Source organism: Paraflavitalea speifideaquila, from assembly GCF_032395985.1.
GTDB lineage: Bacteria > Bacteroidota > Bacteroidia > Chitinophagales > Chitinophagaceae > Paraflavitalea > Paraflavitalea speifideaquila.
The window spans coordinates 4,713,581-4,770,321 of sequence record NZ_CP135920.1 but is presented as its reverse complement, the minus strand read 5'-3'; the positions used below and the strand labels follow the sequence as shown (position 1 = coordinate 4,770,321).

General features: G+C 46.2%; 64 protein-coding genes and 13 pseudogenes (1 of these 77 cut by a window edge). 50 read left to right on the top strand and 27 right to left on the bottom strand.

From position 1 onward, the window contains the following. Positions 1-65: 65 nt before the first annotated feature. Positions 66-794, top strand: a complete 729-nt coding sequence (locus RS881_RS32860; RefSeq protein WP_315814615.1) for a copper homeostasis protein CutC — start codon at positions 66-68, stop codon at positions 792-794. A 54-nt stretch (positions 795-848) separates the two neighbouring features. Here the strand turns inward: RS881_RS32860 and RS881_RS32855 are convergent, their stop codons facing one another. From RS881_RS32855 to pfkA, 3 genes and pseudogenes are all read right to left on the bottom strand, one after another. Further along, positions 849-1,487: a DUF6624 domain-containing protein gene (locus RS881_RS32855; RefSeq protein ID WP_315814614.1), complete on the bottom strand. Its 639-nt coding sequence runs from the start codon at positions 1,485-1,487 to the stop codon at positions 849-851. Between the two features lie 270 nt (positions 1,488-1,757). Next, positions 1,758-3,176, bottom strand: coding sequence for a pyruvate kinase (gene pyk / locus RS881_RS32850; RefSeq protein ID WP_315814613.1), 1,419 nt, complete (start codon positions 3,174-3,176; stop codon positions 1,758-1,760). Between the two features lie 142 nt (positions 3,177-3,318). Continuing rightward, positions 3,319-4,244, bottom strand: a pseudogene (gene pfkA / locus RS881_RS32845) (6-phosphofructokinase). A gap of 230 nt (positions 4,245-4,474) precedes the next feature. Here pfkA and RS881_RS60260 point away from each other — a divergent pair. From RS881_RS60260 to RS881_RS32810, 5 genes and pseudogenes are all read left to right on the top strand, one after another. Further along, positions 4,475-5,054, top strand: a pseudogene (locus tag RS881_RS60260) (prolyl oligopeptidase family serine peptidase); the annotation flags it as partial. After that, positions 5,030-6,625, top strand: coding sequence for a prolyl oligopeptidase family serine peptidase (locus tag RS881_RS32825; RefSeq protein ID WP_315814612.1), 1,596 nt, complete (start codon positions 5,030-5,032; stop codon positions 6,623-6,625). The pseudogene RS881_RS60260 and the gene RS881_RS32825, both read left to right, overlap by 25 nt. A 66-nt stretch (positions 6,626-6,691) precedes the next feature. Then, positions 6,692-7,589 (top strand): annotated as a pseudogene (locus tag RS881_RS32820) (SDR family oxidoreductase). Positions 7,590-7,678: 89 nt separating this feature from the next. Next, complete coding sequence (locus RS881_RS32815) at positions 7,679-8,200, top strand: hypothetical protein (RefSeq protein ID WP_315814611.1); 522 nt, start codon at positions 7,679-7,681, stop codon at positions 8,198-8,200. Continuing rightward, a complete protein-coding gene (locus tag RS881_RS32810) occupies positions 8,152-8,448 on the top strand; it encodes a M15 family metallopeptidase (protein WP_315814610.1) in 297 nt (98 codons plus the stop codon). The genes RS881_RS32815 and RS881_RS32810 overlap by 49 nt, the downstream gene beginning before the upstream one ends. Before the next feature lie 10 nt (positions 8,449-8,458). Here the strand turns inward: RS881_RS32810 and RS881_RS32805 are convergent, their stop codons facing one another. The 5 genes and pseudogenes from RS881_RS32805 to RS881_RS32785 form a co-directional block, all read right to left on the bottom strand. Further along, positions 8,459-8,833, bottom strand: a complete 375-nt coding sequence (locus RS881_RS32805; protein ID WP_315814609.1) for a hypothetical protein — start codon at positions 8,831-8,833, stop codon at positions 8,459-8,461. Positions 8,834-8,971: 138 nt separating this feature from the next. After that, positions 8,972-9,868 carry a citrulline utilization hydrolase CtlX gene (gene ctlX, locus RS881_RS32800; protein WP_315814608.1) on the bottom strand — a complete coding sequence of 299 codons (897 nt, stop codon included), beginning with the start codon at positions 9,866-9,868 and terminating at the stop codon, positions 8,972-8,974. A 174-nt stretch (positions 9,869-10,042) separates the two neighbouring features. After that, positions 10,043-11,029 (bottom strand): annotated as a pseudogene (locus RS881_RS32795) (arginine deiminase family protein). Beyond that, positions 10,986-11,450 (bottom strand): amidinotransferase domain-containing protein, encoded by a 465-nt coding sequence (locus tag RS881_RS32790; protein WP_315814607.1) that lies wholly within the window; start codon positions 11,448-11,450, stop codon positions 10,986-10,988. Before RS881_RS32790 ends, RS881_RS32795 begins: the two are co-directional and overlap by 44 nt. Positions 11,451-11,881: 431 nt before the next feature. Next, on the bottom strand, positions 11,882-12,301 hold the full coding sequence (locus RS881_RS32785) for an OsmC family protein (protein WP_315814606.1): 420 nt from the start codon (positions 12,299-12,301) through the stop codon (positions 11,882-11,884). Between the two features lie 352 nt (positions 12,302-12,653). Here RS881_RS32785 and RS881_RS32780 point away from each other — a divergent pair, with 352 nt between their 5' ends. Next, the gene (locus RS881_RS32780; protein ID WP_315814605.1) at positions 12,654-12,803 is read left to right on the top strand and encodes a hypothetical protein; all 150 of its coding nucleotides are present in this window, start codon (positions 12,654-12,656) and stop codon (positions 12,801-12,803) included. 344 nt (positions 12,804-13,147) lie between these two features. Here the strand turns inward: RS881_RS32780 and RS881_RS32775 are convergent, their stop codons facing one another. The 5 genes from RS881_RS32775 to RS881_RS32755 all read right to left on the bottom strand — a co-directional run bounded on the left by RS881_RS32775 (position 13,148) and on the right by RS881_RS32755 (position 15,961). After that, a complete protein-coding gene (locus RS881_RS32775; RefSeq protein ID WP_315814604.1) occupies positions 13,148-13,303 on the bottom strand; it encodes a hypothetical protein in 156 nt (51 codons plus the stop codon). A gap of 28 nt (positions 13,304-13,331) precedes the next feature. Continuing rightward, on the bottom strand, positions 13,332-13,769 hold the full coding sequence (locus tag RS881_RS32770) for a hypothetical protein (RefSeq protein ID WP_315814603.1): 438 nt from the start codon (positions 13,767-13,769) through the stop codon (positions 13,332-13,334). 562 nt (positions 13,770-14,331) lie between these two features. Beyond that, positions 14,332-14,682, bottom strand: coding sequence for an RNA recognition motif domain-containing protein (locus RS881_RS32765; protein WP_315814602.1), 351 nt, complete (start codon positions 14,680-14,682; stop codon positions 14,332-14,334). Positions 14,683-14,821: 139 nt separating this feature from the next. After that, entirely contained in the window at positions 14,822-15,019 is a 198-nt protein-coding gene (locus RS881_RS32760) for a hypothetical protein (RefSeq protein WP_315814601.1), read from the bottom strand. 186 nt (positions 15,020-15,205) lie between these two features. Continuing rightward, complete coding sequence (locus tag RS881_RS32755) at positions 15,206-15,961, bottom strand: hypothetical protein (protein ID WP_315814600.1); 756 nt, start codon at positions 15,959-15,961, stop codon at positions 15,206-15,208. A 264-nt stretch (positions 15,962-16,225) separates the two neighbouring features. Between RS881_RS32755 and RS881_RS32750 the strand changes: the two genes are divergently transcribed. Together RS881_RS32750 and RS881_RS32745 are read left to right on the top strand one after the other, a co-directional pair. Then, entirely contained in the window at positions 16,226-16,474 is a 249-nt protein-coding gene (locus tag RS881_RS32750; protein WP_315814599.1) for a hypothetical protein, read from the top strand. Further along, positions 16,471-17,700, top strand: coding sequence for a hypothetical protein (locus RS881_RS32745; protein ID WP_315814598.1), 1,230 nt, complete (start codon positions 16,471-16,473; stop codon positions 17,698-17,700). Before RS881_RS32750 ends, RS881_RS32745 begins: the two co-directional genes overlap by 4 nt. A gap of 260 nt (positions 17,701-17,960) precedes the next feature. Here RS881_RS32745 and RS881_RS32740 read toward each other — a convergent pair whose 3' ends face one another. Next, positions 17,961-18,131 carry a hypothetical protein gene (locus tag RS881_RS32740; protein WP_315814597.1) on the bottom strand — a complete coding sequence of 57 codons (171 nt, stop codon included), beginning with the start codon at positions 18,129-18,131 and terminating at the stop codon, positions 17,961-17,963. 110 nt (positions 18,132-18,241) lie between these two features. Between RS881_RS32740 and RS881_RS32735 the strand changes: the two genes are divergently transcribed. From RS881_RS32735 to RS881_RS32615, 23 genes and pseudogenes are all read left to right on the top strand, one after another. After that, positions 18,242-18,943, top strand: a complete 702-nt coding sequence (locus RS881_RS32735; protein WP_315814596.1) for a phosphotransferase enzyme family protein — start codon at positions 18,242-18,244, stop codon at positions 18,941-18,943. Between the two features lie 184 nt (positions 18,944-19,127). Then, positions 19,128-19,837, top strand: a pseudogene (locus tag RS881_RS32730) (sugar-binding domain-containing protein); the annotation flags it as partial. A 9-nt stretch (positions 19,838-19,846) separates the two neighbouring features. Beyond that, positions 19,847-20,254, top strand: coding sequence for a hypothetical protein (locus RS881_RS32725; protein ID WP_350340271.1), 408 nt, complete (start codon positions 19,847-19,849; stop codon positions 20,252-20,254). 165 nt (positions 20,255-20,419) lie between these two features. Then, positions 20,420-21,202 (top strand): glycoside hydrolase family 2 TIM barrel-domain containing protein, encoded by a 783-nt coding sequence (locus RS881_RS32720; protein WP_315814593.1) that lies wholly within the window; start codon positions 20,420-20,422, stop codon positions 21,200-21,202. After that, a pseudogene (locus RS881_RS32715) lies at positions 21,154-21,350 on the top strand (beta-galactosidase domain 4-containing protein); the annotation flags it as partial. The gene RS881_RS32720 and the pseudogene RS881_RS32715, both read left to right, overlap by 49 nt. Before the next feature lie 69 nt (positions 21,351-21,419). Beyond that, positions 21,420-22,331 carry a beta-galactosidase small subunit gene (locus tag RS881_RS32705; protein WP_315814591.1) on the top strand — a complete coding sequence of 304 codons (912 nt, stop codon included), beginning with the start codon at positions 21,420-21,422 and terminating at the stop codon, positions 22,329-22,331. Positions 22,332-22,594: 263 nt separating this feature from the next. After that, complete coding sequence (locus RS881_RS32700; RefSeq protein WP_315814590.1) at positions 22,595-23,035, top strand: DUF5077 domain-containing protein; 441 nt, start codon at positions 22,595-22,597, stop codon at positions 23,033-23,035. Further along, positions 22,939-23,796 carry a DUF3472 domain-containing protein gene (locus RS881_RS32695; protein WP_315824680.1) on the top strand — a complete coding sequence of 286 codons (858 nt, stop codon included), beginning with the start codon at positions 22,939-22,941 and terminating at the stop codon, positions 23,794-23,796. Before RS881_RS32700 ends, RS881_RS32695 begins: the two co-directional genes overlap by 97 nt. Before the next feature lie 10 nt (positions 23,797-23,806). Further along, a pseudogene (locus tag RS881_RS60255) lies at positions 23,807-24,441 on the top strand (carbohydrate-binding family 9-like protein). Between the two features lie 26 nt (positions 24,442-24,467). After that, positions 24,468-24,812, top strand: a complete 345-nt coding sequence (locus RS881_RS32685; RefSeq protein ID WP_315814588.1) for a LacI family DNA-binding transcriptional regulator — start codon at positions 24,468-24,470, stop codon at positions 24,810-24,812. Continuing rightward, positions 24,734-25,501: a substrate-binding domain-containing protein gene (locus RS881_RS32680; protein ID WP_315814587.1), complete on the top strand. Its 768-nt coding sequence runs from the start codon at positions 24,734-24,736 to the stop codon at positions 25,499-25,501. Before RS881_RS32685 ends, RS881_RS32680 begins: the two co-directional genes overlap by 79 nt. A gap of 662 nt (positions 25,502-26,163) precedes the next feature. Beyond that, entirely contained in the window at positions 26,164-26,304 is a 141-nt protein-coding gene (locus RS881_RS32675) for a hypothetical protein (protein ID WP_315814586.1), read from the top strand. Next, positions 26,301-26,645 (top strand): hypothetical protein, encoded by a 345-nt coding sequence (locus tag RS881_RS32670; protein ID WP_315814585.1) that lies wholly within the window; start codon positions 26,301-26,303, stop codon positions 26,643-26,645. Before RS881_RS32675 ends, RS881_RS32670 begins: the two co-directional genes overlap by 4 nt. A gap of 44 nt (positions 26,646-26,689) precedes the next feature. Beyond that, a complete protein-coding gene (locus RS881_RS32665; RefSeq protein WP_315814584.1) occupies positions 26,690-27,925 on the top strand; it encodes a SusC/RagA family TonB-linked outer membrane protein in 1,236 nt (411 codons plus the stop codon). A 14-nt stretch (positions 27,926-27,939) separates the two neighbouring features. Continuing rightward, on the top strand, positions 27,940-28,818 hold the full coding sequence (locus RS881_RS32660; protein WP_315814583.1) for a SusC/RagA family TonB-linked outer membrane protein: 879 nt from the start codon (positions 27,940-27,942) through the stop codon (positions 28,816-28,818). 237 nt (positions 28,819-29,055) lie between these two features. Further along, complete coding sequence (locus tag RS881_RS32655; RefSeq protein ID WP_425476298.1) at positions 29,056-30,552, top strand: RagB/SusD family nutrient uptake outer membrane protein; 1,497 nt, start codon at positions 29,056-29,058, stop codon at positions 30,550-30,552. A 75-nt stretch (positions 30,553-30,627) separates the two neighbouring features. After that, complete coding sequence (locus tag RS881_RS32650) at positions 30,628-32,115, top strand: TonB-dependent receptor plug domain-containing protein (RefSeq protein WP_315814581.1); 1,488 nt, start codon at positions 30,628-30,630, stop codon at positions 32,113-32,115. Then, entirely contained in the window at positions 32,075-33,193 is a 1,119-nt protein-coding gene (locus tag RS881_RS32645; protein WP_315814580.1) for a TonB-dependent receptor domain-containing protein, read from the top strand. The genes RS881_RS32650 and RS881_RS32645 overlap by 41 nt, the downstream gene beginning before the upstream one ends. After that, positions 33,096-33,434, top strand: a complete 339-nt coding sequence (locus RS881_RS32640; protein WP_315814579.1) for a hypothetical protein — start codon at positions 33,096-33,098, stop codon at positions 33,432-33,434. The genes RS881_RS32645 and RS881_RS32640 overlap by 98 nt, the downstream gene beginning before the upstream one ends. 96 nt (positions 33,435-33,530) lie before the next feature. After that, entirely contained in the window at positions 33,531-33,836 is a 306-nt protein-coding gene (locus RS881_RS32635) for a hypothetical protein (protein ID WP_315814578.1), read from the top strand. Continuing rightward, positions 33,755-34,399 (top strand): RagB/SusD family nutrient uptake outer membrane protein, encoded by a 645-nt coding sequence (locus RS881_RS32630; protein ID WP_315824679.1) that lies wholly within the window; start codon positions 33,755-33,757, stop codon positions 34,397-34,399. Before RS881_RS32635 ends, RS881_RS32630 begins: the two co-directional genes overlap by 82 nt. Beyond that, positions 34,354-35,129, top strand: a pseudogene (locus tag RS881_RS32620) (RagB/SusD family nutrient uptake outer membrane protein). Before RS881_RS32630 ends, RS881_RS32620 begins: the two are co-directional and overlap by 46 nt. A gap of 16 nt (positions 35,130-35,145) precedes the next feature. Then, a complete protein-coding gene (locus RS881_RS32615; protein WP_315814575.1) occupies positions 35,146-36,492 on the top strand; it encodes a Gfo/Idh/MocA family protein in 1,347 nt (448 codons plus the stop codon). A gap of 98 nt (positions 36,493-36,590) precedes the next feature. Here the strand turns inward: RS881_RS32615 and RS881_RS32610 are convergent, their stop codons facing one another. The 7 genes and pseudogenes from RS881_RS32610 to RS881_RS32580 all read right to left on the bottom strand — a co-directional run bounded on the left by RS881_RS32610 (position 36,591) and on the right by RS881_RS32580 (position 41,505). Then, positions 36,591-36,830 carry a T9SS type A sorting domain-containing protein gene (locus tag RS881_RS32610; protein WP_315824678.1) on the bottom strand — a complete coding sequence of 80 codons (240 nt, stop codon included), beginning with the start codon at positions 36,828-36,830 and terminating at the stop codon, positions 36,591-36,593. Positions 36,831-36,931: 101 nt separating this feature from the next. Then, positions 36,932-37,372, bottom strand: a complete 441-nt coding sequence (locus RS881_RS32605; protein WP_315814574.1) for a hypothetical protein — start codon at positions 37,370-37,372, stop codon at positions 36,932-36,934. Between the two features lie 108 nt (positions 37,373-37,480). Beyond that, a pseudogene (locus RS881_RS60250) lies at positions 37,481-37,600 on the bottom strand (hypothetical protein); the annotation flags it as partial. A 1,298-nt stretch (positions 37,601-38,898) separates the two neighbouring features. Further along, positions 38,899-38,955, bottom strand: a pseudogene (locus RS881_RS60245) (hypothetical protein); the annotation flags it as partial. Between the two features lie 1,128 nt (positions 38,956-40,083). Next, positions 40,084-40,524 (bottom strand): hypothetical protein, encoded by a 441-nt coding sequence (locus RS881_RS32590; protein WP_315814571.1) that lies wholly within the window; start codon positions 40,522-40,524, stop codon positions 40,084-40,086. A gap of 130 nt (positions 40,525-40,654) precedes the next feature. Continuing rightward, entirely contained in the window at positions 40,655-41,062 is a 408-nt protein-coding gene (locus RS881_RS32585) for an imine reductase family protein (protein WP_315814570.1), read from the bottom strand. Continuing rightward, complete coding sequence (locus RS881_RS32580; RefSeq protein ID WP_315814569.1) at positions 41,059-41,505, bottom strand: NAD(P)-binding domain-containing protein; 447 nt, start codon at positions 41,503-41,505, stop codon at positions 41,059-41,061. Before RS881_RS32580 ends, RS881_RS32585 begins: the two co-directional genes overlap by 4 nt. 168 nt (positions 41,506-41,673) lie before the next feature. On the opposite strand from RS881_RS32580, the gene RS881_RS32575 reads away from it, so the two are divergent. The 3 genes from RS881_RS32575 to RS881_RS32565 are packed head-to-tail and all read left to right on the top strand — an operon-like array spanning position 41,674 to position 42,507. Beyond that, entirely contained in the window at positions 41,674-41,949 is a 276-nt protein-coding gene (locus tag RS881_RS32575; RefSeq protein ID WP_315814568.1) for an ArsR/SmtB family transcription factor, read from the top strand. A 49-nt stretch (positions 41,950-41,998) separates the two neighbouring features. Beyond that, positions 41,999-42,223: an SRPBCC domain-containing protein gene (locus tag RS881_RS32570; RefSeq protein WP_315814567.1), complete on the top strand. Its 225-nt coding sequence runs from the start codon at positions 41,999-42,001 to the stop codon at positions 42,221-42,223. Further along, positions 42,208-42,507, top strand: a complete 300-nt coding sequence (locus RS881_RS32565) for an SRPBCC domain-containing protein (RefSeq protein ID WP_315814566.1) — start codon at positions 42,208-42,210, stop codon at positions 42,505-42,507. Before RS881_RS32570 ends, RS881_RS32565 begins: the two co-directional genes overlap by 16 nt. Before the next feature lie 112 nt (positions 42,508-42,619). On the opposite strand, the gene RS881_RS32560 is transcribed toward RS881_RS32565, so the two are convergent. The 4 genes from RS881_RS32560 to RS881_RS32545 all read right to left on the bottom strand — a co-directional run bounded on the left by RS881_RS32560 (position 42,620) and on the right by RS881_RS32545 (position 44,940). Continuing rightward, positions 42,620-42,868 (bottom strand): dihydrofolate reductase family protein, encoded by a 249-nt coding sequence (locus tag RS881_RS32560; RefSeq protein ID WP_315814565.1) that lies wholly within the window; start codon positions 42,866-42,868, stop codon positions 42,620-42,622. Continuing rightward, positions 42,868-43,173, bottom strand: a complete 306-nt coding sequence (locus RS881_RS32555) for a dihydrofolate reductase family protein (protein WP_315814564.1) — start codon at positions 43,171-43,173, stop codon at positions 42,868-42,870. Before RS881_RS32555 ends, RS881_RS32560 begins: the two co-directional genes overlap by 1 nt. A gap of 99 nt (positions 43,174-43,272) precedes the next feature. Then, on the bottom strand, positions 43,273-44,025 hold the full coding sequence (locus RS881_RS32550) for a helix-turn-helix domain-containing protein (protein ID WP_315814563.1): 753 nt from the start codon (positions 44,023-44,025) through the stop codon (positions 43,273-43,275). Between the two features lie 123 nt (positions 44,026-44,148). Continuing rightward, entirely contained in the window at positions 44,149-44,940 is a 792-nt protein-coding gene (locus tag RS881_RS32545; protein WP_315814562.1) for a hypothetical protein, read from the bottom strand. 468 nt (positions 44,941-45,408) lie between these two features. On the opposite strand from RS881_RS32545, the gene RS881_RS32540 reads away from it, so the two are divergent. After that, on the top strand, positions 45,409-46,374 hold the full coding sequence (locus RS881_RS32540) for a cell division protein ZipA C-terminal FtsZ-binding domain-containing protein (RefSeq protein ID WP_315814561.1): 966 nt from the start codon (positions 45,409-45,411) through the stop codon (positions 46,372-46,374). Between the two features lie 125 nt (positions 46,375-46,499). Here the strand turns inward: RS881_RS32540 and RS881_RS32535 are convergent. Both RS881_RS32535 and RS881_RS32530 read right to left on the bottom strand, forming a co-directional pair. Then, positions 46,500-48,001 (bottom strand): annotated as a pseudogene (locus tag RS881_RS32535) (heavy metal translocating P-type ATPase). 28 nt (positions 48,002-48,029) lie between these two features. Then, positions 48,030-48,956, bottom strand: coding sequence for a hypothetical protein (locus RS881_RS32530; RefSeq protein ID WP_315814560.1), 927 nt, complete (start codon positions 48,954-48,956; stop codon positions 48,030-48,032). Positions 48,957-49,173: 217 nt separating this feature from the next. Here RS881_RS32530 and RS881_RS32525 point away from each other — a divergent pair, with 217 nt between their 5' ends. The 14 genes and pseudogenes from RS881_RS32525 to RS881_RS60240 all read left to right on the top strand — a co-directional run. Beyond that, complete coding sequence (locus RS881_RS32525) at positions 49,174-49,788, top strand: DUF3887 domain-containing protein (protein WP_315814559.1); 615 nt, start codon at positions 49,174-49,176, stop codon at positions 49,786-49,788. Beyond that, on the top strand, positions 49,758-49,925 hold the full coding sequence (locus RS881_RS32520; RefSeq protein ID WP_315814558.1) for a hypothetical protein: 168 nt from the start codon (positions 49,758-49,760) through the stop codon (positions 49,923-49,925). The genes RS881_RS32525 and RS881_RS32520 overlap by 31 nt, the downstream gene beginning before the upstream one ends. Before the next feature lie 11 nt (positions 49,926-49,936). Continuing rightward, complete coding sequence (locus RS881_RS32515; protein ID WP_315814557.1) at positions 49,937-50,140, top strand: hypothetical protein; 204 nt, start codon at positions 49,937-49,939, stop codon at positions 50,138-50,140. Positions 50,141-50,335: 195 nt separating this feature from the next. Beyond that, entirely contained in the window at positions 50,336-50,668 is a 333-nt protein-coding gene (locus tag RS881_RS32510) for a YegP family protein (protein WP_315814556.1), read from the top strand. 431 nt (positions 50,669-51,099) lie between these two features. Further along, a complete protein-coding gene (locus RS881_RS32505; RefSeq protein ID WP_315814555.1) occupies positions 51,100-51,267 on the top strand; it encodes a hypothetical protein in 168 nt (55 codons plus the stop codon). A 416-nt stretch (positions 51,268-51,683) separates the two neighbouring features. Beyond that, positions 51,684-52,472, top strand: coding sequence for an aspartate-alanine antiporter-like transporter (locus tag RS881_RS32500; RefSeq protein WP_315814554.1), 789 nt, complete (start codon positions 51,684-51,686; stop codon positions 52,470-52,472). Between the two features lie 68 nt (positions 52,473-52,540). Beyond that, complete coding sequence (locus RS881_RS32495) at positions 52,541-52,843, top strand: hypothetical protein (protein WP_315814553.1); 303 nt, start codon at positions 52,541-52,543, stop codon at positions 52,841-52,843. A gap of 7 nt (positions 52,844-52,850) precedes the next feature. Next, positions 52,851-53,380, top strand: a pseudogene (locus RS881_RS32490) (aspartate-alanine antiporter-like transporter). A 177-nt stretch (positions 53,381-53,557) separates the two neighbouring features. Then, on the top strand, positions 53,558-54,031 hold the full coding sequence (locus RS881_RS32485) for a PLP-dependent aminotransferase family protein (RefSeq protein WP_315814552.1): 474 nt from the start codon (positions 53,558-53,560) through the stop codon (positions 54,029-54,031). After that, positions 54,025-54,723 carry a bifunctional aspartate transaminase/aspartate 4-decarboxylase gene (locus RS881_RS32480; protein ID WP_315814551.1) on the top strand — a complete coding sequence of 233 codons (699 nt, stop codon included), beginning with the start codon at positions 54,025-54,027 and terminating at the stop codon, positions 54,721-54,723. Before RS881_RS32485 ends, RS881_RS32480 begins: the two co-directional genes overlap by 7 nt. Beyond that, entirely contained in the window at positions 54,720-55,073 is a 354-nt protein-coding gene (locus tag RS881_RS32475) for a PLP-dependent aminotransferase family protein (RefSeq protein ID WP_315814550.1), read from the top strand. The genes RS881_RS32480 and RS881_RS32475 overlap by 4 nt, the downstream gene beginning before the upstream one ends. A gap of 37 nt (positions 55,074-55,110) precedes the next feature. Then, positions 55,111-56,004: a type II asparaginase gene (locus RS881_RS32470; protein ID WP_315814549.1), complete on the top strand. Its 894-nt coding sequence runs from the start codon at positions 55,111-55,113 to the stop codon at positions 56,002-56,004. Continuing rightward, positions 55,973-56,161 (top strand): hypothetical protein, encoded by a 189-nt coding sequence (locus RS881_RS32465; RefSeq protein ID WP_315814548.1) that lies wholly within the window; start codon positions 55,973-55,975, stop codon positions 56,159-56,161. Before RS881_RS32470 ends, RS881_RS32465 begins: the two co-directional genes overlap by 32 nt. 17 nt (positions 56,162-56,178) lie before the next feature. Continuing rightward, positions 56,179-56,741 (top strand): annotated as a pseudogene (locus RS881_RS60240) (porin); its annotated part runs 515 nt beyond the window's last position; the annotation flags it as partial.

The window sequence follows — 56,741 nt, the reverse complement described above, 5'->3', positions numbered from 1 at the left end:
CTCATGATCCATGTTCAATGCACAACTTTCAATCCTCAACGATCAATGTCCAATTGAAAATAGCTATGTCAGAAAATATTGTTTTAGAAGTATGTGCTTTCAATATCCAATCCGCCCTTGTTGCACAAAACGTAGGTGCTGCCAGGGTAGAACTTTGTGAGAATCCCGTAGAAGGCGGTACCACCCCTTCCCATGGTACCATACAACGTACACGTGAGCGAATCAATATTGAATTGTATCCCATTATTCGTCCGCGGGCAGGTAACTTCTGGTATGATGAAGAGGAGTGGGCCATCATGAAAAAGGATATCCTGCTTTGCAAAGAACTGGCATGTGAGGGTATTTCTACAGGAGTGCAGTTGCAGAACGGCACCATCGATACAGAACGGTTGAAGCGCATCGTGGAGTGGGCCTATCCTATGGGCGTTACTTGCCACCGGGTATTTGACCGTACACCCGATCTATTCAAAGCATTGGAAGAAGTGATTGAATGCGGCTGTGAAAGAATATTGACCAGTGGGGGTAAAAGTGGAGCTCCTGATGCCACCGGTATCCTGGCTCAACTGGTACAACAAGCCAATGGCCGTATTACCATTATGCCAGGTGCTGGCATCCGGGCGGCCAATATCGAAAAACTCATCCGGGAAACGGGTGCTACCGAATACCATACATCGGCCAGGGTCAATGTTCCCGATGCTGTGACCTATCAAAATCCCGCTATCCTGGATAGCGGCCAGGTGGTCATTGCCAATGAAGAAGAACTGCGGCAACTGTTGGCCAATGCACAAAAATAAAGGCGGCCACTGAATAGGCCGCCTGTTCATACACGGCAGGTGTTGCGACCAGTACTATTGTTTTATGGCGTATAATTTTGCTTTGGTAATACCTCTTTTCTCATAACCGGCCCTGTTCATTTCAAAATGACCTTCACTTACTGCATTCAGGTATTTCTCAATACTTTCCATGCCCATCATTTTTCGGCGTTCATTGAGCTGTAAGCTGTCTTCTGTTGGCCTGGGGTAGGCCTGACAACTGTCTGTATTATAAGTTACCTGCGTGCCATACAATTGTTTCCGTCCCGTATTCATCCGTACCCGATCGGTGAGGTAGGCATAGTTTTGCGGATTGGCATTGCCCTTGTCTACCTGCTTTTTCATACTGGTCAATACCTTGTCCTGGAATGCAGGCCATTTATCACAATGCTGCGCCATCAGCCAAAAGTTAAATGATCCTTCTTTGCCTGCTACATCAAAACCCGGAAATCCATATCGGTTGAACATATTTTCCAGTATACCCTGCCCTTCGGCTATTTCTTCCATGGAATGATGGGCTTCAAAATCCGGGAGCCATTCAATGGCTTGTTGTAGGACGGTTATTTCCGGTACGGGCGAATAAATATGCAATAGGAAACCTTCCAGGATGGCTACCCGCTCCTGGTTATCGGCGGTGGCAAAAACCTTGCTATGTTCATAGTATGCTATACCCAAATGTACAGCAACTAAATGTTAATAAGTTTATGTTGCCTTTTACTGAACCCTGGGCAATTCCCGGCTGCCCTTCCCCAGGGGCAGGGTAGTTGCCTAATATGCGACGATTGGCTTTTTTGCCGATTGCACATAAAAAGGTGTTCGCCCTGGGCGAACACCTCATTCGTATTTTCAATTTCAATAATTCAGTAGCGTATTACTCCACTTTTGTGATCTTCAATACGTTGGTGGGCAGGTGCAGGTGTACAGGAACACTACCGGTATTTACCACTACATTGCCTGGCTTGATGAAGCCACGCTCCTTGAGGATATTGATCTGATCAAAAATGATATCATCCAGGCTTTCCTCTTCATCATAGAAAAAGCACGTACGCCCCAGCTTAAGCTCAACTGATTTACCAGCGTCTTTTCTTTGGTGAAAACGTATAACAATGATTGGGGCCGGTAGCTACTTAACACAAAAGCGGTATAACCACTTTGCGTCATACCTATCAGCGCATCGGCAGTAGTATCATTGGCCAGTTTACAGGCATTGTAACATACCGCATCACTCAGGAAAGAAGGAGAGTGGGGCTGAGGTTTCAGGTCTTCTTCCCGGTTATAACGATATTCTGTTTTTTCTACTTCCAGGATGATCTTACGCATGGTTTCTACTACCAGGGCCGGGTGTTTACCAGTGGCAGTTTCTCCACTCAGCATCACGGCGTCGGCGCCTTCCAGTACCGCATTGGCCACATCGGTGATCTCACTGCGGTTGGGTTTTACACGGTCAATCATACTTTCCATCATCTGCGTGGCTACGATTACCGGCTTAGCGCGGTGAATACATTTGCGGATGATATCACGTTGCGCCATCGGTACTTTTTCTACCGGCAGCTCTACGCCGAGGTCACCACGGGCTACCATCACACCGTCAGACTCTACAACGATATTGCGAAGGTCAACCAGGGCCGATGGCATTTCTATTTTGGCAATAACCTTGCTTTTGCTGTTCCTTTCGGCCAGCCTGCGCTTCAGGTCCACAATGTCTTCTGCTTTGCGTACAAAAGAGAGCGCTACCCATTCTACTTCCTGATCAATGATGAAGTCCAGGTCTGCAATATCTTTCTCTGTCATGGCAGGCAGGGATATATTGGTATCGGGTAGGTTTACCCCTTTCTTTGGCAGCAGGGTGCCGCCATAAGTTACCCGTACTTTCACATCGCCCGACTTGGTGATCTCTGTCACCACTACTTCCAGCTTGCCATCATCGATCAATATTTTATTGCCTACTTCCACATCCTCATGCAGGTTGGGGTAGGATACATAAATCCTTTCTTTATTACCAACTACCTTTTCTTTAGAGGTAAAGGTGAGAATATCGCCTGGTTCAATGGGCAGGGCGCCATTTTCAATTTCTCCTACGCGTAATTTAGGGCCTTGCAGGTCGGCCAGGATGGCAATATTATAAGGCTCTTTGGTATTCATTTCCTTGATATAGGAAATGATCTGTGCCTTGTTTTCATGGGTGCCATGGGAAAAGTTCAAACGGAAAATATTCACCCCCGCTTTCACCAGTTCCAGTAATTTTTCATAGGTATCACAGGCGGGCCCTACAGTAGCTACGATCTTGGTGCGGTGCGTAATATGTTCAATACCCGCTTCCTTATCCATTTCATTATGCAGGTATTTCGAAAGGTCTCTTGCCATGTTTGTTGGGATTACTTGATTTACAAATTCATATTTTCAAAAGCGATGAGCCATAGTATGTAAGCTGCAAGCTGCAGGCAATGACGTCGATCCATTGCCGGTTCACGACTGCCGGTGGCCGATTTGCCGGTACTGTTTCGATTTAGCTAGCCAGGATCTTGACAATCTTCATCCATTCATCACTGATCTTCTGCTTGGATTTAACGGCTTTTTCCAATAAGGTATATTGCATCCGGTTATTCAGTATGCCTACCATTACATTGTGACGGCCTTCGAGCAGGCATTCCACGGCCGAATAACCCATGCGGCTGGCAATCAAACGGTCCAAACAGGTAGGAGAGCCACCTCGTTGGATATGTCCCAGGATACACAGGCGGGTATCAATATTGGGCAGTTTTTCTTTGATCAATGCCGATACCTGCTCACCACCGCCAAATTCATCGCCTTCTGCCACTACCACCATATTAACCAGCTTTTTACGGCGCTCTTTTTCCTGGAGTGAGTGGATCAGCTCCTCCATATCAGTTTTACGCTCGGGAATGAGAATATGTTCGGCTCCTGTGGCTATACCGCTATGGAGGGCAATATAGCCGGCATCGCGTCCCATCACCTCAATAATGAAAAGGCGGTCATGGGCATCGGCCGTATCCCGGATCTTGTCAATGGACTCTACAGCAGTATTTACCGCCGTATCAAAGCCAATGGTGAAATCCGTTCCGGCAATATCTTTATCAATCGTACCGGGAATACCGATACAGGGAATATCAAATTCGCGGCTGAATACATCGGCTCCACGGAAGGAACCATCACCACCAATGATCACCAGGCCGTCAATGCCCAGGTCTTTCAGGTTGTTATAGGCCTTCTGGCGGCCCTCTTTTGGAGAAATTCTTTACAACGGGCAGTTTTCAGGATCGTACCTCCCCGCTGAATAATATTGGCTACACTACGGGAATGCATGGGAATTATGTCATTTTCCACCATACCAGTATAACCACGCATGATGCCGAATACTTCCAGTCCATAATAAATACCCGTTCTTACAACGGCACGAACAGCGGCATTCATCCCTGGCGCATCGCCGCCAGAGGTCAGAACACCGATTTTTGTCACCTTTTTGCCATGAATTGGTTCAGTTAGTTATTTTTTAAGAAAATCTCCAAATTAATGCAAGAAATATTGATAATCAGCCTCTCTTTTTTTAAAATGCGGCCCAAAAATAAGGTTTTAGTTTGATACACGAACGGCAGCCATTGATGTCTGAAAATCAGTAATCTTGTCCTAACAAATCGCCAGGTATGGTTAAAAAATATATTATTTCAGCTATGACTTTTGCAGCGTGTGCTACTACTTTTGGGCAAACTACTTATCCGGCAACTAAAAAAATAGACCATGTAGATGATTACCAGGGAACAAAGGTAGCCGATCCCTACCGCTGGTTGGAAGATGATAACAGTGCGGAAACCAAAAACTGGGTGGAAGCACAGAATAAGGTGACTTTTGATTACCTCAATAAGATACCTTACCGTGGGCAGATGAAAAAGCGGATCGAAGAGGTTATTAATTACCCACGATATTCCTCCCCGACCGCAATGGAGGTTATTTCTACTTCTATAAGAATGATGGCCTGCAAAACCAGGCGGTATTGTATCGCCAGAAGGGCCTGGAGGGTACTCCCGAACTGGTTATGGACCCCAATAAGTTATCAGCAGAAGGCACCACACAGCTAACCAATTTTGACCTGTCGAAAGATGGCAAATATGCCGTATGGGGTATCTCAAAGGAGGCTCCGATTGGCATACCTATTATGTACGCGATATGCTTACGGGCAAAGACCTGGCCGATTCTATTTTGTGGGTAAAGGTATCTGGCGCTTCCTGGCAAGGGAAAGGTTTTTATTACAGCCGTTATCCGGCCCCCGAAAAGGGAAGGAACTCTCGTCCAAAAATGAAAACCACCAGGTTTGGTTCCATACGGCAGGCTCTTCACAGGAGCAGGACGAACTGGTGTATGAGGACAAAGCCAATCCACAGCGTTTTCATGGCGTTTATGTTAGTGAAGACGAACGGTTTGCCTACTTGTACATTAACGACCGGGGTAAAGGTTTGCAGGGGAATGCCTTGTATTACCGGGACAATAAAAGCGGAGATAAGACTTTCAAGCCCATTGTAGCCGATGTGGGCCAATTCCGGTACAGCCCCATTGACAATGAGGGTAATAAAATATTGCTCTTTACCAATGATGGCGCCAAAAATAACCGCATCCTGCTTTTTGATCCGGCCCATCCCGCCCGCGAAAACTGGAAAGAGATTGTAGCAGAAAAACCAGCGCCTTTGCAGAATGCAGGTACCGCAGGTGGCCACCTGTACCTGCGTTACCTGAAAGATGTAACTACCCGCGTATATGAATACGATTATGCCGGCAAACTCCTCAAAGAGATCAAATTGCCCGGCTTAGGCACCGCTGGCGGATTCGGTGGGTATAAGGACGACAAGTTTGTATTCTACACCTTCAACTCATTCACATTTCCACCAACTATCTATAAATATGAAATTGCTACGGGCATTAGTACTGTATTCAGGCAACCAGAGCTTTCCTTCAATCCGAATGATTACGAAACCAAACAGGTATTCTATCCCAGCAAAGACGGTACTAAAATACCCATGTTCATCGTATACCGGAAAGGGCTCAAATTAGATGGCAGCAATCCTACCATGTTGTATGCCTATGGAGGTTTTAATGTCAGCTCCCTGCCCGGGTTTAGCGCTTCCCTGATCCCCTGGCTGGAACAGGGCGGGGTATATGCCCTGGCCAATTTGCGTGGCGGCGCCGAATATGGCGAAGCCTGGCATGAGGCCGGTATGCGCTTCAAAAAGCAGAATGTGTTTGATGACTTCATTGCCGCTGGCGAATACCTCATTCAGCATAAATATACTTCCAACCAACGGCTTGCCATCCGTGGCGGTTCCAATGGAGGGCTATTGGTAGGTGCTGTTATGAATCAACGTCCCGACTTGTTTAAGGTGGCTATTCCGCAGGTTGGTGTAATGGATATGTTGCGCTTTCATAAGTTCACCATTGGCTGGAACTGGATTGCCGAATATGGCAGCAGCGACAGTACAGCCGACTTCAAAAACCTCTACGCATATTCCCCTTTACACAACCTGAAAGCTGGTGTGACCTATCCCGCCACGCTCATTACTACAGCCGATCATGATGACCGGGTAGTGCCTGCCCATTCCTTTAAATATGCGGCCACCTTGCAGGAGCAACACAAAGGTGCCAATCCCGTCATGATCCGTATTGATACCAATTCGGGCCATGGCGCCAGCAATACGGCCAAGAATATTGAAACCATTGCAGATATCTATTGCTTTATATTCACCAATATGGGGTATATGCCAAAGTTTAAGCATGGTAATGGCGGCGAAGGTAAGAAAGGATTCTAATGAATAGCCGGGTAGCGGGTAGTCCCGAAAGTTTTCGGGACCACTCACTTCTTTTATATTTGCTTCATGAAGGTACTCATCACCGGAGCAAATGGTTTATTAGGACAACATTTATGCAGCTTGTTGCTACAAAAGGATATGAGGTTATTGCCACCGGCAAAGGAGATGCCCGCTTGCACCTGGAAGGGTGGGGACAACAGTATGTTTACCATCCCCTGGATATTACAGATGCTATTGATGTACAAACTGTGTTGAGCAGTTTTCAGCCGGATGTGGTGGTACATGCGGCGGCCATTACACAGGTGGATGAATGTGAGTTACATTCCGAAAAATGCGAACGGGTAAATGTTACCGGCACTTCCCAGGTATTGGTGGATGCCGAAATATATTGCAAGCATTTTATCTACATTTCCACAGACTTTGTATTTGATGGTGAGCAGGGCGATTATAAGGAAGAGGATGACCTGAAACCCATCAGCTATTATGGGTTTACCAAAATGCAGGCCGAAGCCATTACAGAAACCAGCACCATTCCCTGGGCCATTGTGCGCACCTGCCTGGTATATGGAAATACTTTACAAGGCACGCGCAGCAACATTATTACCTGGGTAAAAGATAGCCTCGAAGAAGGTAAAACCATTAAAGTAGTGGCCGATCAATGGCGCACGCCTACCTACGTGGAAGACCTGGCCCTGGGCATCCTGCTTATCATTGAGAAAAAGCCACCGGCATTTTTCATATCTCCGGTAAGGACCTGCTTACCCCCTACGATATAGCCCTGCAAACTGCCAATCTGTTCAACCTGGATAAAAGCCGTATTGAAAAAGTAGATGCGTCTACCTTTAAGCAACCTGGCAAGCGGCCACCAAAAACAGGGTTTGCCATCGGGAAGGCGAGGAGAGAGCTGGGTTATGAACCAATGTCTTTTGAGGCAGGGATGAGGAGGATGTTTGGGATCCGCTGAAAGGTTGGAAAATTTACAGGTTAAAAGCTTCACAGGTTGAAAAGTTGATAAGGCCTCATTACCTTGTCAACCAGCCAACACCCGTCAATATGAAGATCTGCTTTTTATACATAGCTTTCCTTATTACAATACCTTCCACTGCTCAGGATAGCCTGGCTACAAAGCGGTATGCCCAACAACTAATAAAAGCCTATCCTGATTGTATTGTCGGAATTCAGAATAACTATGTTGTATTTAAGAATGGCGTGCGCTTATTGTTTGATGATGGGAAATTCAAAACCCTGGCCCAGCAATATGCTGCACCTGATATAGAAGATCAGTTGCGGGCGGTATATATGAAAGGAAAACACCCAGACCGGCTGAGCTGGATGATCCCGGAAGGATCAGGAATGATTCTTTTTAAGGTGATGTATGGCGCTACACCTGCAGCAGTAAAAGAAAACCTTGTTACTATCACCTGGCTTCCTGCATCAGCCAATCAAACCTTGCGGGTATCCCGTATCAATGGGGTAGATAAAAGATGCGGGCCATTTCCGATGAACTGGAAAAGCTGCCCCCGGCCTTGCTGCCCTATGTGCAACAGGTGGCTGGTACTTTTACCTGGAGGGTGATAAAAGGTACCAACCGCTTAAGTACCCATAGCTTTGGAATTACGATCGACATCAATACCAGTTTTTCCAATTACTGGCAGTGGGACAATAAGACTACCGACGAAAGCGTAAAGATCCCCAACTATATCAATAAGATACCCTGGGAAATAGTGGCCATTTTTGAGAAACATGGCTTTATATGGGGAGGCAAATGGTACCATTACGATACCATGCACTTTGAATACCGGCCCGAGTTACTGGTCAATTAACGCCCCCTGCTTACCAGCCTTCCTGAGCATTATTTACTTCAATGATGCGTGGATGATGCGCAATGGCGGGTTCTGATACGATCTTCCAAATAGAGAATTTGAGCTTTGTACCTGGTGTTCTTAAGTTGCCAGGCAAATTGGTAATGATCACACCCGAGCCACAACTGGGATAATAGGAAGATAACATGCCTATTGTAGGAGAGCAAAGAAAATCCGATTTCAGATAATCCGGCTTATTGATCAGGATAGCGGTAGAATCACCACCTTTAAAGAGTACAGTGCCATAAACTGTTTCATGTTCTTTTGTTCCCTGTTCTTTATCCTTTTTACAGGCCAGTAGTACAATCAGGCAGCAGACGATGATCAGGGTAGATATTTTCATCATGTGATTGGGGGTATTTAAGGTGTGACAAGTTGATTTAAGGGATCGTTGCAGGGAATTGTTTGTTTTGAGAAAAATCAATCACTGGTCGTTCCATACCACCATCCTTTGCCGCCTCTATGCCTCATTACCTCCTGGCCGTTACTCCGCTATGCGCCTTTCCAGGAATACTTCCGCTATCATACAACGCGCACTGCCACCGCCATTGGTTTCAATGGTAGAGAGCGGAGCATGAATGATCCGGTTATAACTACGCAGCCTGTTTACCTGCTCCGGGGTCAATGAATGGTAAGCCTGTGAGCTCATCACCAGCAGGGTTTCTCCCTGGATACTGGCTATTTGCAACATATTGCCGGCAAACCGGTTCAACTGTTCCAGGGTGATTTCGATCAGTTCCTTGCCCGATTGGTCGATCGTATTGCGGATCAATTCCCGCTCTGCTGCCTGCGGTAAGGCATCCATACATACCACCACATAACGGTCGGCCACACACATCACTACATTGGTATGGTAAATAGCCTGCCCCTTCCCATCCACTGCATCAAATACCAGGGGTTGATAATCCATGGCCCGGCACCATTCCTCCAGGATACCTTTATCCGTACGGGGGCTTAGGCAGGCATAAGCAATTTTCAAATCCCTGTCCAGCACCATACTACCCGTGCCTTCCAGGAAGCGTTCCTGCTGCTCAAAGTGGGTGAGGTCGTACGTGCGCTCTACAATAAAGCGTTCCTGTAATTTATCTAATACATGCGGTTTGCGTTCCTGCCGGCGATTAACGGCAAACATAGGATAGAGGCATACCGTTCCATCGGTATGAAAAGAGATCCAGTTATTGGGAAAGATGGAATCGGGGGTATGTGGTTGCGGCGTATCCGGTACTACGATCACATCCACACCATTGTTGTGCAGGGTGTGTACAAAACCATCAAACTCTTCCTGCGCTCTTTGTTGCGCTTCAACATCCTGACCCGGTACCTGGAAGGCATTATTAACGGCCGTCTCGGCATTAAAGCCAAAATTGACCGGGCGTATCATGAGTATATAGGGGTTATTGACATATTAGGATTTGTTTAAAAAATAAGAGTGTGAAACAAAGGTCCGGAAGTCCGAGAGTCCGCTAGCCGGAAAGACTCAAAGACTGTTTTACTTTCGGACTTTCCGACTTGCGGACTCTCGGTCTTTCGGACTGTTCTGTATTGCTTTCCTATTTTACTGACTTTCCGACTTCCCAATATCTTCTCTCACCAATGGCATACTCATACAATGGAATCCTCCGCGTGCACGCGATAGTTCGGCAGATGGCATCAGTATAACCGTATTTTCCATATCGGATGGATGGATCATTCCCTGCTCAAACTGATCCAGCAATTCCTTTACCGGTATCACAGAAAAACCTGATTCCCGGAAAGCTTCTACCGTTTTATCATTGCGGTCATAACCCAATACCACCCCTTCTCTTAGTGCCAGCAGGTTACAACTATCTGTCCACTGCTCCCGTGTATCGAAAGGGAATTTATTATTACCCGAATAGATGAACTTGATCTTGCCTTCACAACCCAGGTCATTGCGGCTGATATCGGTCAGCAATTCTTCCAGGTTGTCGAAATACTTAGGATCATCAATAGATTTCTTGCGGAACTGGATGATCTTGATCTTCTCATCTTTTTCAATCCACCTTCCAGTATACGCTCTACGGCATCATTATCTTCATGTTTCATTACTTTTTTTAGAAAAGGCGCCCAGCATAACCCACACATCACGTTTTACCTGTGTAAATACAGTGTCAATATGCATGTAGTCGCGCTTTTTAGGTATCTTGATCACCGTGATCTTTTTTACAATGTTCTTTTCAAACAACATGTTGATCACCTGGTGGGCCGCTTCCATGCTGGTACGTTCACTAACTCCTACCAACAAATGGTCTTTGCTTACCACCATTACATCACCTCCTTCCAGGGTTACCTTTTTTTCATCTCCATCCCGGGGCAACAGGAAATGGTGAAAAGTATCTGGTATTTCCAGTATGTTTTCCCGGTAACGTTCAAACAAGGGGTGATTGAAGAAGATATATTTGGCCAGTAGGGCTTCCCGCGTACGTGCTTTCTTGGCCGGTTTATTCAGTAACACATGGTCATTGATCACGATACCAATATCACGCGTAAAGATAAAGTTGGGGATGGGGGAATAAGAGCTCATCGCCTGCCAGCGTACCGCTGATAATTACTTTGGACAATTGCGCGGGTGGAAGTTCCAATAATTGGGTTTGCGTAGTATAGGAACATCCTTCCACGGCACATACGGAAGCTACCAGTTTGAGACGGATCTCATGGTCTTCCAGCACTTCGGCCAACAGCCATTCCAGTTCTATTACTTTCTCACTGCGAAAGAAGGCCGGTTTCTCTGGCTTGTAAAAGTTGCGTTTGTTATCGGGCGCATCTATCTCCTGCAACTGGCCATGAATTTTATCCGGGTCCAGGAAATACAACAATACTTTGGTGTAATAATCATACTCCTTGCGGCGGATGGTTTCCAGGTGAACAATATCTTCAAATAACCAGTCCTGTGCTTTGGAGGGCACTACCCGGCCAAGGCCGCTATCGGGACTATGTACCAGCAATCGTTTTAAAGTACCTACTTCGGATGTAACGTGTAAAATGGTCTTGTCTTTTTTTAGTCATATAGGCAAAATTGATCTGTCGTTCAGAAAAATGGGCATTCAGATGATGGGTATGAGTACAGGTAAGAGAAGCTAACCCGGGATATAATAATTAACCGGCAGCAATAGCTGCGCAACCAAGGGAGTAAAAGAGGTGAATAGCTTCATAAGAGGGCCAAAGATAAAGGATTTCTGCCGGGAGTCCATGAATATAATGGCATGGTTTTGATTATCAGCAAATTAAGTGCTACTTGCATTCAAGCAGTGGATAGCTTGCTGTAAGGTTAAGCTGGCTACACCTGCCTGTGAATGGTTACATTGAAAGCTCTGTAATAAAAAAGGACCGTTGTTCAAAAACAACGATCCCTTTACAAAGATGCCAATCCACGAGCCTATTGATAAGTTACACTTAATGTAATAGGCACACTTAATGCTTTGGATATAATACAATTGGCTTTAGCGCCTTCGGCAATTTCATTGAATTTATCGGCAGCCAGGCCATCAATAAGCGCAGCTTTCAATTCCAGGTGAATACCATTGATCTTTAGTCCCACCATATCCAGGTCGAGGATGGCATTCGTATCCAGATCGCCAGGAGTAAAACCGGCTTGAGACAGCACTGCACTTACCGCCATGGTAAAGCAACCAGCATGTGCGGCGGCCAGCAATTCTTCGGGATTGGTACCTACACCTTCCTCAAAACGGGTTTTGAAGGAATACTGTGTTTTGTTCAATGTAGTGCTTTGTGAAGTGAGTGCACCTTTACCTTCTTTTAAAGTGCCATTCCAATGGGCGGTTCCTGTACGTTTCATAATTAAATGGTATTTGAACGTTAAATGAATAATTCCGTAAGAAAATGTTGTGCCAGCTTTTAGCCTGGCGGCATTGATAAGGAAAACATAAAGCTACGGCATTTAGTTTAAGATATAGCCGGGATCACCTGGTATACACAAGGGACACCATGATTTGAACAACGAACCACCGCTTTCTTCCATGCCAACATAACTTACTGAATGGCCAGTAAGCTATACGTAGGAACTACCGGTTATCATTAAATTGACAAAACATTCATATACAGCATTCATACAATGACTATTTCCCAGGCATTGCAGCCATTGTACGGAATTGAAATCCGTTTCTTTTATCCATTAAACTTTTAGACAAATGAAAAAAATGTTCTTAGCGATTACCGCTTCCTTTTTGCTTGTAATTATTGCAGGCTTTACCGTGCATCATACTGCTGCTGGCAAAAAACGCCTTAAAAATCAAAAGACAATGGTCCTGTCTGGATCAATTGCAATAGGGGGTATGTAAATGCCTGCGACTATGTAGAGCATTATTATGTAGTAGATGGTGAGCCCGGTGATACGTATTCCTGGGTTTGGGATCCTGCCCAGCCCGGTCTTCCCAATGTATACCTGGGTAATAATAATTATGCGGATGTACAGCTAAGTGTGGGCGATAGGTTGATAGTAAGGGTTAATTCCTTGTATTATGGGGAATATGACTATTGGGATACGGCTGCTCCTTGTGAGTAAAATACCGCATCCTGATCAGGGAAAGCAATATGCCACCTTCCCCAATGTATGAAGGCTGTATTGTTATTATAAAACCTGCTCCCTGGGCAGGTTTTATAATAAACGACCTTGTTTATTCCGTTACTTTAAAAAGGTTTTCCCACTGATCACTCCCTCCGCACTATACCCCTGCAATAGGCAAGTAAAACGTCCGTTGAGGTCATTGGTCGAAAACTGCAGGGTGGCTTCCCCTTGTTCATCTGTCAGTACCTTATACGTCCAGAATAAAGTAGACATTACTTCTGGTACGGTGGGATTGAATTTTTCATAATCCGCTACATAAAACTCTTTGGGAGCCCGAAAAGAAAGATGTTCGGTAATTATGGGCAATCAGGTGAAGGCTGCTTTTCCCTGGCGTACCTATTTCTATTTGGAAAGTAGTGTCTTCAATGATCGATTCTTTCAGGTGTAAACTGTATCCTGTTGCTGCTACGGGCGGGAATTGATAGACCAGTAGCCGGGAATTATCTTCAATTTGCAGGGTATACACCTTATTTTGTTGCGGTAGCCAACTGATAATGCCTGAACCGGATAAGTCGGTTTGAAAAGCAACAATAGGCGTACCGTTGGCCAGTACCTGTCCCTTGGTAGCAATGGGAATACCTTGCCCATTCTTAATTTCAATAGCTGTTTTTGAAGCATGGCCATGCACCAGGCTACCACTTTCGGGATACAGCCTGATGAAGGCAGCATCCTGAAACAAAGGCACTTCAGTTTGGATACTTTGTTTTCCTTTTCACGGGTTATCGTGGCCTGCAATTGCACCCGTTTGCCCAAAACTTGTTGACGTAACAGGCCGAAATGCACTTCTCCAAATGGATTGATCTTTTGCTTACCCGTTTGTAGGGTTACCCCTGCCGTCCGTAGTACATAAGAAAGTTCACCACCGCTGGCCAACCCGCCATAACCGGTCAACACTTTGTAAGTTATATGTACTGAATCTTCAACAGGCCGGGAACTGCTCACTGTTGATAGGGGGAGAGTTTAAAGGTGGTTGATTCACTGGCCTTGATACTAATGGGTTGCTGGAAAACGGCTTGTTGTGGATGGTTGAAATAGCTATTAATAGATCGGGCGGTTGCTGGCTGGCAGCATATTGGGTAAGGCTCGAATCAAGGGCGTACAAGATGGCTAGGTCCTGTTGCTGCTCCTGCACTTGCGCCCGGACAGTGCCTGTGAGAAAGCACAAAAAAATAACAATAGGTAAGGATAAAAGCTGCCTTAGCATTCGTTGGTTAAGATATTAAGAACTAAAATACGAAGCCTTACCCATAAATAAGCGACTGTCGTTTACAGATTATTAACCTGGTTTGTTCCTGGAAAAGCCGGAACCCGTAGGAGCAGTATAAAGTATGGTGCGTTGACTTAGTGATGTGGGAAAGCCGGCATTTCGCGTACACTGATCTTTTGCCATCTATAATGCTTTGGTTCAGCGCCATGATGGCCTGCCTGGCCTGTGTTTCTACTGGCATATCTACCACTGCATGCCCTTTTGACCGGCCATTGAGTTTATCTTTGATCACTTCTGCCGCATCAACAATGCCAAAAGCGGCAAATAATTTCCTGATATCGGAATCAATAACATTCAGGGTGAGGTTATGTACCTGGATAATCATACTATTAGTGTTTGTGGTATCGGGGATTTCTTTTGTAAAAGGAGGCTAAGGGCTTAACTATTTTCATACATATATTGTTCCCTAAGCCAATTAAAAACGGCCATCTCGCTTTTGATCGTATTGGGCAGATCCTGCAGGATCAGCTTTTCCAGGTTGCGTCCTTCATCAATAGACAATTTGCCGATGGCTTCCCGAAATAATTGATGATGTACAATACCTGGAGACCGTTGAAAGGATCAAAAATGCGACGGCCGGGGCTACCCGTAAATGCCGCATTTGCGGTGGCAATAAGCCAATGATAATGATTGCCGGCCAGGTGTTCTTTCAGAAAGGACATACTGTATTGTTTATAATTGAACACCGGCTACTGATCAAGAAGTAAAAAGGAGGTCTGCTACTGTTTGAAAATATCAACCGGTAAAGCGCTAAAGGTAACCTTTTAGCTGCAATACCGGCTTTTTATTTAATTGCTTGGTTTTCTGCTTGCTTACGAAGCTTCTGTGCAGCCTGTTTGGTGTTCCCGTTATTGAAAAGGTACCTGTTTGCCCAGCGTGTCCAGGAATTGGATATTTCCCTGGCCCTTTTTGTCTACAAATATTTTTATCCGGGGCCTTCCTTTATTGTCCCGGATAAATAGGCCCACCTCCTCTTGTTTTGTTTTTCCTACAAACAACCGTTCCTTACCCAACAACCCTTTTTCGTTAAGCGTATTGATCAATTGCTGCATCCGGGCGGTATCCTTGAGGCGTTCTACAGAATCTACCGCTCTCATCAGCTGACCGGCTGTAAACTGATCCGACCGGTCCCAGAGCTTCAGACCGTACGACCTGCTTTTTTGAGCGCCATTCTCCTGTTCTGAATATTGAAGTTGCATGATCTGGTCATTGTTAAACTGATCAACAGAAAACACCATACCGGCGCTTTTCCTGGTTCCATCATATATCAGACCTCCGCATTCATCCCCGGCCTCATTAAAGAAGATCATACCGGCGGGCCGCTCTCGCTTCGGTAATTCTTTTCCGTCAATAATACCAGGGTGTTGCCGTTCCGCATTGCTGATCACAAGCTTCAGTTTTCCACTTTTCTCAATGATATTGATCCTTTCCACATCTATCTCCTTAAATTTTTCGTGTGAGCCGTCCCTGTTAAAAGCCATCACGAGCAGTCCGGCAAAAAGCACCGTGATCGTAAGCGTATAATATTGCAGGAACCGGACTTTTTCAGCAGTTCGTTTTCCATGGTGTGATGATTCATTGAATTGATTAAAAATTAGCGGCAAAGATAACAAGGGTTGTGGATTGGGCTATACCATGGACCAGGATGCCCTGGGCGGTAAAATAAATTTTCATCAGGCATAAGGGTAAGCGAATTGGCGCGTGCTATATAGTACATCATACTATATTACCACCATGCCCCAATTGAAAAAGACGCCCAAGCGACAGATCCGGAAGATTGTTGCCGGGGCCACTGTTTTGCCTGTACAGCAAACTGCAATAAAAAATCCTGGAATACTTACCAATAATCAGTTGTTATTGGTTACCCTTTGTTGGCGGCCGTTTCCTATGGGTGGTCTTTTATTTCGGATGGTTTTTACCAGGGAGAGGAAGGCGCCCAGTACATCAATATGCTCGAATTTTGGAGAGATTGGAAAGTGATCATGGGCAACTGGCCCAAAACAGGGTGGAAATTGGTTTACGCATTGCCGGCATTGTTGGGACAGCAAGCGGTGATCCTGCTTAATTGCATTTTATCGGCATTCACTGCATTTTTGTGTATAAGGTTTGTGTATTGAAGCAGGTGAAGTTGCCGGTGACGGGCATTGTAATGCTGGTTGTTCAACTTCTTTGGTTTCAGTTAAGTCACAGAACCTATTGTGAAATACTGGGCGCCTTTCTGCTGATCGTGGCTGCCTATTGCTATTACACCAACCGGTTGATTGTATCGGCCTTGCTTATTTCTTATTTGCCCGTCATGCGGCAGGAACTCTATCCTTTGGCCGTTGCTTTTGGCGTATTCCTGTTATGGAAAAAGAAATTATTGCCGGCCTTCCTGCTGGCCACCTTTCCCCTGTTGTACAATATAGCAGGTTATGTGGCCACCGGAGATATATTGTACGTTATCAACAATACTTTAAATATGGCAGAGGGCATGCAAAATGCCTACCCCCGCCAGGGATTTGATCATTATTTGGTAATTGCGCCAGCCGTCTTTGGTTGCATTCCCTGGGCTTGTTTGGCTGCTTACATTGGTTTGTGTTGCTTCAAAAAGCTACGGGCCGATTATTTATTGCTTGCGGTAATTGCCATTACCCTACTTACTCATTGCGTGCTGAATTGGCAGGCAGTGGTTATAGGCGCTTCAACAGGTGGCAGCTGGAGATATGTACTCATCATTTCTCCTGCGGTGGCTGTATTGGCCGCGCAGGGGTTCGACCGTTTTATCGGTTTGCCAAAGAAAAGCCGCCTCTTGCTCATCCTGATCCCTTACTTCTTGCTGGTGGTGAAATATGCCAGTTATGAACATAATTGGGTGCTATATGATATCACTTCGAGAGATCATGCCGTATCCATTTTTAGTTTGCTGATTATGTTGCTCCTCATGGCGCCACTGCCACCTGCAAAAGCATTGTATGCTTTATTGTTATTGGCTGCCGGCTATATGATTGTCATGGTGCGGCCACTCAAATTGACCGGAGAAAACATTGCTATGAAAGAAGTGTACGAATGGTCAAAAGAGAATGAGATAGAAAAGAAGAAATTTATTCTCTGTTCCTTGCCCACCTTTAATTTTTATTATGACAAGCGCAATGATCAATTTCCAATGGGGAAGGGAGAAGTTAATCTTACCGCCATGCAGGAAGCGCCGGTAGGCGCGTATATTTACTGGGATACCCATTACGCTACGAAGTACGGTAAAGTAGAAGAGAAAGACCTTCTAATGGAAAAGTATAAAATGCTCAAAACCTGGGTAGACCCCGACCAAACCATTGGTATCGTATTGTTGGAAAAGATAAAATAACTGCAGGCCGCCGTCTGTGCCCCTCCTGCAAATATATGCACAACCGGTTGCACATCCGTTTTGCCACAGAGTCCAGTAAATTCGATGCTGCATAAAAGCAGGCCCCCGCTTTTATGCTTTTACAGCTTAAAAGAGCAGCATTGATCCTTATGTTTAAGAAAATACTGGCAGCTTATAATTTAGAACCTGGCGATGTTATTATTGAAGAGTTTGGTATGGGCCTTATCAATAAAACATGGAAAGTAGAAAGAAATGACCGATCAGGGTCTTACATCCTTCAAAAACTCAACCATGCTGTATTCAAACAGCCTGAACACATTGCTTTCAATGTGGCCAATATTGCCAGGCACCTGCAACAACAGCACCCCGGTTATTTGTTTATTACGCCCATTGCCACCATCGGCAATCAGGAGCTTTATTATGATGAACAACTAGGCTATTTCAGGTTAACCCCTTCCTGGAAAACTCCTGTACCATCAATACCGTACAAGCACCCAAGCAGGCTTATGAAGCTGCCAGGCAGTTTGCGATCTTTACCAGCTTGTGCGCTGGGTTTGATCCTGCAAAGCTCAGGACTACCATTCCTGATTTTCATAACCTCCCTTTCCGGTACCAGCAGTTCCTGCAAGCGCTGGAGCAGGGCAATCAAGACCGGCGTTCCGAAACCAACGACCTTATTGCTTTTTTGCAGTCCCAGGCTGGCATTATGACCACCTATACCCATATTCTGCAAAACAAGTCATTTGCCCTGCGCGTTACCCATCATGATACCAAGATCAGCAATGTGTTGTTTGATGCTTCGGATAATGGCCGTTGCGTAATTGACCTGGATACAGTGATGCCAGGATACTTTATCAGTGATGTAGGCGATATGATGCGTACCTATTTATGCCCGGTAAGTGAAGAAGAAACCGACCTGTCACAGATCATGGTACGGGAAGATTATTTTCAGGCCATCATTACCGGTTATTTATCGGCCATGCAACCCTTATTGAGCCGGGATGAAAAGCAGCATTTTGTATATGCAGGTAAATTTCTGATCTATATGCAGGCCCTGCGTTTTTTGACGGACTACCTGAACAATGATGTGTATTATAAACCTCGCTATGAACACCACAATGCCGTGAGGGCCGAAAACCAGGCAGTATTATTACAAAAACTGCTCGAAAAAGAAGCCTTGCTCAATGGAATAGTGGCCGATGCTTTACATATAACTGCTCCAGCTGGCAATGCTTTGTTGTAGTAATCGAAGCTTTGCAAAGGTGAGTCCCCTGCCGCGCTGCCTTGCAGGGCTGCAGGGAGGCACACCTTGAGGGTAAGCAAACGCTTTTCCGACTTCCGACTTCAGGCATCAGACTTCCAATTCTTACGCAACCGATTGTGACAACCGTTTGTGCGAAATTGTGCTGATTAAGTGTAAACTGCTCATGTTATGGCTACCTTTAGCCAGGTATTTTTTCACCGCTTTATATCAAAAAATGAAACTGACCTTGACCGGATTGTGTTTAGCGGCGCCCCTTTTGATCCTCGCCCAAACCATTCCTTCCGAATTGCAATCGCCCGACATTACAGCTGTTAACCGGCTGCCCATGAAAGCATCTTCCTTTGCTTTTGAAACCAGGCAACTGGCAGCAGGCGGTGAGAAAGCCAACTCCGCTTATTTCCTATCGCTCAATGGCCTTTGGAAATTCAATTGGGTGCAAGACCCTACGCAACGACCCGCGGATTTTTACCGAAAAGATTTCAATGATGCGCAATGGACCAATTTTAAAGTACCCGCCAACTGGGAACTGAATGGGTATGGCTTACCCATCTATGTCAATCATCCCTATGAGTTTACTGGTCGTGCGAAAATGGGCCGCAACCTCAATCCACCTTATGATATTCCCGAACACAATAACCCGGTAGGTTCCTACCGCAAAAAGTTTACCCTGCCAGCTGGCTGGAATGACCGGCAGGTATTCATTCACCTGGGTGCGGTGAAATCGGCTTTTTCATTTGGGTCAATGGCGTGAAGGTTGGTTACAGTGAAGACAGCAAGCTGGCGGCGGAATTTGATATTACCCGTTTTGTACAGGAAGGTGAAAACCTGGTTGCCCTGGAGGTATACCGGTGGAGTGATGGCAGCTACCTCGAATGTCAGGACATGTGGCGTATTTCGGGCATTGAAAGAGATGTGTACCTGTACTCAACACCGAAATTAGACTTGGCCGACTATAAAGTAGTGGCCGGTCTTAGCAATAATTATACTACAGGTGAACTGGCCATCGATGCCACCATCAATAGTTATAAAATAGACAAAAGGACCTTGCACAGCAAGCCCGATACTTTTTCGGTAGCTATAGAGCTTACCGATGGGGAAGGGAAGACTATTTTCAAAGAAGAAACGCAAGGCATACAGTCTGTTCTCGGCAATTACCGCTCGGTAGTGCATTTTAAACGGCAGGTACCAGCCGTAAGTACCTGGTCGGCCGAAAAACCTTACCTCTATACTTTGTACCTGACCCTGAAAGACAAAGAGGGAAGGTGCTGCAGGTTATTCCTCAACGGGTAGGTTTCCGCAATATCAGGATCGAGCACCGCAATTTGCTGGTGAATGGCAAACGGGTATTCCTGAAAGGGTGAACAGGCATGAACACAATGCAACCCAAGGGCATACCTTATCGCATGCAGATATGGAAAAAGACATGGAGATGATGAAAAGCTCAATGTCAATGCCGTGCGCCATTCTCACTATCCGCCCGATCCGTATTGGATGCAATTGTGTGATCAATATGGCTTGTACGTGATCGATGAGGCCAATATTGAATCGCATGGCAGGTATTATGACCTCGAAACTACATTTGCCAACGATAAGCTGTGGCTGAAACCGCATATGGATAGGATATTGCGCATGTACGAGCGCGATAAGAACCATACCGCGGTGATCACCTGGTCGCTGGGCAATGAAGCGGGTAATGGCACCAATATGTATGAAGCGTATGACTGGCTGAAGCAACACGATAGCCGCCCGGTTCAGTATGAGCGGGCCGAGCGTGATTACAATACAGATATGATCGTACCGCAATATCCTTCTCCCGCTTCGCTGGAAAGGTATTCGCAGCGCAATCCCGACAGGCTGATGATCATGAGTGAATATGCGCATATCATGGGCAATAGCCTGGGCAATTTCAAAGAATACTGGGACAAGATTGAGAATAACCCCTACCAACAGGGTGGCTTTATTTGGGAATGGATAGATCAGGCAATCGATACGGTAAAAAATGGCAAGCGGATCATGGCTTATGGTGGGGATTTTCCTTTGGCCGGACCGGTAGATGAAAATTTCAGTGACAATGATTTTTGCGTAAAGGGTGTAGTCACCGCTTACCGCGGATTAACGCCCATGGCGGTTGAAGTGAAAAAAAAGTATACCAGCATATCAAAACAAGCTGGAAAGGCAATAACCAACTGGTGGTTAAGAATGCTTATTTCTTCCGTAACCTGGATAATTTCCAACTGAACTGGGAGCTGCTGCAAGATGGTCAATCCATTGCAAAAGGTGTGATCCCTGCGCTCAATATAGCTCCCAGGATTCGGCCAGCTTTACCATTCCACTGAAAGCCAGCTATCCCCAAGGGCATGAATATTTTCTGAATATCAGTTACAACCTCAAAGAAGCCGAACCCTTCCTGGAAAAAGGATACAGCATAGCCGCCGAACAGATCTGGATTGGCGGAGTGCCGGTTGCGGCAAATGCTGCCAATGGCAAAGCAGGATCAATACAAGCCACCGGGAATGGAAAGCAACTCACTTTCAAGGGCAAAGATTTTGCCATTGGTTTTGACCTGGAAAAAGGCTTGTTAAGCCATTATACACTGAAAGGACAAGAGCTCCTGCAACAAGGACCGCAGCCTGCTTTCTGGCGAGCGCCTACGGATAATGATATTGGCGCCGGCTACAACAGGAACCTGCGCAATTGGCGCAATGCTTATGAGCAGGGGACGGGCTTGACCACCAGCTTTACAAAAACAGCAGAAGGTTATGAGGTCCTCATTGCCAAAAAGATCATGAATGGCGATGCCCTGGCCGAACAAACCTTTACCATTTATGGCGATGGCGCTATTAAAGTAGAAAACCGTTTTAAAGCAATAAGTGGTACCCATAAATTATGGTACCGGGTGGGCAATGACCTGCGGGTGAACCAACAGTTGAACAAGATCAGGTTTTATGGTCGTGGCCCCTGGGAAAACTATTGGGACCGTAAAACTGCTTCTCCGGTGGGCATCTATTCGCAGACAGTTGATGAGCAGTATTTTCCTTATGCCCGTCCGCAGGAAAGTGGTAATAAATCAGATGTGCGTTGGGTAACGCTTACCAACCAACAGGGTAAAGGTTTGCGTTTTGAAATGGCCGACAGCCTGCTGAATTTCGCAGCGTTACCTTATAGCCTGGATGATCTTGATCCGGAAGTAAACAAAAAGCAATACCATTCGGGTGAACTGGTAAAACGGAACGAGATCTATATGCATGTTGATTTACAGCAAAGCGGGGTGCAGGGCATTGACAGCTGGGGTTCACAACCATTGGAACAATACAGGATACCTTATACCAATCACCAGTATAGTTATTGGATAAAACCTATTCGATAGCCAGTCAAAGGGTGGGTCGCCCTTCAAGGGCGGCTCACCCTTTCCACTCACACCTCAAAAGGTGGGCCACCCTGCCGCGCTGCTATGCCGGGCTGCAGGGTGACTCACCTTCGACAAGGCGACACTCAAAATGGATCATATAAAATGAGAAAACAAATTATCATATTCCCGGTGCTACTGGCAGCCATGCCGCTGGCGGTGCCTGCTTTTCATACCAATCCGTTTGTGCAAAGAAGGCGGCAACACCTGCCGAAACGATTCAATTGCCCCTGGGTGGCAATACCTGGGTACAGGGTAGTACTGAAAAGAAACGCATCCTTACCGGTAATGGTATCGAGAACTGGAGCGATAAGGGAGTATCCTTTATTACTTATGTACGTATCAATACCGCTGGTACTTTACAAGTAAAGCTAAAAGCAAAAGCTGCGCAGGCATGTCAATTGTCCATGACCATTGCCGGCAAAAAGAAAACGGTGAAAGTAAACACCACCGATTTTCAATGGGCAACAGCAGGGGAGTGGATGCTCAAAGACACGGGTTATATTGCTATTCAATTATCGGCAGTTGATAAGGATGGCGACCGTTTTGCCGATATCAGCGATTATGAATTGAGCGGCACTGCCATCAATGCAACCACGGCGTATGTAAAAACAATGAAGGCAATTTCTTTTATTGGGGCCGTCGTGGACCTTCCGTTCACCTGAACTATCCCTTTGCGGATACAATACAGGCCGAATGGTTTTACAATGAGATCACGGTACCCGTAGGTCAGGATGTGATCGGTTCCTATTATATGGCCAATGGTTTTGGCGAGGGATACTTTGGCATCCAGGTAAACTCCGCCACGGAAAGAAGGATCCTGTTTTCTGTATGGAGCCCCTTCTCGACCGATGACCCCAAAAGCATACCCGAAGACCAGCGTATTGCCATGCTGAAGAAAGGAGAAGGGGTACATGCCGGTGAATTTGGCAATGAAGGTTCCGGCGGACAAAGCTACCTGCGCTTTCCCTGGAAAGCAGGTAATACGTATGGGTTCCTGTTAAGAGGGGTACCCGATGGTAACAACAATACCACCTATACCGCTTATTTCCATGATCCCGAACAAGGCAAGTGGATGCTGATCGCCTCTTTCAAAAGACCCAAGACCAATAAGCACCTTACGCGTTTCCATTCTTTCCTGGAAAACTTCAATCCCGACCAGGGCAACCTCGAAAGAAGAGTGTTGTTTGGCAACCAATGGATCAGGGATGTAAAGGGGAATTGGATATCCTTAAAAACGGCAGGTTTTACGTATGATAATACGGCTGCCAGGGGATACCGGAAGGATTATGCAGGCGGGGTGGATGGCAATCAGTTTTTCCTGAAGAATTGCGGCTTTTTCAACCAGTATACACCTTATAAAAGTTCCTTTACAAGGGTAGGGGACAATAAGGCGCCTGTTATTGATTTTACAAACCTTCCTTAACGGACCGACTATGAAACAATTGACTGTTCAACGGATTGCGATCAAAGACCTGCAGGATATGCAGGAACTGGACCTGGTATTGAATACCTTACCCAAACAGGCAATTGAAGAAGTTCCCTGGCCGGCTTATCCTTATAAGCCTTCCGTACAGTTTGTAATGGCCTACCAGGAAAACTACCTCTTCCTCAAATACTTTGTAGCCGAGAAAGCCATCCGCGCGGTAAGCAACCAGGTCAATGGCATTGTATGGGAAGACAGTTGTGTAGAGTTTTTCATTGCCTTTGATGAGGCTGCTTATTATAACCTCGAATTCAATTGTATTGGCACAACCCTAATAGGCTTTGGGCCTTCAAAACCGAACGTAACCTCTTATCCGCCCCTACAGTAGAACAAGTTGCCACCCGCGCACTGATCAACCGGAAGCCCGGTAGCAAAAATATTTCCTGGGAACTAACCATCCGTATTCCATTAACCGCCTTTATCCATCATCAGCCATTAACCTTATCCGGCAAGCGATGCAGGGCCAATTTTTACAAATGCGGTGACCTCTTGCCTGAACCACATTTTATTACCTGGAACGGTATCAATACCACCGCTCCTAACTTTCACGTGCCGGCTTCCTTTGGACGCCTGCTATTTGAATAGTTTTTCTAACGATTAAAATTGTGTGTATGGATAACAAGCTGCCTACCGTTAAAGAGATCGCCCGGCGTCTCAACGTATCTGTTTCTACTGTTTCCCGGGCATTGAGCAATCACCCGCGCATAGGACTGCGTACGAAGACCAAAGTGCAGGAACTGGCCAAGGAACTGGACTATGAGCCCAATGCCAAGGCTATTTTCTTCAAACAGCGTAAGTCTTTCATTGTAGGTGTTATCCTGCCCTATATCAGGGAAGAATTTTTTCAGAAGCTATTAGCGGTATTGAAGCGGCTGCCATGGAACATGAATATACCATCCTCTTCGGTCAAAGCTACGATAACCCCGAAAGGGAAAAACAGGTGGTGGATACCATGAAAAAGCAACGGGTAGATGGCCTGATCATTTCTCTTTCCAAACAAACCTATAAATACGATCACCTGCAGGCCCTGGATAAATACGATATTCCGGTGGTGTACTTCGACCGGGTACCGGCTACTGAACAGGTGCACAAAGTATACTGCGACTTATACCAGGGTACTACCGAAATGGTAAACTGGCTTTTTAATAAGGGCTATCGCCGGGTGGCTTTTATCAATGGCCCCGATAAACTGCCCGCCAGTAAAGAAAGACTGAAAGGCTACCTCGAAGGTGTTACCCGGCAAAAGCTCAAGATCGATATGCAAATGGTAGAGAGTACCGACCTGTCGAAAGAGAGCACCCACCTGGCCATGAAGAAATTACTGGCCTTGAAAAACAGGCCCCATGCCATAGTGACTTTCAACGATTATGTACATATGGATGCTGTTCAATATGCTGAACAACAACATATTCAGATCAATAAGGACATTGCGTTCGTTAGTTATGCCAACCTGCCAATTACCAGTTATACTGCCTATCCGCCGTTGGCTTCCATAGAACAATATCCTTACGGACAAGGGCATAAAGCGATGGAGCTTATGATAAAAATACTTAATGAAAAAACGAGCAGCCCATCCGCTGAACAGCAATACCATATTGAAAAAGTGATGCCCGCACTGGTTATGCATTATGCTGCAAACAGGTAGTTTGCTAGTACATTTTGCGCTACCGGTTGCGCACAAAAACTACAAGAAGCTTCTTAATATTGGAACCTGTTAATTATTTGGTAACGTATTGTTATTACTGGTGCGTTATCCGCCTTTCTTAAACTTTCCTGGGAAAAAGAACAAAGTAAATAAGACTAATGATCAACTGGCTATTGCATTACTGCAATGGGTTGACCATGCTTTGCGTATTTGCTGCCGGTACAGTTGCCAGGCAGTTTGATATAAAACCATAACATTATGCTAACTATGAGACGACTGACACAGCTTGTCATGTTGTGTTTACTCACATCTCTGCCCCTTTTTCCCTTGCTCAACGAATTGTAACCGGACAGGTTACCAATGCCGATACCAAACTGCCTATTGAAGGCGCTTCGGTGATGGTAAAGGGAATAGTAAAGGCACCACTACGGATGGTGATGGCTCTTTTAGGCTTGCTGTGCCCGATGGTGGCGTCATCGTCATTTCTTCCGTGGGTTTTACAGCCTTGGAAATAAAACCTTCCGGTAATGTAGTAGCTGCTCCTTTATCCCCGTCAATGCCAACCTGGCCGAAGTAATGGTGGTGGGGTTTGGTAAGCAGAAAAAGTAAGTGTTACTGCGGCCATCTCTACCGTTAATAGTAAAGAACTGCTTCAAACACCGGTGGCCAACGTGACCAATACCCTGGTAGGACGTATGCCGGGCCTGATAGCCCAGCAAACCTCTGGTGACCCGGGTGTGGACGCTTCTTCCTTTTTATCCGTGGTAAAGCAACCACCAACAATGCCGCACCGCTGGTATTGATCGATGGGGTAGAAAGGCCTTTCAATAGTGTAAGTGCCTTTGAAATAGAAAACGTAAGTATCCTCAAAGACGCTTCTGCTACCGCCGTTTACGGTGTGCGTGGTGCCAATGGCGTAATATTGGTGACTACCAAAAGAGGTCTCATAGGTAAGCCCTCGGTAAGTCTTACTTTCAATTCGGCCATCCAGGAAAATACGCGTATGGCCAAATTCCTCAATTCTTATGATTTTGCCCGGCTGATGAATGAAGCCCGGGTAAACGAAGGGGGCAACCTGTTTATGATCAGGCGGCACTCGATGCTTATAAAAACCATACCGATCCTTATCTCTATCCCGATGTAGATTATACCAAAGAATTCCTCAAACCCTTTGCTGCCCAGCAAACCATGAATGCCAATGTATCGGGTGGTACCAAGGTGGCCAAGTATTTTGTAAGCGGCAGCTACCTTACCCAAAATGGTTTATTTAAGCATACGAAGGACAGGGACTTTGATGGCGATCTCAATTATAATCGCTATAATTTCCGTTCTAATGTAGACCTGGATGTAACCAGCGCCCTTAGGTTGAGTGTAAACCTGGCGGCACGGGCCGAAACCCGTAATGGTCCCCGCGGTGGTACCAGCCGTTTATTCAGTTTGCTGATGCGTACACCACCCAATAATGGCCCTTTGTTAAATCCTGACGGGACTTATGGTGCAGGGCCTTCGCTCACTGATAATGTACTGGCCGAATTTTCTTATCAAGGCTATACGAAAGATTATACCAGCCTGCTGGAAGGAACTTTCATTGCCAATTATAAAATGGACAAGTTCCTGAAAGGGCTCAGCTTTAAACCCATGGTCGCTTTTACCAATCATTACAGGCACCAAACTTCCCGTTTCCGTGGTACAGGTTCGCAAGACTTCTATACACGCTACAAACTCACGGGTAAGGATGCCGATGGTAATTACTTATATGGAGCACCCATTGGTCAGGAAGCGCCCTTGCTGTCTTATGGTGAGTCTTTTGTGTCTGATGCCAATAACTCTTACCGTACCGTTTATATGGAGGCAGGGCTTAACTATGCCAACAAATTCGGAAAGAGCAATGTATCCGGCTTACTGTTGTTCAATCGCAGCCGCCAGGTGAGAAACTCTTCTACTTTTGATTGGCCATTCTCTTACCAGGGTGTCGTAAGCCGTCTTACCTATAACTGGGATGAAACGTATATGGTAGAGGTGAATATGGGCTATAATGGTTCCGAGCAGTTTCCTTCTACTAAACGATATGGTTTCTTCCCCTCCTTTTCTTTGGGATGGGTAGTGACCAACGAATCTTTCATGAGCGCTGTTAAAGCGTTGGACTTCCTTAAATTGAGAGCATCTTTTGGTCAGGTGGGTAATGATCAAAACAATGCTCGCAGGTTCTTGTACCAAAACCTTGCATATACCAGCAGTGGTGGTTATGCTTTTGGTCTTACCAACAACAACAATCCCGGTGGTATTCTGGAGGGTGAATTTGGTAACCCTTATGCACAATGGGAAAAAGCCAATAAGTACAATGCGGGGATAGAAACCCAGTGGTTGAACAAGCGGCTCACTTTTAACCTGGATGTTTTCTATGAAAAAGAAGCAATATCTTAACCAATCCCGGTACTGTGCCTGCTACCGTAGGTGCCACCTTACCGGTGGTTAACCTGGGTATTGTAGAGAACAAAGGATATGAAATTGACCTGGGGTATAATGACCACGTGGGAGCATTCAATTATTTTGTAAAAGCCAACCTGTCTTTTGCCCGTAATAAACGTGTATTTATTGATGAACCCGATGCGCCCCATCCCTGGATGCGCCGTACCGGCGAACGCCTGGATATGTTTTGGGGATTGCAGACGATGGGCTTTTTCAATTCACAGGCAGAGATCGACAAATGGGCTACTTCCAGTTATGATCCCGGTGCATTGGGCAAACTGCAGCCCGGTGATTTCCGCTATAAAGACCAGAATGGCGATGGGGTAATTGATGTTAAAGATCAGGTGGCCCTGCGTAACCCTACCGTACCCGAATATATTTTTGGATTTAGTTTTGGTGGTAGCTACAAGGGTTTCGACTTCAGCGCCCTGTTTCAGGGAGCGGATAATACAGCCATGCTGGTGAACCTGGAAGCCGCCTATGAATTTTTCAATACAGGTAAAGTAATGGACATCCACCTCAACCGCTGGACGCCCGACAATAAAGAAAACGCTACCTACCCCCGCTTATCTTCCAGCCCATCTGGCACCCAACACAATTATATCACCAATGATTATTGGTTGAAAGATGCCAGTTATGTCAGGCTCAAGCAAGCCGAAATTGGTTATACCCTGCCTAAATCACTCATAAATAAATGGAGAATGAAAGGTGTACGGGTTTACCTCAATGGATCTAACCTCTATACCTGGGATAAGATCAAATACCTCGACCCTGAAAACCGTAATCAGCGGGCCTGGTATTATCCCCAGCAAAGGGTATGGAGTGCCGGTGCAAACATTACTTTATAACCATAACTGCTTAATAGATATGAAAAATATTATTTTTAAAGGATTTTATATAGCTGCCAGTTGCATTGTATTGCTGGCCTGTGAAAAAGAGGATTCCTTGAACCGCCGCCTTTTACCAATGCGCTGGATCCACAAAAAACGTTCACTGATTCCATCAATACTGAAAAGTTCCTGGCCAATTGTTATGCCGACCTGTTTGGCGGGCTGGAAGTATTGTCCAATGGCATGCATTTCGGCATGATCTGCGATGAAGCAGAAGCCGGTCCGGCCTACCTGGGCACCAATGCCATGAACTTTGGCTCTATGGATGCCAGTAATACGCTTGATAATGTGTATGCTGCCATGTACACCCGCATCCGGCGCACCAATGTATTATTAAGTTACCGGGATTTGATGACCTTTGCCCCTACTGCCAAAGCCCAGTTTGTGGCGCAGGCACAAACCTTGCGTGCCTTTTATTATTTCGAGCTGTTGAAAAGGTATGGTGGTGTTCCTCTTGTTACTTCACCCGTAAGTTTTGAAGATATTAAGGATCCTGCTGCCCAGGCTGTTTATAAAGCCAATCTTAAAAGGGCATCTTATGCCAGCATCGTAACCTTTATTGTACAGCAACTGGATTCGGCAGCCAAGGTATTGCCCTGGTTTCCTGCACCCGATATTAACCGTGGGCGCACTACCGCCGCCGCCTGCCTGGGGCTCAAAGCAAAAGTATTGTTGTATGCAGCCAGCAAGCTCAACAACAACCCTACACCGGCTGCCGCAGGAGAGCCTGGGGCTATGACGGATGAACTGATTGGTTATACCAGTTATGATGGCAACCGCTGGAAACTGGCTGCCGATGCCTGCCGCGATTTCTTTACACAAAATGCCGCCAATGGCAACTGGTATAGCTTGTACAATAATTATGGCAATATCTTCAATGAGTCAAGGGATGCCAATAACCGCGAATTGATCTGGTACCGTCAGGGTACCAGTAACACACCCATCTTCTTCAACCCACCGGGCAGGCTCACTGGTTATGCTCATTCTCAGATGTTGGTGAACCTGGTTGATAAATACGAGATGACCAACGGCAAAATGAAAGATGAAGCTGGCTCGGGTTATGATGAAAGCAAGTGGTGGCTCAACCGTGATCCCCGACTGGCTATGACAGTTATAAAATCAGGCGATACCTGGAAAGGCTTTACCATGGAATTCTGGCCTGCATCGGCCACAGATAAAATTGGTGGTGATTATTCTGATGGGGTAGTTAAAACCGGCTTATTCTTTCGCAAGTTCCAACGGCCTGATAACAATAATGGGGTACAAAAATGGCATTACCTGCGCATGGCGGAAATGTACCTGATGCTGGCCGAAGCCGAAAATGAAATGAATGGCCCCAATACCGAAGTATACAATGCGATCAATGCAGTAAGAGCCAGGGCAACTGTAAACATGCCGGGCCTGACTGCCGGACTTACCAAAGAAGCCATGCGCAATAAGATCCGTAATGAAAGAGCTGTAGAGCTGTCACTCGAAGCTGAGCGTTATTTCGATGTACGCCGCTGGATGATTGCTGAACAAACGGACAATACACCTGCCGAAGGTTTCAGGGTCACTAAGGTGAATGGCGTAGTAGCACATACCCGTTATGTGATAGAGAACCGCAAGTTCTTAAACCGCATGTATCTCTATCCCATTCCAATTGCCGAGATCTATAAAGGCGCCGATATCAAACAAAATCCCGGCTACTAAAAGTTGTTGTTCACCTACACTTAACTACTTATGCTACATCGTATAAAAATTACTAAAAATAATATCCTGCTGCTGATGCTCCTGGCCGGCCAATCGGCCCTTGCCCAGCAAGCAACGCAGCCGGTATCAGATACCCTCAAAATTGGAAAAGATTCCAGTTACTGGAGCCAACCCCTCCGCCTGCCCTGGAACTATACCCTGCCCCGTAAATATTATGCGGGTGCAGTAAGCTCCATTACCGGCGAAGAAATGGCCCGCTTCCGCGTGGCCAATAACAGCAATATGCTGGCAGGCCGCCTGGCTGGCCTGAAAACATCCATGGGTAGTGAAGAACCGGGCTATGATGGCAGCGCCCTCTATATCCGTGGTGATAACACGTATAACAATGGCGCCATGTACGTATACGTGGATAATATACCCGTAGGTTTCAACCAGCTTGATCCCCTGGAAATAGACCAATTGGTAGTGTTGAAAGATGCTGCCGCCGCTGGCACTTATGGCATCAGGGGCGCCAACAAAGGTATTGCCGTTACTACCCGCCGCGGCGAGATCGGAAAAAGTAAGATCAATTTTTATTCACAGGTAGGTTTCCTGTCTCCCATGGATGCACCTGATTACCTCGGTGCCAAGGATTATATGACCTTGTACAATGAGGCTGCCATCAATGATGGTTTGCCTGCCCGTTACCCCGATGCACAGATTGCGGCTTACAACGATCCTGCCCGCAACAAAGAAGTATATCCTGATGTAAACTGGTATGATGAGCTGATCAAAAAACAGGCGCTGCAGCAGAAGTATAACCTGACCTTTTCGGGCGGTACCAAAGATGTTCGCTACTTTGTATTGCTGGGATATATGAACCAGCAAGGGTTTTATAAATACAGCGACATCAATGAAAAAACAATGGGTTATAGCACCAATGCCAATTTCAAACGCTATAATTTCCGTTCCAACCTCGATTTTAATATCAACCCCAGCCTGCTCGTAGCCCTTGACCTGGCCGGCAGGTTGGAAACCAAAAATTTCCCCGGGTCGCCACAAAGTTCCATCTGGGGTAATATTGCCCTCTATCCACCCAACCTGTTCCCCATGCTCTATGCCAATGGAAAGATCGGTGGCAACCAACAGTATAACCGCAACCCTTATGGCTTATTGACGCAAACGGGTTATACCAGGGAAGTGCACCGCAATTTATCCAGCACAGCCCGTATAGAACAAAAGCTGGACAAACTGGTGAAAGGCCTGAGTGTTACCGGTGCTTTTGCTTATTATAACTACTATTATAACAACGAAGGTGCTACCATGAACTTTGCTACCTGGGAGTTACAACCGGGCGGCGACTATAAGCAATTTGGTACGGATGTATCTTATAATTTCAGGTCCAGGACGCAGAGCCAGGAACGCATGAATACTGTATGGGCAAAGGCTGATTATAAGACCAATTTTGGTTTTAACCATGACTTTGCTGCTCAGGCAGGATTTTATCAGTCCGTCACCACACCTGCCGGCGATGATTTCCCCTATGCTACACAAGGTTTTTGGCAGGGCTTACTATGCGTATAAGAAGAAATACATTGCCGAGCTCAACATGGGCTACAATGGTAGTGAGAACCTGGCACCGGGTAATCGTTATGGGTTCTTCCCCACACTGGCCCTGGCCTGGTTGATCAACGAGGAAAAGTTCCTGCAAAACGATCAGATCAATTTACTCAAGTTGAGGGCATCTTATGGCTTGCTGGGCAATGCCGATTTTGGCAGCAGCTTTGGCAGCGGTCGCAACCGTTACCTCTACAACAGCAGTTATACCGGTGGTAATTCCTATACATTTGGTCGCAACCCCGGCAGCCTGGGTGGTCGCGCAGAAGGTGCATTGGCCAACCCCGATATTACCTGGGAATCCCTGTACAATGCCAATGTGGGTGTTGATATGGCTTTCTTTGGCAATTCACTCGGCGCCAGCATTGATGTATTCCATGAAAAGAGAAAAGATATCCTGGCTGTTCCTTCCAGTTTATCCAGCCTCATTGGTATTGGTGTAAAAGCTTTCAATATCGGTGAAATGGAAAACAAGGGCATCGACTGGGATGTATGGTACAATAAGCAACTGGGTGATTTTGGTTTTACCGTACATGCCCTGGGTACCTATTCCAAAAACAAGATCGTTTACATGGATGAAGCGGTATTGCCTTATTCCTACCTGTACCGCACCGGTAACCCCCTGGGCACTCCTTTTGGCTTGCAGGCTCTTGGTTTCTTTAAAGATCAACAAGAGATCAACAACAGCCCTGTGCAAACTTTCAGCCAGGTAAAACCCGGGGATATTAAATACAAGGACCAGAATGGCGATAACCGTATTGATGTATACGACGAAGTACCCCTGGGCAAACCTTCGGGCAATCCCCAATTGTATTATGGCGCTTCTGTAGAATTGCGCTACAAAGGTTTTGACCTCACCATCTGGTTACAGGGAACAGGATCAAGGGATATCAATGTGATGAACTTTTCAACCATGGGTTTTGCCGGTGGCGCCAAACCTACCAGTTTTGTACTCAACCGCTGGACACCAGCTACCGCTGCTACTGCCGATTTCCCCGCCTGTCTACCACCGCCAAATCGGGGAGAACAATTACAGGCAATCTGACTTCTGGCTGCAGGATGGCAAATACCTGCGCCTGAAGAATGTAGAGATCGGGTACAATTTTAGCTCCGGGCTGATCCGTAAACTGCACCTGTCGCAGGCCAGGGTCTATGTAAGTGGCCTTAACTTATATACCTGGACAAAATTGAAACCAGATTATATCGACCCCGAGTTTACCGGTGCAGGCATTGGTTCTTACCCACGCACCAGGTCCATGCATTTTGGTATCAACCTGCAATTCTAACCTTAATATGCTTTTTATGAAATCAACCCATATCAGTAAAATATACATCGCAGGCAGCCTGTTGCTGTTGTTAGGAGGTTCGGCCTGTAAAAAAATGTGCTCGATGCGCCGCTGGAATTAAATGTGCAGGATAGCACCATCTTTAAGAATATCAATTATGTAACCGAGTTTGTAACGGATATTTATGCCGGTTTGCCCAATGGGTACAGGCAGTTGGGGCTTTTGCCGGCACCTTTTCAGAGTGTGCTACCGACGATGCCCGCCATGCCAATAGTGCGCACGACGCCTATCGCTTTACCAATGGAAGCTGGGGCCCTACCATCAACTTTGATGATGTATGGACGGGTCATTACAGAAGTATCCGCAAGTGCAACAAATTCTTTGAGAATATTGAGCGTGTAAAAGTAGTAGACCACAGCAACGATATTATCATCAACCAAATCAAGGCAGTTGATCAAAAGTACAGGTTGATAGGAGAGGTATTCTTCCTCCGGGCTTTCTACTATTTTGAATTGTGCAAACGTTATGGCGGGGTACCCCTGGTTACAAAAAGCCTCACCTTAAATGATGATATTGACCTGCCCCGCAACAGCTTTGATGAGACTGTGGCGCAGATCGTAAAAGATTGTGATTCGGCATTTAACCGCCTGCCGGTTACTTACATTGGTACCAACTACGAAAACTATTATGGCCGTGCCACCAAATGGGCTGCCGCCGCTTTAAAAGCCCGCATCTTATTGTATGCGGCCAGCACCCTGAATAATCCAAACTCCGACAGGGCCAAATGGGTGAAAGCCCTTGAAGCTGCCAAACCTTTTTTGATGGTACAGCTCCCTTTAGCCTGCCCAATGGCATTGCCAACTATGAAGGACTGTTCCGTGGCAATACCGCTACCAATACCGAGATCATCTGGAGTAGGGTGGAAGGCAATGCCAGCTACCTGGAAACAGAAAATTATCCGGTAGGTGAGGTGAATGGTGGCGGTGGTGTATGCCCGTCCCAATACCTGGTGGATGCTTTTGAAATGAAAGATGGCCTGGCCTGGAACCAAAGTCCTTTGTATGATGCGGCCAAGCCGTATGATAACAGGGACCCCGGTTGGCCGCCATCATCCTGTTTAATAATGCTACTTTCAAAAGCCGAAAAATAGAAACCTTCAGCAATGGCATCGATGGCCCTCAAAAAGTGAATGGGTCGCTTACTGGCTATTATATGCGCAAACACATCGACTTAAACCTCAACCTGGCTTCTAATCAAACCAGCCAACACAACTGGATCCATTTCCGCCTGGCCGAAATGCTGCTGAACTATGCAGAAGCCCTCAATGAAGCCGACGGTGCCGTGTCAGACGTTTATACAGCGGTGAACCGCATCCGTACCCGGGTGGGTATGCCGGGCTTGCCAGCTGGATTGACCATGGAGCAAATGCGCGCCCGTATCCGCAATGAGCGCAGAATAGAATTGAGTTTTGAAGGCCACCGTTACTGGGATGCCCGTCGCTGGGATATTGCCAAAACTGATTTTAACCGCAAAATGCGCGGTGTGAAGATTGATCAACCCAGCCCCGGTGTATTCGTTTATACACCCTACGACCTGGAGGAGCGGGTATTTACCGCCAATATGAACCGGTATCCCATTCAATTAAGAGATATACTGGCGAATCCCAAGCTGGAACAAAACGATGGTTGGAAATAAGTAAAAACCTTTATACATGAACAGAAAAGAATTTGTAAGAAATACCAGCCTGGCCGCAGCTGCCCTGGTACTGCCCGGCAAAAGCTTATTCGCCGGCATGGCCGATCCAAAAGTTAAGATCGGTATCATAGGAGTGGGGCTGCGTGGATTAAGCCACCTGAGCCTTTTGTTGAAAAGGGAAGATGTAGACCTGGTGGCGATTTGTGATGTAGATGATAAAATGCTGATACGTGCCAAAGACATGATCACCAAAAGTGGCAAGAAGATGCCAGAAGTATTTACCGGCGATCCTTATGCCTGGAAGAAACTGGTAGAGAAGAAGGGCATAGAAGCCGTAGTCATTGCTACGCCTTGGGAATGGCACAAACCCATGATCATTGGTGCACTGGAAGCGGGTATTAAATATGTAGGCACCGAAGTGATCCTGGGTATTACCCTGGCCGATCATTGGGATGTGGTAAAGGCAGCAGAGAAACACCAGGGCCATGTGATGATGCTGGAGAACGTATGTTACCGCCGCGATGTGATGGCCGTGCTCAATATGGTGCGTCAGGGCTTGTTTGGTGAGATGATCCACTTGCAGGGTGGCTATCAGCATGATCTGCGGGCTGTGAAATTCAACAGTGCCACTGGCGGCAAAGGCGTGGAGTTTGGCGACCAGGCATTTTCTGAAGCCAAATGGCGTACCAACCACTCCGTTCATCGCAATGGCGATCTGTATCCTACCCATGGCGTAGGACCATTGGCCCATTATATCAACATCAACCGCGGTAACCGTTTTCTTACTTTAAGTTCTTTTTCTACCAAGGCCAGGGGCTTGCACAATTACATTGTGAAAGAAGGGGGTGAAAGCCATCCCAATGCCAAGGTGAATTTCAAGCTGGGTGATGTGGTGACTACCCAAATTGGCTGCGCCAATGGCGAAACCATCCTGTTGCAGCACGATACCAATTTGCCCAGGCCCTATTCCATTGGTTTTAGGGTACAGGGTACCGAAGGTTTATGGATGGATGTGAATAAAGGCATTTACATTGAAGGTAAGTCAACCAAACCACATCAGTGGGACGACCAAAAGGTCTGGCTCGATAAATACGACCACCCCCTGTGGGCCAAGTACAGCAATGCGGCATCGGGCGCCGGTCATGGTGGCATGGACTTCTTTGTAGTACAGGCTTTTGTTGAATCCGTAAAGCGTAAAGTACCTACCCCAATGGATGTGTACGATGCGGCTGTATGGAGCGCCATCACACCTTTAAGCGAGCAGTCTATTGAACTGGGCAATGAAACCGTAGAGTTTCCCGATTTCACGGGTGGTCAGTGGATGTACCGCAAACCCGTGTTTGCGTTGGATGATCAGTATTAATGTTCATTAAACCTTCATAGTATCCGTATCCTTGTAATGGGTTACAAAAAGACAGCTCCCCTGGTCAGGAGCTGTTTTTCGTTTTGTAGGTTGTATGTTTAAAGTTTCACCAACCGGGTTTGCTGCGTAATGCCATTGCCTGCTAGCTGAAGGATATAGTTGCCTGGTAGTAAAGACGACAGCGTGAGGGGAATGGTATTCCATCCCGCCTGTAAAGAAACCGTTTTGCTAAAGTGCCTGTTGCCGGCCAGGTCAAACACACTATATACAGCTGGTTGTTTTTGGGCAAGGTAAACAGTAAGCGTTGCTTCGCCCTTGATTGGATTGGGATAGATCATCAAAGAAGAACCTGGTTTGCTGGCTGATACTGTTACTGTTTTTGAAAGGGTTGACTTAGCATCGAGGTCTACCTGCTTCAGTCGGTAATATCCAATGCCATTTAGTGGGGTATTGTCAGTAAAATTATAATGCTGTGCGGTGTTTGAATTCCCTTTGCTGCCACTTGCCCGATGGGTATAAACGTGGTTCCATTATTACTGCGTTCAATAATAAAATGATCGCTGTTTTGTTCGGTGGCCGTACTCCATTGACAAAGTACAGCAGTATTGGATCCTGCCCCTGCCTGGTTCCTGGCTGTGAAAGAAAGGAGTTCAACGGGCAATGCGATAAGCCCAAAAGCGGCGAAATAGTTAACCGCGCCTCCCGCAATAACATTAAAATCTCCGCCCACATATATCCTGTTGCCCGATACTTTGATGGCTCTGACGATGGCGTCAGCCTGGAGATCCCATGCGTTGGCCGTTCCTGTGGTGGCGTCTAATACGGCCACCCGTCCCCTCATCTGGCCGCCAATAGAAGTGAAGGCTCCGCCGGCATACACCAAACCGCCATTAACTGCAAGACCCAGGACCGAGCCGTCAGCATCGGGGTTCCAACTGGTAGCCAGGCCGGTACTAGCATCCAGTTGCGCAATCCTGTTCCTGGCTTGCCCGCCGATAGAAGTAAAGTATCCGCCTGTATAAATTGTACCGCCACTGATCGCCAGGGTAGTGACACCGCCGTTGGCAGTGGGGTTCCAGGCCCTGGCCAGTCCGGTACCAATATCCAAAGCTGCGATATAGTTTCTGGATTGTCCGCCGACAGCAGTAAAGCCCCACTTGCAAAAACGGTGCTGCCACTCACCACCACTTTATTAACCAGGTTGTTGGCATTGGGATCCCAGGAAGTTATCAGCCCGGTATTGACATCAAATGCTGCGATATAGTTCCTCGGTTGTCCCCCAATGTTCGTAAAACTACCCCCTGCATAGAGGATGCCGCCATTGATAGCCATGGTATGAACCCAGTGATTGGCATTGGGATTCCAGGCCGTGGCCAGTCCGGTGCTAACATCTAAAGCTGCGATCCTGTTCCTCGGCTGTCCACCAATTTGAGTAAAGCTGCCGCTTGCGTACACCGTGCTACCGTGGAGGAGCAGTGACCTCACATCGCCGCCAATGGCAGAAGGATCCCACGGGGTTATGGCGCCTGTAGTAGCATCAAATGCTGCAAGATTATGTCTTGACTGCATACCTATGCCTGTAAAACCTCCCGCTGCATATACTCTTATACCATTCACTGCTATAGAACTGACCTCGTTATTTGTATTGGCAATCCAGGCTGTGGCCAGTCCGGTACTCGCATCCAATGCGGCGAGATTGGACCTCGGTTGCCCGCCAATGTTGTTGAACCCGCCTGCCGCATAAATGGTGCCGCCATTGGCTACAATCTTGAGAACCGTACTACTGGCCTGGGGATTCCAGGATGTTGCCTGCCCGGTACCAGCATCCAATGCCGCAATATAATTTCTTGGCTGACCGCCAATGTTAGTAAAATAGCCGCCTGCATATACAACACCTCCCTGCACAATAAGGGTTGCAACGGAGTTACTGGCGTTGGGGGCCCAACTGGTAGCCAGTCCCGTAGTACTATCCAAAGCAGCGATCCTGCTTCTTGATTGCCCACCTATATTAGTAAAGCTGCCGCCCGCATATACGATACCTCCATCCACAGCAAGGGTTAAAATGTCGCTACTGGGGTTGGGATCCCAGGCCGTAGCCAGTCCCGTACTAATATCCAAAGCAGCGATCCTGCGTCTTGTTTGGCCGCCAATGGTAACAAAGGTGCCGCCTGCATACAGTGTGCTGCCGCTAATGGCCAGGGTAAGAACATTGCCACTGGCATTCGGATCCCAGCCTGTAGGCAGTGCCGTAGTATTATCTATAGCGGCGATCCTGTTCCTGGTTTGCCCGCCGATGGAGGTAAAGGTGCCACCTGCATACACCGTGCTGCCATTGACCAAAAGGATATTAACATCCCCATTGGCATCCGGATTCCAGGCATGCAACGTGCCATCAGCATTGATCCGGGCCAGGCGATTCCTGGCCTGTCCGCCACTACGGTAAAGATTCCACCAATATACCAGCCTCCGCTGCCATCTGGTACCACGGTATTTACCTTGCCATTGGGTTTTGCGAAATACAGGTCGGGTGATCCGGAGGTAGCATGAACAGAAACGCCATACGGAGCTTGCATGCCCACTTCAAAAAATATACCACCTATATAAACCGTATTTCCATCTTGCACCATGTCATAGACAGTGCCGTTCGTTACAGGAAATTGGGGAAGTGGTGTTTGTGAAAAAACAGATTGAATGAGAAAAAAAAAGAACCATGCAACTAAAGTAAAGAACTTGCTCATGCGTAAAGTGGGTGGGTTTAGGGTGATAGATAAGGGGCGGCAATATAAGAGAATTTTATAAAGATGTGATCAGTTGAAAGATTCCGGCTATATGAATACCTGTTACTGTCTTTCTTGCTGTACGCGTAAGCGGCCCTGTTATTTTTGGGGCTTTGGGTGAAAGCGATTTTTAAAGGTGAGGTAAGCTATAGGGTGTCGCATGTAGTCACTTGCTTTCTGGGGAGGGGGTAAATTATATTTGTAGATTTTTTTGTACTGGGGTTCCCCATTCTGAAAATACGCTTCGTAACTTTTTAAGCCATTTTTGTCATAATAGTATTTCCATACATAAGTAGTTTTGGGATAATCTGACGGGGATTGCTGAAATAAAACAAGGTTGCCATTCTCGTCATAAATTCTTTCCTCGTTTATAAGGCTATCTGTTAGATCATTATCCTTGGTATATCGCATTAAGTTCCCTTTCCCATAGTAATATCTTTCCTCGGAAACCAGTTGCTGATCCTTGTCCAGTGTAATTCTTAAAACTGGATTTCGTTTATCATAGGCAATAATTTGTCTTGTCAGCTCATTGATCCCTCTTTCAAACGTAGCATTGGAGTATGAGCTTTCAATAAGCTGGTTCTTCTTGTTATATATATTGATTGACCGGAAATAGTTTTCTGCATAAATAACATTGTAAATTATTTCTTTTCCAAATTCATTGATAATTGTATCAGCCCACTCCTTTTGGGGTACCCTGCTACCTGTAGGGTAAAATACTTGTATACATTTTCCAGTCAGATCAAGTCGATCTATTTTTTTGTTTCAAACACATTGGCAAGGGCATTATTGACGTGGTATAGAGACCTGATAACTATATTCCCGTCATGGTCTTTTGTGTATAAGCACATTTTTTGGCGCTTCCCCTAACTAATGTATCAATGAATATGTCATCTGGTATCATGGTGGAGTTTGCCGGATACCAGGCAATACCTTGAAATAACGTGTCGGATATTTTATCAAATTGCACCTTGTAGTCTGTTTTTCCTTTTAAAAGATCAGATCCTTTTATCAGCTTTATCATCCTGCCTTTTGAGTCATAATTTATTTTAGTAACTAAGGCGCAAGAGTCTGTTTTTGATCTGGGAGCTGAACAGCTGTATATCTCGACATAAGAGATTTTGTTCTTGCCAATCAATGTATCTATTGTATTAAAATCATCTATGTCCGGATAAAAACTATTATTGACAATGCTTTGAGATTGAGCAACCAAAGACGAAATGCCAAATAGAAAGATATAAACTAGTTTTCTCATAGATAGTCTGGGTGGAGGGTATAATAAAATGGAATCTTACATGAAGAAAGTATAAAGTTCTGAATAGTACAAGCCCCATTCCGCTTTTACGAAACAGGGCTTTCATTATAAAATTGTTTATTATTTCAGCTTACGAAACCGCCTCTTTACCAATCACCGTCCAGTCTTCATTACCATGACCCCTGGCAATCCAGCGGTCCATTTCGGCGGCAATTGCGGGTACGATGGCCAGTGGTGTGTTTGCTGCGGCAGCGGCATCTAAGAACAATTGCGTGTCCTTGCGTGCCATATTCAATTCCCAGGAAGGTTTGTCATAACTGCCGGCACTCATTCTTTTCAGGCGGGCGGGTAGCATAGCGCCGGGATTCCACAGATCAAATAAAGCGGCTATATCCTTGATGGGTATTTGTAATGCTTTGGCCAACGACAAGGTATCGGCCAGTCCTGCTGTAAAGGTCACCAGGAAACAATTGCCCATCAGTTTCATGCCGGCAGCCTTGCCTTCCTGATCGCCTAAATTGATGAGTTGACCTGTCATCGCCGAAAGGGTAGGGTGAGTTGACCGATCACTACCTGATCGCCCGATACCAACATATACCCACTGCTGTCTAAAGCATTGGCCGGCCCCATGAATACAGGTGCGTGCAAATAGGTAAAGCCTTTTTCTTTCCAGTTGGCTGTTCTTTCAATGGCGCCTTGAGCTGATGTAGTAGTATGATCAATAATGATAACTCCTTTCTTAAAACCTGCACTGGCGTTGGCCAGCACTTCATCCACCGAAGCATCGTCCTTGAGCGTGATATGTATGATCTCTGCTCCGCTAACGGCTGCTGCTACATCGCTGAATGCTTTGGCGCCTTCTGCTTCCAGGGCCGTAGCCTTGGCCCCTGTGCGGTTCCATACATTGACCTCAACACCTTTCTTACGCAGCGCTTTTACAAAATTGGCCCCCAGGAGGCCCATACCCAGAAATGCTCTCATAATCTTTTTCTTTTTCTTAAAGATATTTAAAATACTGACTCCTAAAATGATACAGGAGGTTTCGCCCACTAGAACCCGGTGCCGGCAGGGCTTTTTCAAAAATAACGGGACAATTATTTGCGCAAGTAAATGCTTGCGCATATATTTGCAAGCAAATACTTGCATATTATGGAGATCAGGCGCGACGTATTCCAGGCAATTGCCGATCCTACCAGGAGGCAGATCATCGGCATGGTAGCTCAACAGCCCTTACACCTCAATGCGATAGCAGAAAAGTTTAACGTAACCAGGCAGGCTGTATCCCTGCACGTGAAGATCCTGGAAGAATGTGGTTTAATCATCATTAAACAACAAGGGCGTGAACGTTATTGCGAAGCCCAACTGAAACAATTGCAGGAAGTGTCTACCTGGGTAAAACCAATACAAACAGTTCTGGACGGATAACTTCAATGCCCTCGAAAAATATTTAGATAACATGCAAAACAAAAAGCAAATGGAAAACGCAACACTAAAAAGTAAAGAAGCCGTACTAACGGTTTCCAAGGAGTTCAATGCTCCCCGTGAATTGGTCTTTGGTGCTTTTACTGATGCCAATGCCCTGGCCCAGTGGTGGGGGCCGGTGGGCTTTACCATGACCATTACGCAATTTGATTTCCGTACCAATGGTACTTGCCTTTTAAAATGGAAAAAGACGATACGGTTATGTGGGCCAAACTGATGTATGGCGCCATCCGGCAACCTGAGTACCTGGAGATCACCCTTTCTTTTTCCAATGAACAGGCAGGTCTTACCCGCGCGCCCTTTTTTGACAACTGGCCGATGTATATACGCAATGAATTTACGTTGACGGAAAAGGGCGGTAAAACCACGGTTACCAATAATAGCTATCCGCTGCAAGCCAGCCCGGCCGAAGTGGAAAGCTTCCTGGAAAACAAAGCGAGCTTCAAAGGCGGCCTTACTGCCTCTATGGAAAGGTTGGTGGAATACCTGGCCAGTAAGTAAGATGGAGCTAACCTATTGAATGAGTAAAAGGAAAGCAAAAGAGGAGTGCGTTTGCTTTGGGTGATTACTGGCAGACCACTTCTCTTACTTTCCTTTATTAGCCTGCATTTTATTACCGGTCAATGGGTTTGTAAACTGTGCTGATCACACCTTTATCCAATGACTGCACGCTGATCAATTCCAATGCGCCTTGCATACCATCAAACAGCCTGCCCGCTGAAGTGCCCATCATATATGGATTGATCAGGATCTTTAATTCGTCTATCAAACCTGCTTCCAATAACCCTTTTACCAGGGTAGCACTGCCCTGTACCAGTATATTGCCGCCTGCACCCTGCTTTAGTGCGGCAATTGTTTCCATTACGTCTTTCTTAATGATCGTGGATTTTTCCCATGAGGCTTTTTTAAGTTGGCCGATACCACGTATTTCTTAACCTGATTCAGTTTATCAGCAACCCCCATTTCATTGTTCTTCAGGGGCGACCAATAACCATACAGCATCTCGTATGTGTGGCGGCCATACAACATGGTATCGCAGTCCGCAATTATATCCTGTATATACTTAGCCCGGCTATCACTGTGATAGGGATTGAACCATTGGTCCATCGTAGCTGAATTAAAAACACCATCTAAAGAGATCCATTCGGAGACAATTAACTTTTTCATGGTAATCATATTTACCACAAAGTTGCGCCTGCCTGATGGGACGAAATAGAATGAACCCGTCAATAAATTAGAATTTGGGATTATATGGGGCCAGCTTGGCTAAATATTCCTTGGGGTAAGCCCGGTAAACTCTTTGAAGGTGCGGATAAAATGACTTTGATCGGCAAAATCATGCTCATAAGCTACATCACTCAGTTTGGCAAACTGGTGTTGATTTAATTGTTGGAAGGCGGCATTGAATTGGCAGATGCGGCTAAACAGGCGAGGCGTGATGCCTATATGCGTTTCGAACAAGCGTTGGAAGGTGCGTTCGGATACATTCAACTCCTTTTGTATGGTGATCAGCGAATCAGCCGTGTTATTTGTAAGAATAGCCTGGGTGGCAAATACGATCTTTCTATTGGTAGTAGCGGGAAGGGAACATTGCAAAATAAACTGATCTAACAGGGTAAGGCGTTCCTCTAAAGAGGACTGGTCCATCAGCTGTGCTTCCAGCGAAATAGCCCTGGCTTGTTGCTGAAAAGCCATGTCCATATAGCCGTCTGTCAATTCATGGGCGGCCATACCAAATAAGGCGGGCAGGGCATAGGGATAAAATAAATAGGCAATCAGCATAAAATCGCCCTGCAGGGATAGTGCATCCGGTTTTACCAATTGTCCATAAAGCGTGAGGTTGCCAATGGATTGATCTTGCTTTTGTGCGGTCACGGTATGAAATACGAGGGAGGGGTAGCCATTGGCAAAAAGTGGCAGTTCAAAATCAGGGTGCAGGTGGTGGTCATTTTCAATCACCAGGATATGGCTTACATACCGGGCAATGGAGGGAGGCGCTATGATGACCTGCGTTTTCACAACACAAGTTATTTTTTTCGGGCTTAAACAACAAATGCGGTTGCCAATAAAAATGTTGGCAAGTATTTGTGCCAATAAAATTATTGGCAAATGGAATGAACGTTACGAAAGCAATTTCAGGCTCTACACCACCTCCAAAATCTTTGCACTTCCCGCATTGGGCGCCTGTGCAATATGATTGGTTCCCTGCACAATGCCATAACAGATACCCACCGTAAGTACCAGCGTATATTGATCACCCGCGGGAAGGTCGGGCCTGATTACAGAAAGGTCCAGGGCGGGTGACCCTTCCAGCAAGGGATACCAGGTGCTATGGGTTTCAATAGCCCCATACTGGTACTTCATCACCACTGGCATATACATGGATTTTGTCCATTTCAGATCGGGCATTACACCAAGGGTCACTTTAAATCTGTAATAGGGATGCGTTTCCTGGCTCACCAGGCTAAGTCCTGGCACCAGTTCTGGTAAATGGACAGTGGCCGTTCCTGTTTCTTTCTGCAATGACCAGGAGAGGGGATACCGGACTATGCTATCAAAAATATCGGTTTTGTTGAGCGAAAACCCGGTGAGGATATGCGGACAACTGGAAAGGTTGATGTTTCGCTTACCGAATGGTGCTGCTTGATCATTTTCCTGTACGGGTAGCATCAGGGCATTGATCGTTCCTGCCAGGTTGCGGCCAGCCAGATTGACCTGGGTACACAACGCACTACGCAGATATTTACTGGCCGTGCTTCTTCCACTGAATTCGCTGATCGCTTTCTTTACCCCGGGCATGTTTTTCACTTTCTCCTTGGTATGCCCGCCTTTTCTGCGCACAATGGTTTTATCTACTCCCTTCATTCGGTAAAAGGAGAGTTCATCAAGGGTGCCTATTATACCGGTACCGATGCCGGCAATGACCTTTGCCATAATGGTAAGTTTTAAAAGTTAGCTCTACCGTAGTTTATATACGGAATACCAACGGTTTTAGATTGATATGACAAGTAAATAAAGATTAAAATAAGGATAATGGTATGTAAGCTTAAAGGGATACACCATATTTCCCATTATTGGTGTAACAATGGTCTATAAATGGTGTATATATGGTGTATCTATGGTGTATCTATGGTGTATCCTACTACAAGCTATTAGTCTACAGGTAATTATCCATGCTTCAACTATAGCTGATCCATATAGGTGCTTTGCCGGAGGTTCTTTGTATGCACTTGTGGCTGAATAGCTAATGGTAGAAGAGTCTCCTTTCAGGGTGTGCGCAGTTGCTATTTTTGCCGGTATTCTCTGATTATTGGTAACGACATTAAAAATATAAATTATTTTAGTAACTGTTGCGTAGCTATGGTGTGGAATATATCTACCTAATCCTTTTCAACGTTCAATATGATCTACCTGATTATTGTTATTGCCCTGGTTGTTCTTGGTATTCTTTCCCGATTTGTGTTTAAGCCAAAACCGAAGTCTCAGTTTGAAGGGATTTATATTTCAACGCAGGGACAAAGCAATGAAAGGATTAAGGCATTGGGGCTCTCCCAGCCATCAGAAAACGTGGCCGGTATCCTGGAAGAGGCAAAGCTCGATATACCAACAGACGGTTTTGAAGATGAACGGATAGAGTACAAGGCTGATCCGGATAGGGATTGGATCATTGATCTCGTATTGGTTGATGGCGGCCAATTTAAGCAACAGGACCTGCTAAATATGTTTGACTTTCAATGGCGCGACCAATTCGATTCAACCATATTTGGGATTTCTGCCGTGGACAATAGGTGGACTTATGCTTTTGCAGGTAATGCGCCCAAGGAATTTACCAAGATCCAACTAGCCATTAATTTTCAGGATGTATACAGTAAAGATCAAGGGACCTACGATCCTGACAAGCTTACCAGGTACACTGTTGAACTGGAAAAACGAATAAAAAAATATCCTGGCAAACTTAGGTATAAGGAACAGGAATCTGTAGACAGCGCGCTCTCAAAAGCAATAGGATTGGTGCAGCTGCACCACGAGTTTAACAGGGATATTATCATTGTTTTACAAAGCGATCAGGCATTCAATGGGATGCAAGCATGGGATGTCTTACAAAACGTAGGGCTGGTGTGGGGAGATGGTGATTTGTTTCATTGGAATAATTATGAATCTAATTATGGGAATGATCAACATTTCAGTGTATGGACAACCACCAATCCAGGATATTTTTTCCCCGAAGAAGTTAAAGCAGGTAATATGAATCCCCATGACCTGGTGTTTGGCTTTTCCATTCCAAGGAGTGCCGACCCTAAAAACGTTTTTGAGATCATGTTTCATGCGGTAAAATATTGCCAGCATTATTTGGGGGGACCTTATTAGACCGTAACGATCAAGCCTTTGATGTAGAAAAGGAGCGGGCGCAGTTGGTTGCTATCGTCAATGGAATGCAACAAAAGGGTATCATTCCCGGATCAACAAAAGCTTTAATGACCTGGTAAATTCATTTACTCCTGCTTATAAGCCAGCAGGCGCAGGGCATTGAATACCACTACCAGGGTAGAGCCTTCGTGCGCCATCACAGCCGGGCCCAGGGTGGCAATGCCCAATATGGTGAGGGGGATCAGGATGGCTACCATACCCAGGCTAATGATGAGGTTTTGCTTAATGATGCCCCTGGCCTTCCTGCTAAGCCCAATGGCAAAGGGCAGCAAGGTTAGTTTATCGTCCATCAAAGCGATATCAGCTGTTTCCAATGCCACATCCGATCCGGCAGCTCCCATGGCAATGCCTACGGTACTATTGGCCATGGCTGGCGCATCATTCACCCCATCACCTACCATGGCTACCTGGTGCTCATCCTGCACCAGTTTTTTAATGGCATCTACTTTTTGCTCGGGCAGTAAGCTACCCCAGGCTTCGGTAAGGCCGGTTTGCAAGGCTACGGCTTCGGCTACCTGCTGATTATCGCCCGTTAGCATGATCATACGCCGGATACCCACCTGCTTGAGGGCCTGCAGGGTTTGCCGGGCTTCGGGCCGGGGGTATCCATCACCCCGATGATGCCCATGTATTGGTTGTCTTTGCGCACCACCATGGTGGTATTGCCTTCTTTTTCCAGTTGGATTACAGCCTGCACCAGGGCGGCCTCGGGTTTTACTTCGTCTAGTGATTCAAACAATTTGAGGTTGCCCACATAAACGGAGCTTTTTTCCAAAGAAGCCTTGATGCCCATGCCTTGTACGGCTTCCAGTGAATGGGCTGGGGGAACTGTCCTGGCGCCCAGTCGCGCCTGCCCATCCCGTACTATGGCGGCTGCCAGGGGATGGTCGCTAAGGGCTTCTACGGCTACTGCGGCTTGTAATAACTCTTCCTCTGTAAAGCCATTCAAAGCCTTTATCTGTGTTAGTTTGGGTTTGCCTTCGGTTAAGGTACCTGTTTTGTCAAAGGCCATCGCGGTAAGCGTACCCAGGTCTTCCAGGGGTTTGCCTCCTTTAATGAGTACCCCGGCCCGGGCGGCGCGCGCTACACCGCTTAATACGGCACTGGGTGTGGAAATGGCCAGGGCACAGGGACTGGACGCCACCAGTACTGACATGGCGCGGTAAAAACTTATGCTAAAGGGTTCATCAATGACAAGGTAAGCAAAACACAATAGTACCACCAACAGGAGTACGGCTGGAACGAAGATCTTTTCAAATTTATCGGTGAAATGCTGGGTGGGCGATTTCTGGGTTTGTGCTTCATTGACCATTTTCACCAGCCGGGCAATAGTAGAATCGCTTGATAATTTGCTCACCTGTACTTCCAGTGAGCCATTGCCATTGATGGAGCCGGCAAATACACGGTAACTGTTATCTACCTTATCGGCCTTGCTGATGTTGAACCCATCGGGTGCGATGGCTGTTTTCTCTACGGGAATGCTTTCGCCGGTAATAGGCGCCTGGTTGATATCACTGCTTCCTTGTACAATGACGCCATCGGCCGCGATCTTGGAATGGGGTTTCACGATAATAATATCACCCACCTGCAGTTGATCAATGGCTACCTCTTTGGTTTGATCGCCTTTTTTTTACAAGGGCTGTTTTGGGGGCGAGGCCCGATAGGGCTTCAATAGATTTGCGGGCTTTGTTCATGGCATAATGTTCCAGCGCATGGCCCATGCTGAAGAGGAATAACAACAAAGCGCCTTCGGCCCATTCGCCCAGGATGGCTGCACCAATGGCCGCTACCAGCATGAGGAAGTCGATCTCAAATGCTCCTTTCACCACCGCTTCCAATGCTTCTTTGGTAACATAAAAGCCGCCAAAAAAATAACTGCCCACATAGCAGATCAGGGGCACCCAGCCGGGCAAGCCGGCAATAAAGGCAAGGCCATAACCCAGGCCCAACAGCAGGCCACAAAGGAGGCTAAAGATAAGTTCGGTGTTTTTGCCAAACAGGCCTCCATATTCATGTCCATTGCCTGCGGAGTGATCAGGCTCTTTTTCTTTCCCGTTTGGTGCGGGCTGTTCCATATCCTGCCTGATGCGTAAGCCCTCTTTGCGGATAGCTTGCAGGATGCTTTCCCGGTTGGTAAGCTGCAGGTCAAATTCAATACTGATCACCCCCGACCCGGCTACAGCTGCATCCAATACGCCTTTTGCTTTGTTCAATTGGGATTCGATGTACCGGGCATGCCTGACATGCCTGATGCCTTCTACATCCACCAGCAGGTGCCCAAATTGGGCTGCCAGATCGGCCCCGGCCTGGCGGGCCTTTTGTTGGATGGTTTCTATGCTGATGATTTCGGGATCGTAATGGAAACACAGATGGGCTTTGGAGGGATCGCCTTCGTGCACCACATGTACGCGGTCAATTCCTTTCCTGTTTTCCAACAGGGTAATGATACGTTGTACGCAATGATCGCGCTCATCGGGTATGCCGGGTAGCAATATACTTAGCTCGATCTGTAGTTTTTCCATGACAGATTATTGGTTTATATCAGCGAATCAATCGACCATCAATTAAATACAGTCAGGTGCAGGGCTTTCCTGTAAGGGCCCCTAAAAATATTAAACTTTCATCATACATGCCTGCTTTGAGCGGGGTAACTTATTAATGCCAATTAACCAGGAGCGTTTTGTAATATATAGGCCGTGCCTGCTACTAAAGTAAAAACGAAAATATAACCACCAATACATGAAACAGTTTTTCTTTATCCTTATTTTATCATTTTGTATGACCAGCAGCTTTGCCCAGTCGGAGAGCGAAAATATTAAAGTGGTAACCGACAAGTTTACGGACTTTTATAATCGTGACCAGCCGGATAGCATTTTTGCGTTGTTTGATGACAATATGAAAAAGGCCTTGCCCATTGAGAAGGTCAGGGATGTTTTAACCGGTCTGAAAGCCAGTGCAGGAAAAATTACAAGTCGTGAACTTACCAAGTCCACAGCTACCTATGCCATCTACAAAACTACTTTCGAGCGTACGCTTTTTTCTCTCGTCATTTCGCTGGACAACAATTCCCTTATTAATGGATTGAGGTTTAATCCTTATGTAGATGAAACGGTGGCCTTTCTAAAACGCAATACCACAAAAATGTTGCTGCCATTTAAAGACGAATGGACGGTAGTGTGGGGAGGGGATACGGAAAGCCAAAACTATCATGTGACAAGTAAGGCACAAAAAATGCTTTTGATCTCCTGGTTAAGGATGCAAAGGGGAGTACATTTAAAACAAATGGCAAAAGCAATGAGGATTACTATGCCTTTGGCAAGGAAGTGCTGGCTCCCTGTGATGGCGAGATCGTGATGGTGGTGGATGGGGTAAAAGACAATGTACCTGGCGAGATGAACCCTGCCCAGGTACTGGGCAATGCGGTTGTTATTAAAACAGCCAACAAGGAGTTCCTGTTTTTGCCCATTTTAAGCAGCATACGGTTAAGGTAAAAGAAGGGCAATTGGTAAAACAAGGTCAGCTATTGGGTCTTTGTGGTAATTCGGGCAATTCGTCCGAAGCGCATATCCATTTCCATATACAGCATGTAAAAGACCTGAATGGGGGGATGGGCGTCAAGTGCTTCTTCGATACCCTATTGGTCAATGGGCAGGTAAAAACCGACTATTCGCCGGTGCAGGGAGAACATATCAAACCATCGAAATAATAAATACCTTTCTTTGGTAGGTAGAAGCGTAAGCAGGGCGCTAAATTTTTGAATGTATGGTAGAATTCAATACATTTGGAATAGGTACTGATGGCCTCCTTCCTGGTTGTTCGGTATCCTGCATTAAGATCCCAGCCACAATTGCCCCCGATCCTGAACTGACCATGGTATTTCTTCATCTTAAAAAACATTATTATGGGCAAATTTGTTATCTCTAAAAGAACCAATGGCGAATTCCAGTTTGTACTGAAAGCAGGTAATGGGCAAACCATACTGGCCAGTGAAGGGTATAGCAGCAAGGGCAATTGCAACAATGGTATTGAATCGGTACGTACCAATTCACAGGAAGACAGCAAGTATGAAAAGAAAACCTCCTCCAACAGCAAGCCTTATTTCAACCTCAAGGCTACCAATGGTCAGGTAATTGGCACCAGCGAAATGTATGAAAGCGAATCGGCACGTGACAATGGCATTGCCTCCGTAAAAAGCAATGCGCCGGATGCCACCGTGGAAGACACGACTGTATAAACAGCTATCTGTATATAGTTTGATATAAAGCCAGGCTTGGTGTAAATAAGATTAAACAAAGCCTGGCTTTTTTATTCCTTCCTGATACAATTAAAAGTGCGCCATCAGCAGCCACCGCACCACCTCCAGTAAAATTTCAATTCCTCTTGGTACAATATAAAGGAGAGCAGCTACTAGTGAATCTGCTTATTTTGACAAAGAAGGATCTCGATGCATGATTATTGCCTTCAAGATTAAGGTAAGATTCAACTACCTGCTCCCATTGTACTCGCTTTTCGATGAGCATCTGATCAAAAGAGAGTCTGTTCTTTAAGGCCAGGGCTCTGTCTAATTTGCAGCAATTCATATAAGCAACAGGCATGAATTGTATCGCAAGCCAGGGGAGTTTACATATCGATGGGTAACAGATCCCGTAATTAAAAAGTAGTTACATGACAATAATTGAGGTTGCGCCAATATTTGTATTAATTGCAGGTGCTTTATTTATGTATAAAGTGTACTTGCATGGTAAAATGAAGACGAGCAATAAATTAAATAAACCCTCTTTCTTACTGCGCAGGTATGCAGCCTGGGTATGTGCGGAAGGGTTATTGCCGTAACCAGTAGTATTTAGCTATGAAATGTAATATCCAATTTACGATTCCGTGCATCTTACTGAATTTAATTACTGCTCCTATGTAATTGGGATTGATAATTTTATTATATTTATTCTACCTTTTATTTAACCACCCCTCCATCCTTTCCGATAGAAATACGATTTGCTAACTTTCATTGTTCAACTGTGCTGGCCTTCTGGTTAGTTTTAGTTCAACAAGCTCGTCTCATTCCTGCTCTTATTGGTTAGTAGCGTGTCCATAATAGGGTTGTATTACTATAATTTAATCTTATGGTGCATAGCTGTATTCTATTGATCGGTTGTTGCCGGCCTGGTTCCCCCTCATGCGCCCTTGCAGGAAAGGGACGATGTTCTTTCCTGATCATGCATTTCCTGATAGTTTAAACTAAATATTCCACCATGCAATGGTTTGTACATGTATTCCGAACATACCCTGAATTGGCTGTTTTTCTTACGATCGCACTGGGCTTTTTTATTGGCCCCCTCAAGCTGGGTAAATTCTCCCTGGGCACGGTTACGGCCGTTTTATTAATGGGCGTATTGATCGGTCAGATGGACATTGCCATTTCCCCCAATGTGAAATCTGTGTTTTTCCTGATGTTTCTTTTTGCCGTAGGATACAGTGTAGGCCCGCAGTTTTTCCGTGGCCTTAAAAAAGATGGCATCCCGCAAATGATCTTTGCCGCCATTGTATGTGTGATGTGCCTGGTATTTCCGTGGATCTGTGCCAAAGTCATGGGGTACAATGCCGGGCAGGCTGCCGGTTTACTGGCAGGCGCTCAAACCATCTCGGCCGTCATAGGCGTAGCCAGTGATACGATCAACAATTTGAATATCGAGGCCGCTGCCAAATCTTCCATGATCAATGCCATCCCCGTTTGTTATGCGGTTACTTACTTGTTTGGTACAGCCGGTTCGGCCTGGTTCCTGGCCAGCATCGGCCCCAAATTACTGGGTGGACTGGAAACTGTGCGGCAAAAGAGCAAAGAGCTGGAAGCCAGTATGGGCAGTGGCGGTGAGTTTGATGAACCCGGTTTTATTGCTGCCAATCCCATTGTATCCTTCCGTGCCTACCGGATAACCAATGATTGGTTTGCAAATGGCCGGACGGTACAGGAAGTGGAAGCCTACCTGCTGGATAAAAATGTGCGCCTGTTTGTTGAAAGGGTACGGCAGCAAAGAAGGTAGCAGAAGCCAACCTCCAGACAGTTGTTCGCAAGGGCGATGAGATCGTACTAAGCGGGCGTCGTGAAAACATGATGGGGGAAGAAAATTGGGTAGGTCCCGAAGTCAATGATGGCGAATTGCTCCATTTTCCGGCTGAAGTACTACCGGTATTGGTGAGTAAAGGAACCATCGGCGGAATAACTGTAAATGAACTACGGCAAAAGGATTTTATGCATGGCGCCTTTATACGTGAAATTAAAAAAGCGGATATCTCCGTACCGGTATTGCCTGATACGGTGATTGACCGGGGCGATGTACTGGAACTGGTAGGTACCAAAAGCGGTAGAAAAAGGTGCTGCCGAAATAGGTTATCCCGACCGGGCAACCAATAAAACGGATATGTTATTTGTAGGGTTGGGTATTGTTATTGGCGGACTGGTGGGGGCGCTTACTTTTCATATTGGCGGCGTGCCCCTAAGCCTAAGTACCAGTGGCGGCGCCCTGATCGCCGGCCTGTTCTTTGGGTGGCTGCGGTCCCGGCATCCCACTTTTGGCCGTATCCCTGAATCCGCTTTATGGATGATGAATAATGTAGGGCTCAATATGTTCATTGCCGTGGTAGGTATTACGGCCGGCCCCAGCTTTATAGAAGGGTTTAAACAAGCAGGTTGGGGATTATTTGTGGCAGGTGCTGTAGCTACCATAGGCCCCTGTTGACAGGCGTGCTCATGGGCAGGTATCTATTCAAGTTCCATCCTGCCTTAACCCTGGGCTGTACAGCCGGCGCCCGCACTACCACTGCCGCCCTGGGCGCTATCCAGGATGCTATCGGCAGTAAAACTCCCGCCCTGGGTTATACGGTTACCTATGCCGTAGGCAACACCTTACTCATCATCTGGGGTGTCGTGATCGTATTACTCACCCATTAATCTGTATCCAAACTCCATACTATTTAATGTTTGTTTAAATCTTACCGCAATGGCCAAACTATCAAAAATAAAAACCTCCCGCCAGCAGGAACAGGAATTGCTACAATTGAGCCCATTTGAATTAAAGAATACACTGATCGACCTGGCAAAAGAAGAAACCAAAAAAATGCTACAGTTATGCTCAATGCCGGCAGGGGTAATCCCAACTGGGTGGCCACTATACCCCGGGAGGCTTTTTTACCCTGGGTTTATTTGGACTGGAAGAATGTAAGCGTACTGACTATATACCCGGTGGACTGGCAGGTATACCCGAAAAAAAAAGGGATTGCACAGCGCTTTGAGAAGTTTTTGAGCGCTAATAAGAAAGCTCCCGGCATTGAACTGCTGGGCAGCCTGTATAAATATGGGATCAAACAACATGGTTTTGATCCGGATAGCTGGGTGCACGAAATGGCTGAAGGTATTATAGGTGATCAGTATCCGGTGCCCGACAGAATGCTGGTACATCCCGAAGTGATCGTACACGATTACCTCGTACAGGAAATGTGCGACGGGATACCGCCTAAGAAGAAGTACAAACTATTTGCAGTAGAAGGCGGTACGGCTGCCATGTGTTATCTTTTGACTCGCTCATGCAAAATTTTATGGTAAAGAAAAGAGATACCATTGCCCTGATGGTGCCCACCTTTACCCCATATATTGAAATACCAGAATTAGAACGGTATGAATTCAATGTAGTAAAGATCAATGCCTCTTCCATGAACCGCGAGGGGAGGCATACCTGGCAATATCCTGACAGTGAGCTGGATAAACTGAAAGACCCTGCGGTGAAGATCCTCTTTGTGGTAAACCCCAGCAATCCGCCTTCTGCCGCTATTCATCCCAATGCGCTCAAAAAAATTGTGCAGATCATACGCAAGCACAATCCCAACCTGGCCATTGTGACGGATGATGTGTATGGTACGTTTGTACCTGGTTTCAGGTCGCTTATGTCGGTAATTCCTGAAAATACCATTGGTGTGTATTCCTTCTCCAAATATTTTGGCTGTACCGGCTGGCGCCTGGGCGTAATTGCTATCCATGAGGATAATATCTTCGACACCTTTATTGCCAAGCTGCCACCCAACCAGCGAAAGGTATTGAATAAACGATATGGCACCATTACGTTGGAACCAGAATCCCTGCTGTTCATTGATCGAATGGTGGCCGATAGTCGCCAGGTAGCTCTCAACCATACGGCTGGTTTGTCGTTGCCCCAACAGATGCAAATGATGTTGTTTTCAGCGTTTGCCCTCCTGGATAAACGCGATAAGTATAAAAACTCACCCAACAGTTGGTATTGAAAAGGCTGAAACTGCTGTGGAAAGAATTACAGATACCCTTGATCTCCGATCCGCTTAATGCCGGTTACTATACCGAGATCGATATCCTGGTATGGGGCCGCAAAGTATATGGCGATAGTTTCAACAGTTGGCTGATGATGAATTTTGAACCGGTAGATATCCTGTTCCGGCTGGCCGAAAAAGCTGGCGTAGTACTATTGAATGGCGGCGGATTTGATGGGCCCGAGTGGTCGATCCGGGTATCGCTGGCCAACCTGCCAACGGAAATGTATAAGACCATTGGCCAAAGCATTACTATGATCATGAAAGAATATGCCGCCAGCTGGAAAGCCGGTGAAGGCAGGAAATAATCATCCTTTCAACTAATCATCATTAAATGTATAGGTTATGAAAAAACTCAAGCTTGCCTTATTGGCCATCGTTTTGATGGCATCCACTTTTGCACAAAACAATCTTCCGCACATTGTGATCCTGGCTACCGGTGGTACCATTGCCGGTACGGGAGCATCTGCCGACCGCAGCGCCTATAAAGCAGGTGAATTGCCCATCCAGGACCTGATAGCCGCTGTGCCGGGTATTGAAAAAGTGGCCAGGATATCCGGAGAGCAGGTGGCCAATGTAGGCAGCCAGGATATGTCGGTGGATATTTGGATCAAACTCAATAAAAGGATCAATGAGATATTTAAGAACAAGGAGGCCGATGGTATTGTGATCACCCACGGTACGGATACACAGGAAGAAACTGCTTATTTTTTAAACCTCACCGTACGGTATGATCTTCCCGTTGTATTGACCGGTTCTATGCGGCCTGCTACGGCCATCAGCGCAGATGGTCCCAAGAACCTGTACGATGCTGTAACGGTAGCTGCCAGCCCTTATTCCAAAGGGAGGGGTGTATTGATCTCCTTTAATGAATCCATCTTTGATGGCAGGGATGCGGTAAAGACCAGTACGACCAAGGTAAATGGATTTACGGCTCCCAATGGCGCACCGCTGGGCCAGGTATATGATGGCAAAGTGATCTATTATTTAAAAGCGCAACGAAAAGCCAATAAACAAACCCCTTTCGATATTACAGGCCTCACCAAACTGCCCCGGGTAGCCGTTGTAGAATTGTTTGCCGATGCTCCCGGTACAGCGATCAACGCATACGCTGCAGAAGGCTACGATGGCATTATTACTGGTGGCCTGGGCAATGGCAACCTCAATAAAGCCAATACGGATGCCGTTACTGCTGCTGTTAAAAGGAGTGATCGTATGTCGCTCTACCCGCGTGCATAGTGGCCGGGTAGTATTGCACGACGAAACGGATGATGCTAAACTGGGTACGATTGTAAGTGATGACCTCAATCCGCAAAAGGCAAGGATCTTACTGATGCTCGGGCTCACGCAAACGAAAGATAAAAATAAACTCCAGGATTATTTCTTTGAATACTAATCTAAACAATCCTACTTATGAGGATAGCCATTGTATGTACATGGCTGTTGATGATCGGTTATTCATCAATGGCGCAAAACCAAAAACAAGAAGATAGTTTTGCAGTGAACCATCCGCTGATACCGGAAGCCAAACAAAAATTGCTAAGCAATATTGATGTCATCGCCAATATGCAAAGCTCTCTTCGCAATGAATTTGTAGATGGTGATTACACGCGGGGCCATTTTGTCATGAACCAGTTCAGGCTGGAGATCAAGGGAAAGATACATGACCGGGTTTATTTCCGGTTCAGAGACCGGTACACCCGGGAAGCGGAACCCCAGTCGGAAGATAATATGAGCCGGTCTACCGACCTTGCTTTTATACAGGTGAATGCCACTGACAAACTGAGTTTTACGGTGGGTAAGCTTTGTGCCGATTGGGGAGGTATTGAGTTTGACCTGAACCCCATTGATATTTACCAGTATTCGGATATTGTAGACAATTCGGACAATTTTTGCTGGGTATGGGGTGCAGGTGCAGGCCAGTGAAAATCATGCTTTCAGTTTCCAGGCCCTCAATTCCCGTACCCGTACCTTCT

Excerpts from the sequence above, each read along its gene's own strand:
- RS881_RS32860 (WP_315814615.1), top strand. The coding sequence starts at position 66 with ATGTCAGAAAATATTGTTTTAGAAGTATGTGCTTTCAATATCCAATCC.
- pyk (WP_315814613.1), bottom strand. The coding sequence starts at position 3,176 with ATGGCAAGAGACCTTTCGAAATACCTGCATAATGAAATGGATAAGGAA.
- RS881_RS32815 (WP_315814611.1), top strand. The coding sequence starts at position 7,679 with ATGAAGATCTGCTTTTTATACATAGCTTTCCTTATTACAATACCTTCC.
- RS881_RS32805 (WP_315814609.1), bottom strand. The coding sequence starts at position 8,833 with ATGATGAAAATATCTACCCTGATCATCGTCTGCTGCCTGATTGTACTA.
- ctlX (WP_315814608.1), bottom strand. The coding sequence starts at position 9,868 with ATGATACGCCCGGTCAATTTTGGCTTTAATGCCGAGACGGCCGTTAAT.
- RS881_RS32785 (WP_315814606.1), bottom strand. The coding sequence starts at position 12,301 with ATGAAACGTACAGGAACCGCCCATTGGAATGGCACTTTAAAAGAAGGT.
- RS881_RS32780 (WP_315814605.1), top strand. The coding sequence starts at position 12,654 with ATGAAAAAAATGTTCTTAGCGATTACCGCTTCCTTTTTGCTTGTAATT.
- RS881_RS32775 (WP_315814604.1), bottom strand. The coding sequence starts at position 13,303 with ATGTCTACTTTATTCTGGACGTATAAGGTACTGACAGATGAACAAGGG.
- RS881_RS32765 (WP_315814602.1), bottom strand. The coding sequence starts at position 14,682 with ATGATTATCCAGGTACATAACCTCACCCTGAATGTTATTGATTCCGAT.
- RS881_RS32760 (WP_315814601.1), bottom strand. The coding sequence starts at position 15,019 with ATGTCCTTTCTGAAAGAACACCTGGCCGGCAATCATTATCATTGGCTT.
- RS881_RS32725 (WP_350340271.1), top strand. The coding sequence starts at position 19,847 with ATGTGGCGTATTTCGGGCATTGAAAGAGATGTGTACCTGTACTCAACA.
- RS881_RS32685 (WP_315814588.1), top strand. The coding sequence starts at position 24,468 with ATGGATAACAAGCTGCCTACCGTTAAAGAGATCGCCCGGCGTCTCAAC.
- RS881_RS32680 (WP_315814587.1), top strand. The coding sequence starts at position 24,734 with ATGGAACATGAATATACCATCCTCTTCGGTCAAAGCTACGATAACCCC.
- RS881_RS32665 (WP_315814584.1), top strand. The coding sequence starts at position 26,690 with ATGAATGCCAATGTATCGGGTGGTACCAAGGTGGCCAAGTATTTTGTA.
- RS881_RS32655 (WP_425476298.1), top strand. The coding sequence starts at position 29,056 with ATGATCTGCGATGAAGCAGAAGCCGGTCCGGCCTACCTGGGCACCAAT.
- RS881_RS32650 (WP_315814581.1), top strand. The coding sequence starts at position 30,628 with ATGCTCCTGGCCGGCCAATCGGCCCTTGCCCAGCAAGCAACGCAGCCG.
- RS881_RS32645 (WP_315814580.1), top strand. The coding sequence starts at position 32,075 with ATGCTACACAAGGTTTTTGGCAGGGCTTACTATGCGTATAAGAAGAAA.
- RS881_RS32615 (WP_315814575.1), top strand. The coding sequence starts at position 35,146 with ATGAACAGAAAAGAATTTGTAAGAAATACCAGCCTGGCCGCAGCTGCC.
- RS881_RS32610 (WP_315824678.1), bottom strand. The coding sequence starts at position 36,830 with ATGATCTATCCCAATCCAATCAAGGGCGAAGCAACGCTTACTGTTTAC.
- RS881_RS32590 (WP_315814571.1), bottom strand. The coding sequence starts at position 40,524 with ATGAGAAAACTAGTTTATATCTTTCTATTTGGCATTTCGTCTTTGGTT.
- RS881_RS32585 (WP_315814570.1), bottom strand. The coding sequence starts at position 41,062 with ATGACAGGTCAACTCATCAATTTAGGCGATCAGGAAGGCAAGGCTGCC.
- RS881_RS32580 (WP_315814569.1), bottom strand. The coding sequence starts at position 41,505 with ATGAGAGCATTTCTGGGTATGGGCCTCCTGGGGGCCAATTTTGTAAAA.
- RS881_RS32575 (WP_315814568.1), top strand. The coding sequence starts at position 41,674 with ATGGAGATCAGGCGCGACGTATTCCAGGCAATTGCCGATCCTACCAGG.
- RS881_RS32570 (WP_315814567.1), top strand. The coding sequence starts at position 41,999 with ATGGAAAACGCAACACTAAAAAGTAAAGAAGCCGTACTAACGGTTTCC.
- RS881_RS32565 (WP_315814566.1), top strand. The coding sequence starts at position 42,208 with ATGTGGGCCAAACTGATGTATGGCGCCATCCGGCAACCTGAGTACCTG.
- RS881_RS32560 (WP_315814565.1), bottom strand. The coding sequence starts at position 42,868 with ATGGAAACAATTGCCGCACTAAAGCAGGGTGCAGGCGGCAATATACTG.
- RS881_RS32555 (WP_315814564.1), bottom strand. The coding sequence starts at position 43,173 with ATGAAAAAGTTAATTGTCTCCGAATGGATCTCTTTAGATGGTGTTTTT.
- RS881_RS32545 (WP_315814562.1), bottom strand. The coding sequence starts at position 44,940 with ATGGCAAAGGTCATTGCCGGCATCGGTACCGGTATAATAGGCACCCTT.
- RS881_RS32540 (WP_315814561.1), top strand. The coding sequence starts at position 45,409 with ATGATCTACCTGATTATTGTTATTGCCCTGGTTGTTCTTGGTATTCTT.
- RS881_RS32530 (WP_315814560.1), bottom strand. The coding sequence starts at position 48,956 with ATGGAAAAACTACAGATCGAGCTAAGTATATTGCTACCCGGCATACCC.
- RS881_RS32525 (WP_315814559.1), top strand. The coding sequence starts at position 49,174 with ATGAAACAGTTTTTCTTTATCCTTATTTTATCATTTTGTATGACCAGC.
- RS881_RS32510 (WP_315814556.1), top strand. The coding sequence starts at position 50,336 with ATGGGCAAATTTGTTATCTCTAAAAGAACCAATGGCGAATTCCAGTTT.
- RS881_RS32505 (WP_315814555.1), top strand. The coding sequence starts at position 51,100 with ATGACAATAATTGAGGTTGCGCCAATATTTGTATTAATTGCAGGTGCT.
- RS881_RS32500 (WP_315814554.1), top strand. The coding sequence starts at position 51,684 with ATGCAATGGTTTGTACATGTATTCCGAACATACCCTGAATTGGCTGTT.
- RS881_RS32495 (WP_315814553.1), top strand. The coding sequence starts at position 52,541 with ATGATGGGGGAAGAAAATTGGGTAGGTCCCGAAGTCAATGATGGCGAA.
- RS881_RS32485 (WP_315814552.1), top strand. The coding sequence starts at position 53,558 with ATGCTCAATGCCGGCAGGGGTAATCCCAACTGGGTGGCCACTATACCC.
- RS881_RS32480 (WP_315814551.1), top strand. The coding sequence starts at position 54,025 with ATGGTAAAGAAAAGAGATACCATTGCCCTGATGGTGCCCACCTTTACC.
- RS881_RS32470 (WP_315814549.1), top strand. The coding sequence starts at position 55,111 with ATGAAAAAACTCAAGCTTGCCTTATTGGCCATCGTTTTGATGGCATCC.